Origin of the sequence: Paraburkholderia sejongensis (assembly GCF_020880815.1) — a bacterium.
In the GTDB taxonomy this organism is placed as follows: Bacteria; Pseudomonadota; Gammaproteobacteria; order Burkholderiales; family Burkholderiaceae; genus Paraburkholderia; species Paraburkholderia sejongensis.
In genome coordinates this window covers 283708-340086 of sequence record NZ_JAJITD010000009.1, presented here as the reverse complement: position 1 = coordinate 340086, position 56379 = coordinate 283708, and the positions used below count along the sequence as shown (strand labels likewise).

Sequence of the window (56379 nt, the reverse complement as noted above, 5' to 3'; positions counted from 1 at the left end):
CGATGGGGGCGTCGGTGATCGCGACGTCGTCGTCGGACGCGAAGCTCGCCAAACTGCGCGAGCTTGGCGCCGACCATACGATCAACTATCGGGACAACCCCGAGTGGGGCAAGCAGGTCCGGCAACTGACCGGCGGGCGCGGCGTCGATCACGTGATCGAGGTCGGCGGCCCGGGCACGCTGCCGCAATCGATCACCGCGTGCCGGATCGGTGGACATATCGCGCTGATCGGCGTGCTCACCGGCCGCGCGGGACCGGTGCCGACAGCGCATCTGATGGCGCGGCAGCTGCGGCTGCAAGGGTTGATCGTCGGCAGCCGCCAGGAGCAGATCGAGATGGTGCGGGCGCTGCAGACGACCGGCATCAAGCCGGTGATCGACAGCACGTTCGCGCTCGATAAGCTCGACGATGCGTTCCGGCACGAGGCGTCGGGCGCGCATTTCGGCAAGATCTGCGTGTCGATCTGAGCGGGGAGTCGCGCGAACGATGGTCGGCGGCGCCGCGCGGGTCGCGGCGCGATTCAGTTCGCGCGACTGGCGTGAGGACGTTGCTTTAAGCGCGGCGTTGCGCGAGATCGGCGAAAGCGATGCTCGTCGCCCCGCAGGCCTGCGTGAAGCCCTCGTCGTAGCTCGTGAAAAACACCGTGCGGGTGGTGCCGAGCGTGCGGAACAGCTCGGCGAGCGCCGCGCGCGCCGATGCATCGAGACCGCCGGCCGGTTCGTCGGCGATCAGCACGCGGGTGTCGCCCAACAGCGCCGAGCTCAGAAAGACCTTCTTGCGGGTGCCGTACGACATCTGCTCGAAGCGCTTGTCCAGATGCGGCGCGAGGCCGACGCGTTCGGCCAGCGCGAGCACTTCGTCGCCGACGGTCGCGTGCCGCGCCGCCGCGACCTGTTGCAGATACGCCCGACCGGTCTGGTCGGGCCAGTTCATGCTGTCTTCCGGCACATAGGTCAGCACCGCCTGGGCGGCGGCCGGCGCCGTGCGCAACGGCTGGCCGCCGAGCCACACGTCGCCGCTGTCGGCGGCGAGCGCGCCGGCGAGGACGGCGAGCAACGTCGATTTGCCGCTGCCGGATTCATCGTTCAATGCGACGCAGCCCGAGGGCGCGTCGAAATGCAGTCCTTCGAACAGGACGCGGTCGCCGTAGCGTTTGCTGAGGTTGTCGAATCGAAGCATAGGTTGGCGCTGAGAACGGGCGGGGCGGCCTCTCGTGCGGTGTATTCCATGGAATAAATTTCGCGCCAGTGTAGCAGCGCGCTGAGCCGCGTTTGCGCGGTGGACGCCCGCCGGGCGCGGCGATTTCTTTCCCGCAGGGTTAATTTTGAGACAGCCGGTCAAGCCGAGTTCGCTAGCTGAGCTATCGTCATACGATCAAATTGCAGCTCGCTTTCAGTGACGGCGTCACGCGCGACACGAGAGCAGCGAATCAATGCAATGGAGCGAGGTTGTTGAGGGAGCAGGAAGCGCCAGGGAGTCGCCGCTGCCCAGGCAGCGGTAGAAAATCAAGAGCCTGAGAGAGTGTGGTGATGCGAACGGGCCCGCAGAGGCCCGTCGCTCATCCGCCCGATAATTCCAAACCCGCCTGCCGGTCGATAATCCTCTGATTTTAAATCGTGCCCTTTCAGTAAATATGACTGAATTTAATTGGGGTGCGGTTAAATAAGAATATTCAAAATACGCGACTCATTTTGCGCTGCTAAACTGTGCGCCGGAGTATTCGCGGTAACCGCTTTTTCTCGCGCTCGCTGACCCGCCACGGTCGTGCAGCCGGCCGGATAGACGGCAAAAACAGGCCTTTTCCGCGCGTTTGAACGACGCGTCGCCCCGGCATACTAGCCACGGCCGGCATTTCGCGCGCCTCCATCTCCGATTTTCGACACGTAATTTTGACGGGCAGTTTTGCCAGTATGGACTTGAAGCAAGTCCGCTTTTGGAAATGACTCATGAAGCCGGGAAATAATTCGCTTGGGAAAAAACGCGTACGCAGAATCGCCATCGCCGCGTTCGCCGTACTGGTTGCGGCGCTGGTGGGATGGGGCGTATGGCATTGGCAGCAGCGCGCCGGGCGCGAGGCGCCCGCGCTGACCGGCGTCGCGAGTCAGATGCGCGACGATGCGTCGGCCTGGACGCGTGAAGAGAAAGACGCGTCGACGATGCTGCGCGATATCCGCGACGCCAACGTCGCGGCGATCGGCGTGAGTCCCAACGCGATCCTTGTCTCGCGGCGCGACGGCGGCAAGTACTTCGTCACCGATCACAACGCGACCTTCTCGCACGCGTTGCTGCTCGGCGAGTCGCGCACCGGCGACGCCGCCGCGTATCAGCTCGTGTGGCTGCCGGACGTCGATGTCGACGCGGGCGGCGCGCGCTGGACCCTGCTGTTCGAGCAGTTGCGCGACGCGTTGAGTCTGCTGCTGCCGCTGCTGCTGATCGGCGGCATGGCGTGGTTCATGCGGCGCGAGATGAAGGGCGGCGCGAAACTGCTCAGCGAAGCGCCGACCCTGCGGTTCGACGACGTGATCGGCGCGAACGAGGCGAAGGCGGCGCTCGCCGACATTCGCGGGTATCTGACCGATCCGCGGCAGTTTTCGTCGCTGGGCGTCCGCGCGCCGTGCGGGATTCTGATGGTGGGCGGCCCCGGCGTCGGCAAGACCCGGCTCGCGCAGGCGCTGGCCGGCGAATGCGGCGCGAACTTCATTTCGATCACCGGCAGTTACTTCAGCGCGAAGTACTACGGCGTCGGCATCCAGAAGGTCCGGCATCTGTTCGAACTCGCGCGCAAGAACGCGCCGACGGTGATCTTCATCGACGAAGCCGATGGTCTCGCGAAACGCACCGATACCGGCGGCGGACCGGTCGAGGCCGAGAGCAATCGGATCATCAATCAGCTGCTCGCGGAGATGGACGGCTTCGAGTCGAACGAAGGCGTGATCGTCGTGGCCGCGACCAATCACCCGGACAATCTCGACGAAGCGCTGCGTCGTCCGGGCCGTTTCGATCGCACCGTGCAGGTGCGTCTGCCCGACCGCGAGGACCGCGCGAAGATTTTCCGTTTCTACGCGCAGAAACTGAAATCGAAGGCCGCCGATATCGATTACGACCAGCTCGCGCGGCTGACCACCGGTTTGTCGCCGGCCACCGTGGCGATGGTCGTGAATCAGGCGGGGCTGATCGCACGCAAGGCGGGGGAGAGCGAAATCGCCGCGAAGCACTTCATGGAAGCGATCAAGATTGCGCGCATCGGCGACGTGAGCGGCGCCGAGCGCGCGCTGACCGAGGACGAGCGCGAGCGCATCGCGGTGCATGAGGCGGGACACGGCCTCGTCGCCGCGCTACTCGGCACCGGCGTGCTGGAAGAAGTGACGATCTTGCCGCGCGGCGGCGCGCTCGGCGTCGCGCTGATTACCAAGGCGCAGGACAAGCACCTGTACCGCGAAACCGAAATCCGCAACGAAATTCAGGTGCTGCTCGGCGGACGCAATGCGGAGATTCTTGTGTTCTCCGAAGCATCGAGCGGCGCGGCGTCGGACTTGCAGGAGGCGTCGCGGATCGGCCTCGACATGGTGTCGAAGTTCGGCTTCAACAGCGACGGCGATCTGTTCAGCCTCGCCGCGCTGCCGTCACAGTACGCGGGCCTGCAGATGAAGAGCGCGATCGAGCATGCGAACGTGTTGCTCAAGGAGCTCAACGAACTGTGCTTCGGACTGCTGCAGACGTACGAGCCGGTGCTGCGGGCGATCTCCGAGCAACTTCTCGAGCATGAAACCGTGCCGGGCGAAACGGTGTACCGGTTGATTCGCGAGCATAAGGGCGCGCTGAAGATCGTGCATGAGCCGGTCGTTGAGCAGCCGATCGTTCACGAAGCCGCGGCCGCTTGAGCGCTGCGGGTTCCCGCAGGGCGGCTGTCCGCGGGGCGGCCTTCAGCGGGGCGGCCGTGCGCTTGGCCTCGTTTCGCGCGCGGCCACCGCGATGGCTCACACGCTAGGCGAAATCGGAAGGGCCCGGGTCGGGTACGCCCGGGGGCGCGTCGCTATTGCCTAGCGGGTCGCCGTCGTTGCCGCCGTCCGATTGGCCGCTTTTGTTTGGATCGGGCGCGGGCTGCTCGCCCTTCTTCGGCAGGGGCTGATCGAGGCCGGGCTCGACTGGGGTCGGGATCGCATCGCCGAGAGGCTTCGAAACCTCGGAGGGTGGGCTGCCCGGGTCTTCATCGGCCCGGCGTTCAGGCTCATTCGGGGAGTTCGCCGTGTTCGACACAATGCTCTCCGGTTGATGAACATACCTTTGGTGTAGCAATGGCTGTGCCGCGCAGCAAGCAACGGGTCTCATAAAGGCGACGTCGATGCGCCAAGCCGGTTTCACTTAAAACGTGGCCGAACTGCCAGCAGTCTGTCCCATCCTGACGGCGGTATGGATATATAGGTGGCGTCGTCACCGCCGTCTCCCACTGAAAACAATACCGTCTCTCCTTGGTAGTCGCTCCACAAGATCGTCGGGGTGGAACTGTCGAACACATGTTGCGCGAGGCGCCTCCCGCTATTTCCGTCGAAAAGCCGGCCCACGTACTTGGAGTTGCCTCCGGGAACCCACTCAAGCAGGCAGCGCTCGGCGAGATATCTTCCGTCAGGGGAGCGTGAGCGCTGGCACTCAGTGCCGTCCGGCGTGCGGTCGGCTATGACGAAATAAACGATGCCCAATGCAAGGGCTGTCGAGACGGCAAATGCAAATCTCGCTTTCATAGATCTATCCGGATAGGCGGGACGACAGGAACGAAGCATCGATCCGAATAAATAACGAAATCTCCACCGCGTTGATGCTTGAGCGCCCACTGACGAAAATCACTGTTATGTATCGGGTAGTAAACATTCCCACGGATGGCAGGATTGCCAAGCGTGACTGGTGATTCAACATATGGAGCGTAACGGGAGGCTGCTGCGACCACATCCAGCGGGACTACTACAACACCATTGCGGCTCCAGTGCCCCAGATATTGTGAGCGATTGTGCGTTTGATCTGTAAACGTGTAGTTGTCTTTGACATATACCCAAATACCCGTTAGCTCGAAAGCGGTCTCCCGGCGCATGAAGTCGTCGGAGGGACGCACCGAACCGATCGCCGCGTAGATGTTGAAAGAGCCAAGAGCGCCAGCCAGATCATCAGGAACCCCCGAGCGTTTCCATTGCGATGCTAGCAAGGTCTGGATTTTTTGCGAAAATTCGCCATCTACCGGTACATGCTGAAAATGGAAGTGCTTGTGCAAGTGAGCTGTGTTGTCTTTCGATACCCATCTTGTCGAAATCCCAAACATTTTTTTGTCAAATCTTTTTAACTTGTCGGCCAGCACTTTTTTTGCCGCTGGTGATCTGATAGCTTCGCCTATCAGATAGTCGAACTGCTTCTTTGCTCGCGGAAATTTCAGGATCCAATCCATCTTCACCGTGGTTGCATCGTACATGTCAGGCGGGTAGGGCTTGCCGTCCTGATTGATTTCATTGCTTTCGTCAGAATCTCCAGGCGAATAGTTCAACCGTCCCGCAAACCACCGTTCCATCAGTTTCGCCGACACCGGCATCTTCAGCTTTCGCATTGCTTCTGGAATATCCTGAATGTCGAACGGCGGTACCATCTCGGTTTTCTTTGGTTTTTCGGGCTGACTAGCGGCGGGCGTTGGCAATTTCGAAGGCGTAGATGGCTTCTCCTCGACAACCGGAGCTTCGGTCGCTGCTTTCTCGAGTAACGGTGGTGGCCTTTCCATTGATAGCTCAGCTTCACGTACCGCTCTGCAACCTTCTGCTCCATCACGGCGCGACCATGTCCAGATAAGTTTATTGACCTTGTAATACGGAATGTTGTCGTCGTTCATATACGCGGCGTTGTTCGTTGTATCGAGTGCCGTCCGAATGTCTCAATATCTGAGAAAAGAGGTCGGCGCAGAAGAATAGCCAGATTGATCGCCGAATAGCTTTAGGCCGTCGCCCAAAATTTGTTAAAGATGCTGGCGAGCGACGCAGCGAAGGTGAGGGCGTGTGCTTACCGCCGCCACCGAACCACCACCACCACCACCGCCAGCGCCCCTCCGCCAGCGCCCCTCCGAAAACCCTCAAAACCAGCAATTCTGTATTTCGAGACACAAGGAGCCGTATTGCAGGCATGCGCCTTCAAAGCACAGCACGCGCGGCGCGGCGACCAACAGGGGGCGAACAGGCGCCACCGCAAACCGACCAAAACCAACTCCACCTCCGCGCGCAACCACGGGTAACGAACTATTCTTATCCGGTTCGTAAAACCGACGGTCGCGCAACCATGACCGTTCCTGGTACAACGCGCTGCGCTGCGCGCGAATTCTTCAGGAAACCGAATGGAAACCCGTCGTGGACGCTCGGTCGAAGTCGATTTCTTCCGTGGTGTCGTGCTGATCGTCATCGTGCTCGATCACATCCCCGGCAGCCCGCTGTCGCATCTGATGCTGCACGCGTACGCGTTATGCGATTCCGCCGAGGTGTTCGTGTTTCTCGGCGGCTATGCATCGGCGGCCGCCTATACGGCCGTGCTCGCGCTTCGCGGCGAGAGCGCCGCGAACATGCGTTTCGTACGGCGCTGCTGGGAGATCTATCGCGCGTATCTGTTGACCGCGATGCTCACGCTCGTGTCCGGCGCGCTGCTCGCGGTGCTGAACCTGAACCGGCCGATGGTCGAGTTGACCGGCTGGCCGCCGTTCGCGCTGCAGCCGTGGCGCGAGGCGTTCGATATCGCGTTGTTGCGCCGGCAACCGTATTTGTCGAGCGTGCTGCCGATGTACGTGCTGTTCGCGCTGTTCGTCCCCGTCGCGGTACCGCTCGCGCGCCGTTCGGCACCGCTAGCGCTGGCGCTGAGTTTGGCGATCTGGGCCGGCGCACGGCCGCTGGCCGCGTTATTCAGCATTGACGACGTGCCCGGCTGGGCTTTTAATCCGTTTGCGTGGCAACTGATGTTCGTGTTCGGCATCCTGTGCCGCGTGCAGCCGCTCAGCGAGCGCTTTCAAACCAGCGGTACCGCGCAATGGTTCACGCGTTTCGCGGTGGTCGCGGTGCTCGGCTTCGCGTTCGTCAAACTTTTCGTGCTGACGCAACCGTTGCCCGGCACGCACAAACAGAATCTATCGGTGGAACGAGTGCTCAACTTCATCGCAATCGCGTGGCTCGCCGCCCAGTGCGTGCGGATCGGCGGTATCGCGTGGCTCGCGAGGCGGCTGCCCGCGGTCGTCACGGTCGGACGCACCGGGCTCGTGTGCTTCGTCGCGGGCACGCTGGTGTCGCTGATCGTCGATACCGCAACACCGCACACTTTTCACGGTTTTCGCGGCGTGCTGGTCGGGCTGGGCGGCGACCTCGCCGCGATCGGCGCGCTGCTGATGATCGCGCGTGGCTGGAACGGCTGGAAGGATCAGCGTCATCGCGCGCACGCGAACGGAGCGGGTTACGGATGACGCGCAGGCTTCGTTACCTGCGTACGTCGCCGACCGAACGCGCACGCGCCGCCCGCACACTGCTCGGCCGCGCGGGCATCGTGAGTGTGGCCGTACTCGCGTGGCTCGCGCCGTATCGCACCACCGCGCTGGCCAGGGAGGCGCCGCTCGCGATGCACTGCGCGGAATTCGCCGGCGCGGTGCTGTCGGCCGAATTGATCGCGCTGCCGACCGCTGGCGCGCAGATCGAAAGCGCGGCGATGATCGGCGCGACCGCTCCCGGCAATCAGCAGGGCGGCGAGTACTGCCGGATCACGGGCCGCATCAAGGCGCTCGAGCCGACCACGCCCGACATCCGTTTCGACCTGAATCTGCCGCGTCGCTGGAATGGCCGCGCGTTGCAGATCGGCGGCGGCGGTTATAACGGCGTGGTGGTCAGCGGCACCGGCGTGATGCCGTTTTCGCCGGATCGCGCGCCGCTCGCGCAAGGCTATGCGACGTTCGGCGACGACTCGGGCCATGTCGGCGATTCGTCGCTCGCGGTGTTCGGGCTCGTCGATGAAGCGGTGACGAACTTCGGCTACGCGCATTTGAAGAAGACGCACGACGTCGCGCTTGCGTTGATCGCGCGCGCGTACGGCCGGCCGCCGCAACGCATGTATTTCGCCGGCGGTTCGACCGGCGGTCGCGAAGGCTACACGGTGATGCAGCGCTTTCCCGACGACTATGACGGTGTGATCGCCAATTCCCCCGCGCTGAATTTTTCCGGCGTCCGGCTGCTCGGCGTGAAACTCGGCCAGGCCGAGTACGGCAAGCCGGGCGGCTTCGTTGCGCCGGCGCTGCTCGAGCGCGTGTATCAGCGCACGCTTGCGGTGTGCGATCGACTCGACGGCGCGGCCGACGGCATCGTCAGCGATGTGGACGCGTGTCGCACGCATGAAGCGGACATCATCGATTCGCTGCGTTGCCCGCTGGACCCAGGCGCGTCCGCCACCGCGCTGTCCGCAACTTCGCCCGACGCCTGTCTGAACGACGCACAACTTGCGACGCTGCTGGTGATGCGCGACGGCCTGTCATTGCCTTACCGTCTCGCGTGGGACGTGAGCGGCTATCGCGGCTACAACGTGTTTCAGGGCACTCAGCTGACCGGTTCGCTCGGGCTCGCGCATCAGCCGCAACGTCTGCCGGTGCCGGCCTTCCACGCCAACGGCTATCTGTTCGCGCAGGGCGACGGCTACATTCGCTATTTCGTCGCGCGCGATCCGCAGTTCGATTCGCTGCGCTTCGACCCGCAACGGCCCGGTAAATATCGCGCGCAACTGATCGAGCTGTCGCACACGATCGGCGCGATGAATCCGGATCTGTCGCGCTACATCGCGCGTGGCGGCAAGCTGATCACACTGCAGGGTCTCGCCGACGAAGTGATCAGCCCGAACCAGACGATCGCCTATCACGACGCGCTGGTCGCGCGCTTCGGCGTGGAAGCGGTCGACGGTTTCATGCGGCTCTACATGGTGCCGGGTTTTCAGCACGGCAGCGGTGTGTTCATTCCGTCCGTGGATCTGCTCGGCGCGCTCGATAACTGGGTGACGCGCGGCGTAGCACCCGAAACGCTGACCGCCACCGATATCGCCGCGGCGACCAATGGACGGTCGCGGCCGTTGTGCCGCTATCCGCGTTTTCCGCGTTATGCCGGTAAAGGCAATCTCAATCTCGCCAGTAGTTTTATTTGCGCGCAGCCGTGAGGCGCGCGGCGCGACCATCGAAAAACCCCCGTGGTCGACGGCAGCGCCGCAAGCCGAATCTCAACGGTAATCTTATTGCCCGTTCTGCATCGTGCCGTTATTCATCCCGTTGTTCATATTGGTACCGGTGCCCGTGCGCGAACCGTTGTGCATTCTATTATTCGGATCCCCGGTCGAACGATCCGTCGACGGACTATTCGGCGTTGCGCCGGTGCCGGTGCCCATCCCGCCGCCGGTGCCAGTCACGCCCGGCGAGCCGTAGCCGGAGTCGTGCGGCGTCTTGATCGAACCGGGGCCGACGCCCGGGGTGGCAGTGCCGCCCGCTCCGCCGCTCGTGCCGCCGCCGGCTCCGACGCCATTACCGGTGCCGGCTCCCGCTGCCGCACCGCCGCCGGTGCCACCCGCGCCACCGCCCCCGCCACCGGCTTGCGCATACACGCCGCCCGACAACGCCATCACGAGTGCCGAAGCCAAAAGAGTTGTGGTCATGCGTTTCATGATTCACCTCCGCCCAAAGGGTTGAATTGACGCAAGCAGCTTTGCTGCTCGCATGCTTCACTTGCCGCAAGGGCTATGCCTTGGGTGACGCGCACGTGTCTCACGTGTCTCGCGCGTCTCGCGAGGCGAGACCGCGCGTTGCGTCGAAGCACCTGTAATCGGGGAAGTAAAGATAGACATCCAAAGCAATTTTCAGCGCGCGGCCTCGGTGAGCAATTGGCTGATCGAGTTCCAACATTACCTCGCCCCAGGCCGAATAAACCCCGTGTATTTCCCGTGGTGCGAAGAGATAAACAACGCACATTGCGACGTTCCGGCGATCGCAAGAGTTACCGCTAGAGGCGCATAAATAAGGTAAAAGAATCCGATTCTGATCGCTGATTCAAGCACTCATCCATTGCCGCGTAAAAGTTGCTTGCACAACCTGCTTGCAGCATTGTGAATCTCCGCACGCGCGTGCTAGAGTCCGGGTGGCTCGAGCCAACGAGCCTTCAAAACGCGCACAAAAACGCCGAACGGCGCGCAACGTGCCGGTCGTTATAACGATTAGGGGAATGTGTATGGAAACGCTAGGCGGAGTGCGTCTCGCCCAAATTTTCAATGATCGGCAAAACGAACTCGCGGGTGAGTGGGTCGCGCAGCAATTCGCGATTGCCGCACGCCGCGGCGGCATTGGTGAAGCACAATTGCGCAGCCAGTTTATGCAGTTCGTCGCGCTGGTCTGTACCGCGTTGGGTTCGTCGGATCGTGTCGACTTTCGCACCGCGCAATGGGACGAAGTGCGCAGCCTGCTCTCCGAAATGTCCGCGCAGCGCGCGCGCCAGGGTTTCACACCGGGCGAAACCGCGATGTTCGTGTTCTCGCTGAAAGAGCCGCTATTCGCGCGGCTGCGCGAAGAACTGGGCGGCGACGGCGTGAAGCTCGCCGAACTCACGTGGACAGTCAGCACGCTGTTCGATGCACTGGGCCTCTTTACCGCAGAAGTGTTCCAGACCAGCCGCGAGCAGGTAATCGTGCGTCAGCAGCAGGAACTGCTCGAACTATCGACCCCGGTCGTGCAGCTATGGGAAGGCATTCTCGCGTTGCCGCTGATCGGCACGCTCGATTCGGCGCGTACTCAGGTGGTGATGGAAAGCCTGCTGCAGAAGATCGTCGACACCGGCGCATCGATCGCGATCATCGACATCACCGGCGTGCCGACCGTCGATACGCTGGTCGCCCAACATCTGCTGAAAACCGTGGCGGCCGCGCGGCTGATGGGGGCCGATTGCGTGATCAGCGGGATTCGTCCGCAGATTGCGCAGACCATCGTGCACCTCGGCGTGAATCTGTCGAACGTGATCACCAAGGCCACGCTGGCCGACGCGTTCGTGGTCGCGCTGCAGCGCACCGGCAGGTCGGTGTCCGGCATCGCGCCGCATGCGCAGGTGCCGGGCGGCGCCGGCGCGAACCTCAACCTGTATTCCGGCGATTGACGCCGGCCCGCACGCATCTCAACCGGATTCATTGATGGAACGCATTCCGATTTTGCGGATGGGCAAGTTTCTGCTCGTGACGATTCAGGTCGACATGCACGACCGTCTCGCGATGACATTGCAGGACGATCTGACGAGCCGCATCGTCAAGGATCGCGCGAAGGGCGTGCTGATCGATATCTCGTCGCTCGACGTGGTCGACTCGTTCATCGGCCGGATGATCGGCGAGACCGCCGCGATGGCGCGCGTGCTCGACGCGGAAACGGTGGTGGTCGGCATGCAGCCGTCGGTGGCGATCACACTGGTCGAACTCGGTCTCGCGTTGCCCGGAGTACGCACCGCGCTCAACGTCGAGAAGGGCATGGCGTTGCTGACCGGCGCGGCTGAGCTTTGAGCGCGTTCTTCGGCCAGCCGCCCACGCGCGCGCCACTTGCCGCCATGACGAGTTCCGATGCCCCGACACTTGCCGACGGTCAGCCGCCTGACGACGCGCTGCCGGTCCGCTCGGACGAACAGATCGTGCGGCTGCGGCGCTACGTACGCGAGCAAGCGGTTGCGCTTGGCCTGTCGCTGATCGATCAGACCAAGCTGGTCACCGCGGCGAGCGAACTGGCGCGCAACACGCTCATTTACGGCCAGGGCGGCGACGTCTACTTCTACACGGTGCAGCGCAATGGCCGGAGCGGTTTACGACTCGATTTCATCGACAATGGCCCAGGAATTGCTGACATCCAGCAGGCGCTGACCGATGGCTTCACCAGCGGCAACGGTCTGGGTCTCGGCCTGGGCGGCGCGAAGCGCCTGTGCGACGAATTCGACATCCGCTCGGCGCCCGGCGAGGGCACCCACATTTCAATTACCAAATGGAAGCCGTTCTGAATCAGTCGAGCACGATGCAGCAGCGCTTCGAAATCGCCGATCCCAGTCAGATTTCATTTGCGCGGCGGGGAATCGGCGAGCTCGCGCAACGCGTGGGTTGCAGCGAGACCGCGATCGGCCGGGTGGCGATCGTCGTGACCGAATGCGCGACCAATCAACTCAAGCATGCGCAGCGCGGCGAACTGCTCGCGCGGACTCTGCACGCGCTGGTGCCCGACGGTTCGCCGGCGGCGCGCGCCGGCGTCGAACTTCTCGCGATCGACAACGGTCCCGGCATTCACGATCTGCACGCGTGCTTCGTCGACGGCTATTCGACGGCCGGCAGTCCCGGTACCGGGATGGGCGCGATCAACCGGCTCGCCGACGAACTCGACGTGTGGAGCGCACCGGGGCTCGGCACGATTTTGCGGATCGTTATATGGGCCGACGGCGGCGCGGCAACCAACAGCAACAGGGTGACGAACAGCGCAACGATTGGCGCGGCAAACGCACTGGATCCGGCCGCGCCGCACGCCGAACCCCGAGCCACCAGCGGTAGCAGTGCCGATAGCAGCACAGGCATCGCCACGCGGCCGGTCGAATACGGTGCGATCAATCTGCCGCTGCAAGGCGAAATCCTGTGCGGCGACGCGTGGTCGTGCGGCTACGCGGACGGCGAATTCACGGTGATGGTCGCCGACGGCCTCGGCCACGGCGCACTTGCGTACCAGGCCGCGCGCGCCGCGGTCGATAACTTCGCGCAACTCGGTCCGTCGAGCGTCGAGCAGATCGTCGTCGCTGCGCATCAGGCATTGCGCCCGACGCGCGGCGCCGCGCTCGGCGTCGCGCGCATTCCGTTAGGCGCGCCTGGCGGCGAGCCGCGGCAGCCCGACGGTACGAGCGCGAACGCCGCCGCGCGGTTCTGCGGAATCGGCAACATCGCCGCGAGCGTCTGGACCCCGCACGCGCATCGTCATCTGGTCTCGCACGCGGGCATTGCCGGCCATCAGATGCACAAGGCGCAGGCGTTTAAGGTCGATTGGCCGGATGATGCGCTGCTGATCCTGCATTCGGACGGACTCGCGACGCGCTGGGATCTGAGCCGCTATCCGGGTTTGACGTTGCGTCATCCGGCGTTGATCGCGGCCGCGTTGTATCGCGACTTCGCGCGCGGCCGCGACGACCTGACGGTGTTCGTCGCGCGCGTGCCGCGTAAGGAGTCCGTATGAAGGCCGCGCTGCTGCACACGCTGCCGCTCGACGGCGAACTCGCGACGGTCGCCGCGCGCCGCTTCGCGCGCGAATTGAGCGAGGCGCTCGGCTTTGCGATGCAGGACCGTACGCGGATCGCGACGTCGGTGCTCGAAGTCGCGCGCACGGTGCTGGCCGCGACGCGCGCCGGCCGGGTCGAGTTTCGCATCGACGAAACGGCCGAGCCGCAGACGCTGCAGATTCTTGTCGTCGCGCCCGCGACGCCACTCGCGCGCCTGACCGCGACGTCTGTCCCGACACCCGAGGCGCCGGTTCCGGCCGCGCTCGGCCTGCTGGCCGCGCAGCGTCTGATGGATGAGTGCCGGTTCGACGAGGCCGCGGGCGACGCGCTGCTGACGCTGACCATGCAGCTGCCGAAACAGGCGCCTCGCGTGAGCGCGGCGACGCTGGGCAAGGTCCTGAACGCGCCGTCCGCGCAAGCGCCGCTCGGCGCCGAGGGGTCGGTCGAAGAAGTGCAGCGGCAAAACCGCGAACTCGCCGCCGCGCTCGCCGATCTGCGCGAACGCAACGACGAACTGATGCGGCTCACGCGCGAACTGGAGGACACCAACCGCGGCGTGGTCGCGCTGTATGCGGAACTCGACGAACGCGCGCTGCATCTGCGCCGCGCCGACGAAGCGAAATCGCGCTTCCTGTCGAACACCAGCCACGAATTCCGCTCACCGCTGTACTCGATCCGCGCGCTGTCGAAGCTGCTGCTCGACCGGGTCGACGGCGAGCTGACCGACGAGCAGGCCAAGCAGGTGCGCTTCATCCGCAAGGCCGCCGAGGAGTTGTCGGAGACCGTCGACGATCTGCTCGACATCGCGAAGATCGAAGCGGGCAAGATCGAACTGAAGCCGGTCGAGTTCGAGGTCGCGAAACTGTTCTCGGCGTTGCGCGGAATGATGCGTCCGTTGCTGCCGGCGAACGACGTCGAGTTGCTGTTCGAGCCGTGCGACGATCTGCCGGTGATCTATACCGACGAAGGCAAGCTCGCGCAGATCCTGCGCAACTTTATTTCGAATGCGCTGAAGTTCACCGAGCACGGCGAGGTGCACGTGCGCGCCTCTTACGACGAAGCCGCGCAACGGATGATTTTCGCGGTTAGCGACACCGGCATCGGCATCGCACCCGAGCATCAGCAAAGCGTGTTCGAAGAGTTCGAGCAGGTCGAAAATCATCTGCAGAACCAGGTGAAAGGCACCGGGCTTGGGCTGCCGTTATGCGACAAGCTGTGCCGCCTGCTCGGCGGCGCGGTCGGGCTGACGAGCGAGCCCGGCCGTGGCTCGACCTTCACCGCGACGCTGCCGCTCCGCTTGCCGCAAAACGCGGGCGGCGCATCGCGCGCGGCGTTGGCACCGGGCGTGACCGGCACGCCGGGCGAAAGCGTCACTGGTACGAGCGGCGGCCAATCATGACCCCCCGCCCGCTGCCTCACGCCACCCGTGCCGCGCTGCGTGCGCGCCTCGCGCAGCGATGCGCCACCGGGCAGGCCTTCCTTTACGGACCCGCACTTCCATGACCGACGCGCACACCAATCTGATCCTGAACGTCGACGACAACGAAGGCGCTCGTTACGCGAAAACGCGGATCCTGTCGCGCGCGGGTTTCGAGGTGATCGAGGCCGGCAACGGCGCCGACGCGATCGAACAGGCGCGCATCGGGCAGCCGGATCTGGTGCTGCTCGACGTCAATCTGCCGGACCTGAACGGCTTCGAAGTGTGCCGCCGGATCAAGGCGGCACCGGAAACCGCGGGCGTGCTGGTGATCCATACGTCGGCGGCGGCGGTCGCGAGCATGGACCGCGTGCGCGGTCTCGAAGGCGGCGCGGACAGCTATCTGACCGAGCCGATCGAACCGGACGAACTGATCGCGCAGGTGCGCGCGCTGCTGCGCGTGCGTCGCGCGGAAGGCGCGTTGCGCGAAAGCGAGGAGCGCTTCCGGCAGATGGCCGAGAACATCGACGACGTGTTCTGGATGCTCGATCCGGCGAGCGCGCAGCTGCTGTACGTGAGTCCCGCGTATCGGCGCCTGTGGGGCGATGCGGCGCACGCGCCGACGCCCACTTCACGCCACTGGGCCAACCAGATTCATCCGCACGACGCGGCCGCGGTCGAACAGGCATATCGCGCGCTTGCGACCGGCGTTGCCTACGAGATCGAATACCGGATCGTGCGGCCCGACGGCGAGACGCGCTGGGCGGTCGAGCGCGCGTTTCCGGTACGCGACGCGCGCGAGCGCATCTACCGGCTGGCCGGCATCGTCAACGACATTTCCGACCGTAAGGCCAACGAAATGATTCTGCGCGACGCCGACCGCCGCAAGGACGAGTTCCTCGCAATGCTCGCGCACGAACTGCGCAATCCGCTCGCGCCGATCCGCAATGCGATCGAACTGCTCGACCCGGCACGAACGCCGACCCAGCAAAGCTTCGAGGCGATGCGGGCGGTGATCGGCCGGCAGGTCAAACATCTGAGCCGCCTCGTCGACGATCTGCTCGACGTCGCGCGCATCACGCAAGGCAAGATCACGTTGCGCCAGGAAATCGTCGAACTATCCGCCGCGCTCGAAGCGGCGATCGAAACCGTGCGGCCCGCGCTGAACCGCAAAGGCCATACGCTGACAAGCGCATTGCCCGCAGAGCCGGTGTTCGTGCTCGGCGACAGCGTGCGGATCGCCCAGGTGCTCGGCAACGTGCTGTCGAACGCGGTGAAGTACACGCCGCCGGGCGGCGACATTCGCGTCGACGTGCGCGCCGCGCAGGACGACGTGCTGGTCTGCGTGCGCGACAACGGCGTCGGCATCGCGGCCGAAACGCTGCCGCACATCTTCGATCTGTTCGTGCAGTCGGAGATTTCGCTCGAACGCTCGGAAGGCGGGCTCGGTATTGGACTGCCGCTCGCGCGGACCCTGGTCGAATTGCACGGCGGGCGGGTCGAGGCGTTTTCGGCGGGACCGGGGCGCGGCAGCGAGTTCGTCGTGCGCCTGCCGTTGACGCGGATCGAACGCGCGGGCCGGCCCGCGCCGGCCGTCGAGCCGGCCGCGCCGCAGGACGCCGGTGACGCGCTGCGGGTGCTGCTGGTCGACGACAGCGTCGACGCGGCGCTAGCGTTGTCGCTGGTGTTGCAGGCGGACGGCTACGACGTGCGGGTCGCGCACGAGGGGGACAGCGCGCTGGCACTCGCCGCGCAGTTCGAGCCGCAAGTCGTGCTGCTCGATCTCGGCCTGCCCGGCATGGACGGCTTCCAGCTCGCGCAGGAGATGCGCCGCCGCGCGGCCACCGCCGGCGCGCTGCTGATCGCGGTGACCGGCTACGGCCAGGCGACCGACCGGCAACGCTCGCGCGAGGCCGGCTTCGATCACCATCTGGTCAAGCCGGTGTCCATCGAAGAGATTCAGAACGTGATGGCGAGCCGCTTTCCGGCCGCGCACCGCCACCTGCCCGGTTAATACCCGGCTCCGCCCGGCGCTCCACGCGCTCCATCCGCTATACGCGCTGCACGCTTTCGCGCTTTCCATTACATTGCGGAAGCGGCGCGCGCGTGCACGCCGCTTTCTCTTTTCCAACAGCGGTGTCTGCCCTTATCGAGTCCATGCAGCCAATCGTTTCCGTCACTCATCTGTCGAAAACCTATGCCAGCGGTTTTCAGGCACTGAAGAACATCAATCTGGCGATCGAGCGCGGCGAAATCTTCGCGCTGCTCGGTCCGAACGGAGCCGGCAAGACCACACTGATCAGCATCATCTGCGGGATCGTCAACGCGAGCGAAGGCCACGTGACGGTGGACGGTCACGACATCCGCACCGACTATCGCGCCGCGCGTTCGCTGATCGGCCTCGTGCCGCAGGAGCTGACCACCGATTCGTTCGAAACCGTGTGGGCCACCGTCTCGTTCAGCCGCGGGCTGTTCGGCAAGCCGGCCAATCCGGCCTACATCGAGAAGGTGCTGCGCGACCTGTCGCTGTGGGACAAGCGCAATAACAAGATCATCACGCTGTCGGGCGGCATGAAGCGGCGCGTGCTGATCGCGAAGGCGCTGTCGCACGAGCCGCGCGTGCTGTTTCTCGACGAGCCGACCGCCGGCGTCGACGTCGAATTGCGGCGCGATATGTGGAAGCTGGTGCGCTCGCTCGCGGCCAGCGGCGTGACGATCATCCTGACTACTCACTATATCGACGAGGCCGAGGAAATGGCCGACCGCATCGGCGTGATCAACGCGGGCGAGATCATGCTGGTCGAAGAGAAGACCGAGCTGATGCGCAAGCTCGGCAAGAAGCAGCTGACGCTGCAACTCGACAGCCCGCTCGACGCGCTGCCGGCCGCGCTGGCCGGTTACGGGCTCGCGCTCGCGAAGGGCGGCAACGAGCTGATCTACACCTACGAGGGCGACGGCGGGCGCACCGACATCATCGCGCTGCTCAAAGCGCTCGACGACGCCGGCATCCGCTTCAAGGACCTGCACACCACGCAGAGTTCGCTCGAAGACATTTTCGTCAGTCTGCTGCGGGGGGACCAATGAACATCTACGGAATGCGCGCGATCTACAAGTTCGAAATGGCGCGCACGTGGCGCACGCTGATGCAGAGCATCATCGCGCCGGTGATTTCGACTTCGCTGTACTTCGTCGTGTTCGGCTCGGCGATCGGCTCGCGCATCAAGGAGGTGGAGGGGATCAGCTATGGCGCGTTCATCGTGCCGGGGCTGATCATGCTGTCGTTGCTGTCGCAAAGCATCGCCAATGCGTCGTTCGGGATTTACTTTCCGCGCTTCACCGGCACGATCTACGAACTGTTGTCGGCGCCGGTGTCGTATCTGGAGATCGTCGTCAGCTATGTCGGCGCGGCCGCCACCAAGTCGATCCTGCTCGGGCTGATCATTCTCGCGACGGCGGGCCTGTTCGTGCCGTTGCAGATCATGCATCCGTTCTGGATGGTGCTGTTTCTGGTGCTCACTGCGGTAACGTTCAGTCTGCTCGGCTTTATCATCGGCATCTGGGCGGACAGCTTCGAGAAGCTGCAACTGGTGCCACTGCTGATCGTTACGCCGTTGACGTTTCTCGGCGGCAGTTTCTATTCGGTGAACATGCTGCCGCCGTTCTGGCGCACCGTCACGCTGTTCAATCCGATCGTCTATCTGGTCAGCGGTTTTCGCTGGAGCTTCTTCGAACTCGGCGACGTCGACGTCGGCCTAAGTCTCGGGATGACGCTGCTGTTTCTCGCGGTGTTTCTGCTGATCGTCGGCTGGATCTTCAGGACCGGCTACCGTTTGAAAAGCTAGCCGGAGAAAAGGGCGTGGCGGCTGCGGCCGACACGCCCTTTTTACGTCGATGCCACCGCGCGCTTACGACAGATAACCCTGCGCGACGTTGATCAGCTGCACGCGGTTGCGCACGTTGAACAACTGCCGCAAGCGGCGCAGATGATAGTCGACGTTATGCGGCGACAGCCCGAGGAAGTACGCGATTTCCTTGTCCCGCTGCCCCTGCACGACCGCCCGCAACACCGCGTGTTGCAGCTTGCTGAGCGCGACGCTCTGCGGTTGCGCGGGGGCGACGCCGATCACGCTCTTCGCGTGAGTCCAGATGAACTCGTGCAGCGCGTGCGCGAACATCAGCGTTTCCGCGACGATCGACTCGGTCATCCAGCGCGGGTTGCCGATCTCCGAGTTGAAGCACAGGCACGCTCGCAGTTCCGGCTCGGGCAGCGGCATCTGGATCAGAATCCCGCTCTTGCGGCCGGCGGCATCCAGCATGTCGATCAGACCGCCCAGGCGTTCGCTGCGCGCTTGCGCGCGCGGCAGGTCGGCACGCATGTCGGCCGTATTCCACAGTAGCGGCAAGCCGGTCGGCGACGCGAGCGCGACGCGCGGGTCGAGCTCGAAATAACGCTCGCGGAAATAGCGCGTGAGCCACGCCTGCGACTCGTAGCTGGACAGCACGTACATCGTCTTGTGATGCGCGGACGTGCGCGTGGCCGTGTAGCTGAACGAATCGAAGCCCAGGTGCCTGATGCGTTGACGCACGAACTCGATCCGGTCCTGGGTGCTGCCGAACCGTCCGAGCGGACCGCTCAGCGGGGCGCCGCGGCGGGCGGCGGGCGGCGGGGTGCCGATTTCCTCCTCGGTAAACAACGTGAGGAAGCCAGTCCGGGCCGCGCCTTGCGCAGCCCGGGCCGACGTCTTCGATGCTCCAGCCGCGTGGGCTGGCTTCACGCCGTCGCGCGTACCGGCCGGGTAGGCCGGATGGGCGGATGGCGTTGCAGGGTGTGCTGCCGACGCGTGTCCGGCCGCGCCTTGCGGCGTGCCGGTCAGCCATTGCGGCAGCGTATCGCATTCATGTTCCATGAAACGGTAGCTCCGGATTTCTAAACGCGTGAAAGACGACTAGCTCGATAATCAGCAATTTTTTTGAGATAAAAGAGGGCGGTTCTTTGCTATCATTTTTGAGATAAAGCAGTGGCAGTGGACCGGCAATACGTCTGCGGCGGCGTTTCCCCTTTCGCAGGTTGTTCTTTGCATTGGCTCCTTCCATACGGCACCTCCTTTTGAGGGGATGTGATGGCGCGAATTGCCCGCCTCACCGTGACACTTGGGTACGACCGCTATATGGCGGGCCAGCGGCTCGAGCGTCACGAACGCAGTGCGGGCGCGCGCCGGCGAAGCGCCAGTCCACGCGCGCGGCAACCGGGATGCGTGCCGCCGCTGCCGGTGTGATGGCGCTGGCATTCGCCCGGCGACGGGTCGCAGTCGATCGTGCGCGCACGCGCGCGCTGCTCGGCGGCGATGCGCAAGCACTGAGACTGAAGCCGTTGCGCGCGCCGACGATCATGCGCTCGTCGACGGGTCGCCGAGGCCGGGCTAAGCAGTTTTCAGTTCGCGCGGGTGTGTCGTCACGAGACCGGCGAGATGCCGCATCGGTTCGTCACGCGCATACGGCTCGACGAGATGGCGCGCCGTTACGCGCCACCGGTCCTGGCGTGCTGCACATCGCGCTCGAAGTTGATTTCGAGAGTGCCTGTCATTTCTCCGTACAGTTCAAGCGGGGCTATCGTGTGACGCCGCTCGCCTACCGGTTGGGCGGTTGATGCGAATGGCGCTCCGGGCCCCCGCCCGCGCTCATCCGTTGCAAAGCCGGCAACTCGCGCCGCGCGGTAGTGCCGCGGGCGGGGCCGGTATTGCTTACCGATTGTAATCTTGTCCTTTCGCAGTGTGCGTTGCATTGCGCAGCTTGCAAACTACGAAGTTTCGGGGCGGCCCGGCGCGCGACCTTGGCGCGCTCGCCGCCCTCGACGTGCGGAAGCGCCGTCAACAGGTCGAACTGGCCTGACCAGTGGGCGGGTAAGTGTACCTGTCGAAGGCTGGCATCGGACGACAGAATGGCGCTCGCGAGACTTCGCCCCGAGCATGGCCGACCGATCCTCCTTCAACTCGTCACCGGATAACCAGCGATGACCCGACTCAAGATAACCGCCTGCGGCCATACCTTTATCGCCGAAACCCACCCCGATGCGCCGCAGACGGTGGCCGCGTTCCTGAAACTGCTGCCGTACCGGCAGAAGCTGATTCACGTGCGCTGGAGCGGCGAGGGCTGCTGGGTCCCGCTCGGCGATTTCAAGCTCGAAAACGACGGCGTCGCGGTCGGCTTCGAAAATCACACGAGCCACCCGTCGGTCGGCGACATCCTGTTCTATCCGGGCGGCTATAGCGAGACCGAAATCATCCTCGCGTACGGCTCGTGCTGCTTCGCGAGCAAGCTCGGACAGCTCGCGGGCAATCACTTTCTGACCATTGTCGAGGGCAAGGAAAAGCTGCGCGAACTGGGCGTCAAGGTGTTGTGGGAAGGCGCGCAGGACGTGGTGTTCGAAAAGCTCTGAACGCTGATTCGCGGGCGCGCAGACCGGCGTTGCCGGGCACAACCGATGCTTGATTGAAAGGCCGCGCGCGTTCGACGTTCGTCACGCGCCCGGCACATCGGACTGTGCCGCAAGGAGGCGCCATGCGATGCATCGATGACCGGTTCCGCGCTGTAGTTTTTGCGTTTTCCGTGGCGTTGCTGTCGGCTTGCGGCGGCGGTGGCGGAACGGATCAAGGCAATGCGTCGGCGCCGCCCGCGCCGGCCACTCCGCCAGGGGGAGTGAGGCTGCAGGTCGTCTCGTTCGGCGACAGTCTGTCCGACGTCGGCACGTATGCGCCGCTCGCGAGCGCGGTGGGCGGCGGGCGCTTCACGACCAATCCCGGCCAGGTGTGGGCGCAAAACGTTGCGCAGTACTACGGCGATACGCTCGCCGCCGCGTACACGATCGACGCGACCCACAAGCTGAGCGCGCAAAGCGGCCTCGGTTATGCGGAAGGCGGCGCGACGGTGGCGACGCCCGCCAATCAGAACGACTACCTGACCGACGTGATCGGCAATGTCGAAATGCCTGTCAATCAGCAGCTAGCGAGTTATCTCGCCGCGCACGGCAGTTTCAACGACAGGCAACTCGTGCTCGTGTGGGCCGGCGCGAACGATGTGCTGCGCGCCGGCACTCCGCCCGCTGCGACCGCGATCGTGCAGACGGCGGCCAACACGCTCGCGCAACTGGTCGCGCAGATCGTGCAGAACGGCGCCGCGCATGTGGTGGTGATCAATCTGCCAAATATCGGCCTTGCGCCAAAGGGGCTCGCCGCCACGGATGGCGGCGCGAATCTGACCCAGTTGTCGCAACTGTTCAATCAGACCTTGAACGCGGCGCTGCAAACCGCAGGGATTCAGGCGAAAGTCATCGAAGTCGATTCGTTTAGTTGGACGAATCAGACGATCGCGAACTTCATGACGAACGGCTTTGCCGTGTCGAATACCGGGCAGGCTTGCGATCCGAAGAAAACACCGAAAGACACTTCGCTACTATGTTCGCCGGCGACTTATGCAAGCGCCAATGCGGATCAGACGTATATGTTCGCCGACGATCTGCATCCGACCACGCACATGCATGCGTTGTTCGCGCAGTACGTCGAGCAGCAGATCGCGCACAGTGGCTTGGGGCGGTAGGGACGGCTGCGCAATGAGCCGCTAGGACCGAGCGACTTATATCCGCGCCGCGCCTTGCAAAAGGCGCGGCGCGCTTCACTTCAATTCACTTCAGCTCGCGTCACTTGAACAGCTTCATCGCCTGCGTCAGCGTATTGATCACGCCCCACGCGAGCGGAATCGTCACATACAGCCAGAACACGGCGAGCTTCGCCTTGTTGGTCGGATGGGCGGTTTGAACGGTCGACATACGGATCTCCTTACGCGCCCTTGGCGACTTGTGCGTCGGTCATGTGGTGCTTCTCGTCCACGCGTTTGACCAGCAGGTTGCAGATAAAGCCGATCACCAGCAGCACGGCCATGATGTGCACGGTCATCGTGTACGCGTCGGCCTTGGCGACACCGTTCGCGACTTCGTATGCGCGGATGTAGTTGACCAGCACCGGACCGGCGACGCCGGCCGCGGCCCACGCGGTCAACAGCCGGCCATGGATGCCGCCGACGAACGCGGTGCCGAACATGTCGGCGAGATACGCCGGCACCGTCGCGAAGCCGCCGCCGTACATCGACAGGATGATGCAGTAGGTCAGCACGAACAGCGCGATCTGGCCGTTCGACGCGAAACCCGGCACCAGGTAGTACAGCACCGCGCCCAGCACGAAGAAGATGAAGTAGGTGTTCTTGCGGCCGACCCAGTCGGATGCCGACGCCCACACGAAGCGTCCGCCCATGTTGAACAGCGACAGCAGTCCGACGAAGCCCGCGGCCGCGGCCGGCGTCACCGTGTTCTTGAAGCTCTCCTGAATCATCACCGACGCCTGCCCGAGAATGCCGATGCCGGCCGTTACGTTCAGGAACAGCACCAGCCAGATCAGATAGAACTGCGGAGTCTTCAGCGCCTGATCGATATGCACGTGATTGCGCGTGATCAGACGGTGCTGCGTCGTCGCGGGCGGGGTCCAGCCGGCCGGCTTCCAGTCCGCCGGCGGCACCCGGATCGCCAGTGCGCCGATCGTCATCGAGATGAAGTAGACGATGCCGAGCACGACGAAGGTTTCCGCCACGCCGACGCTGGTCGCGCTGTGGAAGTGGTTCATCAGCGCGACCGACAGCGGCGCGGCGATCATCGCGCCGCCGCCGAAGCCCATGATCGCCATCCCGGTCGCCATCCCGCGGCGGTCCGGAAACCAGCGGATCAGCGTCGATACCGGCGACACGTAGCCGAGCCCGAGCCCGATCCCGCCGATCACCCCATAGCCGAGATAGAGCAGCACGATCTGGTGCAGATACACGCCGAGCGCCGACACGAGAAAGCCGCCGCCGAAGCAGCACGCGGCGGTAAACATCGTGCGGCGCGGGCCGACGTGCTCGAGCCATTTACCGGCGAAGGCCGCCGACAAACCGAGGAACACGATCGCCAGCGAGAAGATCCAGCCCAGTTCGGTCAGCGACCAGTCGCCGGGCGCGGACTGGGTGATGCCGATCACCTTTGTCAGAGGTCCGTTGAATACCGAAAACGCGTAGGCCTGGCCGATACACAGATGCACGGCGAGGGCGGCGGGCGGCACCATCCAGCGCGAAAAACCGGGTGGCGCGACGGTTGCCTGTTTGGAAAAGAACGGGGCCGGGATCTGCTGGCCGCTCGGCTCACTGATACTGCTCATGGTGGTCTCCTTGGAGGGAATCCTTTGTTATCGGCGCTTAATACAGATTTTTAAGGCCCTGATGTAAATAAGGCGGATCAATCGCGCCGTTTTAATATGTAGTTTTATTTCATATGACTTGGCTCGAGTCAGCGGAGATGCCGCGTGGCACGACAATAGGCCGCGTGGAACCGCTGCGCAATATGAAGTCTGACGACATAAGGTGTGGTCCCGATGAAATGCCGCCGTAATCAGCGCGGCTGTGCCCATCGTGGGAAAAGCAGGCGGTATGGGCGGTAAAGGGGACCGGCGGGGCCGGATAATACCCGGAAAAGCGGTGGCGGGGGCGCCTGTCGGCCGCCTCGAGCGCGTCATATCTGACGACAGACGTGAGTGGACGATTTTTGGAATGCACCGCCCGTTTTCGTCTGCGCGGCGAGCGCCAGGGAGAGTAGCCAGCCCAGCGTGCCAAGTAAGGGCCACCGGGATGCCGGAACGCAACCCTCACGCTCTACGCGTGCTAACGTGGAACTAGTCTCAAAAACAACGATGCGTTGATATACTACATACCGAATATTGAAAAATGCGGCGTTGCAGCATATGATTGAGGAATTCGTTCTCTCAATCGTCTGGAGTGACAAGTGGATTTTGTGCCTCTCGCCCTGTTCGCCATGGCCGTCGTAACGTTGGGCTCCGCCGCCACGGTTTTGTTGACCGACGGGCTTCCCGAGTCGGTTGCACAGTTCGCATCCCGGCATGGCCGTTTCATCGGCCTGGGCGAAGCGCGGAGCAACACGGCGTCGGCGCACAATCGCGCACATGTTCAAGCAGAGGCGATGAATGTCGTCAGAACTTCAAACTGAAGCAGTGGCCACCCCGCTGACTTTGTCGTTGCAGCCAATCGGCGCGAGCGCGAGCTTGCGCGATCAGGCGTACGCGATGCTGCGTCAGGCGATCGCCGACGCGGACATCTACCAGAATCGCGAAGAAATCCGCCTCGACGAGCGCGTGCTCAGCGAATCGCTCGGCGTGAGCCGCACGCCGGTGCGCGAGGCGATGACCTTGCTCGAACAGGAAGGCTTCCTGCGCATGGTGCCGCGGCGCGGCATTTATATCGTGCGCAAGAGCAAGCGCGAAATCGTCGAAATGATCCAGATGTGGGCCGCGCTGGAAAGCATGGCCGCGCGGCTCGCCACGCTGCACGCGAGCGACGAGGAAATCGGCCGCCTGCGCCATATGTTCGACAATTTCCGCGACTCCACGCCGGCCGAGCATATCGCCGAGTATTCGGATGCGAACATCGCGTTTCATCAGGCGATCGTCGAATTGTCGAAGTCGCAGATCATCCTCGACACGATCAAGAACATCTTCATCCACGTGCGCGCGATCCGGCGCATGACCATCTCGCAGAGCGACCGCGCGGCGCGCTCGATCGTCGATCATCTGCGCATCATCGAAGCGCTGGAGAAACGCGATACCGAACTCGCCGAGCGGCTCACGCGTCAGCATTCGCTCGATCTGGCGGCGTTCGTCGAAGCGAACTGCGATTTTCTCGATTGAGTAGCGGTTAGGCGCCCCCGGTCGCGGCGGAGCAGGACCGGAAGCCCGCGATGCATTGGCATCGCGGGCTTTTTTGCGTCTGGCGTTTTGCGTGTGGACAGTAACGCGGGGCCGCGCGTGAAGCGACACTCGTGGGCCGTCAGCGTCTCGGCGGGGTAAACCGTGCTTGACTGTCTCAAAAATATGGTATGTGATATATCAACGCCGGACGCAGAGCACTCCGGCTCGGTGTTTTCCCTTGAAAACGACCTTCGCGGCACGCGTGATTCCAGCGCAAAGCCACGCGGGTAAAGCTTCCGCAGTACCCTGGATGCATCCGCCGTATCTCGAAATTGGCCTTGATTGAGTGTGATATATCACATACGGTATGTAGTTTGGCAGGCGCGACGCTCCATACCGATCGACCGCAGTGAAACCGCATGGGACCGGAGTAAGCGCTAAAGCGCCAACTCCGATCGACCGCAGTGAACCCGCATGGGACCGGAGTAAACGCTAAAGCGCCAACTCCGGTCGACACAGGAGACAACCATGTCCGCAGTCGTTGCATCGCTGAACCCCGCCACCGGCACCACCACCGCCGACGATACCCTCAAGCAGAAAACCCGCGACGCCGGCGTCGTGTCGGGCGGCCATCTGGTCGCGAAGGCGCTGAAGAACGAAGGGGTCGACACGATCTTCACGCTGTGCGGCGGCCACATCATCGATATCTACGACGGCTGCGTCGACGAAGGGATCCGCATCATCGACGTGCGCCACGAGCAGGTCGCCGCGCACGCGGCCGACGGCTACGCGCGCCAGACCGGCAAGCTCGGCTGCGTGGTGACGACCGCCGGCCCGGGCTGCACGAACGCGGTGACCGGCATCGCGACCGCGTTCCGTTCGGAGAGCCCGATCCTGCACATCGGCGGCCAGGGCGCGCTGTCGCAACACAAGATGGGCTCGCTGCAGGACCTGCCGCACGTCGACATCATGGCGCCGATCACCAAGTTCGCGGCGAGCGTGTCGAGCACCGAGCGCGTCGCCGACATGATCTCGATGGCCGCGCGCGAGTGCTTCAACGGCGCGCCCGGTCCGGCCTACCTCGAAATTCCGCGCGACGTGCTCGACCGCGAAGTCGACGCGAGTCGCGCGATCGTGCCGAAGCCGGGCCACTATCGCGCGTCGACCAGATCGATCGGCGATCCGCGCGACATCGAAAAACTCGCGGACATTCTGGTCAATGCCGAGCGGCCGGCGATCCTGTACGGCCAGCAGGTGTGGATCGCGCGCGGTCACGAGGAAGCGGTCGCGCTGCTGCGCGGCATCGAGATTCCCGGCTATTTCAACGGCGCGAGCCGCGGTCTGCTGCCGCCGGGCGACCCGCATCATTTCGACCGCACGCGCTCGCAGGCTTTCGCGAACGCCGACGTGCTGATCGTGGTGGGCACGCCATTCGATTTCCGCATGGGCTACGGCCGTCGCATCAGCAAGGAACTGACGCTGGTGCAGATCGATATGGACTACCGAACGGTCGGCAAGAACCGCGATATCGATCTCGGTCTGGTCGGCGACCCGGGCGCGATTCTCGCGGCAGTGCTGCAAGCGGCCAGCGGCCGCGTGAAAGAGGACAAGCGCCAGGCGCGCCGCAAATGGCTCGCGCAACTGCGCGACGCGGAGGCCACCGCCACTGAAAAGCTGCTGCCGCTGTTCCATTCGAACAGCACGCCGATTCATCCGTACCGGGTCGCGTACGAACTGAACGAATTTCTCGCCGACGACACGATTTACATCGGCGACGGCGGCGACGTCGTGACGATTTCCGCGCAAGCGGTGCGGCCGCGCCGGCCCGGTCAATGGATGGACCCGGGCGCACTGGGATCGCTCGGCGTCGGCACCGGCTTCGCGCTCGCCGCGAAGCTCGCGCATCCGAACAAGGAAGTGCTCTGCTATTACGGCGACGGCTCGTTCGGGATGACCGCGTTCGATATGGAAACCGCCAACCGCTTCGGCGCGCCGTATCTCGCGGTGATCGGCAATAACTCGGCGATGAATCAGATTCGCTACGGACAACTGGCCAAATACGGCGACGAGCGCGGCAATGTCGGCAATCTGCTCGGCGACGTGCCGTTCAGCAAATTCGCCGAGATGCTCGGCGGCTACGGCGAGGAAGTGCGCGACCCCGCGCAGATCGCCGCCGCGTTGCAGCGCGCGCGTGAAGCGATTCATCGGACCGGCCGTTCCGCGGTGGTCAATATCTGGGTCGACCCGCGCGAATACGCGCCGGGCACGAAGAACCAGACCATGTACAAATAACCCGCATCCCTCTTCAGGAGACATCACATGGCCAAGGCACTCGACGGTGTGCGCATCCTCGATTTCACGCATGTGCAATCGGGGCCGACCTGTACCCAGTTATTGGCGTGGTTCGGCGCGGACGTGATCAAGGTGGAGCGGGCGGGCGCGGGCGACATCACGCGCGAACAGCTGCGCGACATTCCCGACGTGGACAGTCTGTACTTCACGATGCTCAATCACAACAAGCGCTCGGTGACGATCGATACCAAGCATCCGGAAGGCAAGCAGGTGCTCGAAGCGCTGATCCGCAAATGCGACGTGATGGTCGAGAACTTCGCGCCGGGCGCGCTCGACCGCATGGGCTTTACGTGGGAGCGGGTGCAGGAGCTCAATCCGCGGATGATCGTCGCGTCGGTGAAGGGCTTCGGTCCCGGGCCTTATGAGGATTGCAAAGTATATGAGAACGTCGCCCAATGCGCGGGCGGCGCCGCGTCGACCACCGGTTTCGACGATGGCCCGCCGGTCGTGACCGGCGCGCAGATCGGCGACAGCGGCACCGGTCTGCATCTGGCGCTCGGAATCGTCACCGCGTTGTATCAGCGTACCCATAGCGGCCGCGGTCAGCGTGTGCTGGCGGCGATGCAGGACGGCGTGCTCAATCTGTGCCGCGTCAAGCTGCGCGATCAGCAGCGGCTCGAACGCACCTCGGTGCTAAAGGAGTATCCGCAATATCCGAACGGCGAATTCGGCGAGGCGGTGCCGCGCGCGGGCAATGCATCGGGCGGCGGGCAGCCGGGCTGGATTCTGAAGTGCAAAGGCTGGGAGACCGATCCGAACGCGTACATTTACTTCATTACGCAGGCGCCGGTGTGGGCGAAGATCTGCAACGTGATCGGCAAGGAGGAGTGGGCCACCGATCCCGACTACGCGACCGCGCCGGCACGGCTGCCGCGCCTGAAAGAGATCTTCGCGGAGATCGAACGCTGGACGATGACCAAGACCAAGTTCGAGGCGATGCAGATTCTCAACAAATACGACATTCCGTGCGGGCCGATCCTGTCGATGAAGGAAATCGCCGAAGAACCGTCGCTGCGCAAGACCGGCACGATCGTCGAAGTCGATCATCCGACGCGCGGCAAGTATCTGACCGTCGGTAATCCTATCAAGCTGTCCGACAGTCCGACCGACGTCCAACGCTCGCCGCTGCTCGGCGAGCATACCGACGAAGTGATGGCCGAACTCGGCTATACGCCCGAGCAGATCAGCGCGTTGCGCACGGCCGGCGCGATCTGAACGCGGGAGCGAGCTATGGATACGTGGATGAGGTTCATGTCGAGCGATGGCGGCATCGTGTTCGGCCGGGTCGAAGGCGCTTATCTGCACGAGTACGAAAGTCTCGAGCAGCCGGTGCCGACCGGCGCGGTGCTGTCGCTGCGCGCGCTGACGCCGCTCGCGCCATGCGCGCCGGGCAAGGTCGTCGCGCTGTGGAACAACTATCACGCGCTGGCGGCAAAGCTCGACAAGCCCGTGCCGACCCATCCGCTGTTTCTGATGAAGCCGGCGGCCTCGGTGATCGGCTCGGGCGAGCCGATTCGCAGGCCGCGTCCTTACGCGGGCAAGATCGTCTTCGAGGGCGAACTCGGCATCGTGATCGGCAAGCGCTGCCGCGATGTCGACGTGCGCGAGGCCGAGGGCGCGATTTTCGGCTATACGCTGATCAATGACGTGACCGCCGCCGATCTGCTCAACGAGAATCCGCACTTTCCGCAGTGGTGCCGCGCGAAGAGCTTCGATACATTCTGCTGCATCGGTCCCGCGATCGTCTCCGGTTTCGACTGGCGGCACGCGCGCTTGCTGACCACGCTCGACGGCGTCGAACGGCAGAACTATCCGCTCGACGATATGGTTTTCTCGCCGGCCGAGCAGGTCAGCCTGATTTCGCAGGATCTGACGCTCGAACCCGGCGACGTGATCGCGTGCGGCACGTCGCTCGGTGTCGGCTCGATCAAGGACGGCTCGACCGTGTCTATTACGATCGACGGTCTCGGCACGCTGACCAATTCGTTGGGCACCGGCGTGCCACGCGAAGGGGCGGCGCCGGACTCGCCGCAGCGCGTGGGTGCCGCCACGAACGCGGTCTGAGTTCGATCTGAGCGCTTGTCCGGGCGTTGTCAGAAGCACGCGCGAGTGCCCGGCTCGCATCCGTACATCGCATCACGGAGGATCACGCATGCTGCAAGCCTGTGGGAGTACCGTGTGGATGGACCTGTTGTTGCTGCTGGCGGTGACGCTCGCCGCCGGGCTGGGCGCGGTGCTGCTGGTCGCGTTGGTCGCACTCGGGCAGCGCGTGTGCAAATGGCGCGCGACCCGCCGGCTGCATGGAGGCACGGCCGCGCTCGCCGCGCTACTGGCGGGCAGCTTCGCGGCGGGGCTCGGCGCGCGATCGTGGATCGTGGGCGCGGCGTTGGCCGGCGCGCTACTCGGCGCGTTGCGAATGCGCGGACGTAATCCAGCGCGCTGGCCCGCACTCGTCGCGTTGCTCGGCAGCGGCATGGGTCTCGCGGTCGTATCGATAGCGGTTGCGCATGCTGTTTCGCCGGCGGCGCGCGATAACACCGAACGGCTCGCGTTGTGCGCGGCGGTATTCATCGGTGCGCTGATCTTCGCGCAATCGTCGCTCGCGTTCTGCAAGCTTCGCGGTACCTTGCAGATCGAGGCGCTCGCGCTGCCGGGTCATCATCTCGTCAATCTGCTGGCGCTACTGTTGTGCGGCTGGCTCGGCTACAGCTTCGCGACTGAACCCGCCCAACTATTCGGACTTGCCGAACTGCTCGCGATGAGCGCGTTGGCGGCCGCGATCGGCGCGCATCTGATGATCAGTCGCGAGTATTTGGGACCGCCCGGTCATGCGATGAATGGCGACGCCTGCACCGTCTATGCGTTCGCCGCGCGCAGCGACGGCATGACGATCGCCCGGCCAGGCCTGCTAGAGAGTCTCGCATGGCATGGCGGCGAAGACTGCGGGGAAGTGGGCGGCGCCGAGCCGATGTGGGCGTTGCGTGATCTCGCGCCCGGCACGGTGCGCGCGAGTGCGTATCCGTATCGGCGCGGTTTGCGCGAAGGCCGGCGCGTGTTTGGCCGGCAGCGCGACTGTACGCGCGTGCGGCAGCTTCATGTCACAGCGGCGGCGCGCCGCGCATCATGAATAGCGCGCGAATCGATGCGCGGCCGCTCGTTCCAGCAATGCGGCGCGGCGAGCTGCAGAGCCCGCCGCTGTCGAACCATCGGGTACCTCGAGTACCGCAGTGCTTATCTCAGTGCTTATTCTTCGGCCGCCGCCGCGAACTCGCTGTAGTACTGCGTCTTTCGATGCAGGATCATTTGCGCGAGAAACTCGGCGTCGTACGCGCGATGCAAATGACTGTGATACCGCTCGATATACGCGGTAATGCGCGCCGATTCGCTATTGAATTCTTTCAACATATCGAGCGTCGCGCGATCCCAGCGAAAGCGCAGACCGAGGTCGCTGAATGCTGCGTTATAGGCACTCAGATGGGCGTCGTCCGGTTGGGTGTCGCGCGGACCTGTCGCGAGGCCGGCGCCGCGCGGACTGACGGAAGAGCGAAGCGGTGCGTGGTTCATGATCGGCCTCCTGAGCTGGCAAGTGAAAGAACTCGCTTGCAGCATAGAAGTCGCGAACGATTTGCAATAGTTAAAGTTTTATTGGGTTTTCATAGCCTACTGCTTATGCACGCTCAATTCCTTCACGCGCGTAATACGTTCGATCAGATTCGCGCCTTCCTCTATCAGGAAGCGTTTGAAGGCGACCGCGACCGGCGGCAGACGTTTGTTCTTCCGGTGCACGACGTACCAGTTGAGCATCACCGGAAAGCTCTCCACGTCGAGTACCACCAGATGACCCAATTGCAATTCGAGGCTGATCGTATGCGCGGACAGAAACGCGATCCCCATGCCGGCGATCACCGCCTGCTTGATCGTCTCGGTGCTTTTGATCTCCATCGCGATCTTCAGATTGGACAGCCGGCCCGCGAAACCTTCTTCCATCGAATTCCACGTATCCGAGCCGCGTTCGCGCACGATGAACGCCTCGTTCGCGAGTTGACTGAGGCGGATGTTGCGCTTGTGCGCGAGCGGATGGGTGGGCGCGGCGACGATCACGTAAGGGTGCGGCGCAAACGGTTCGTTGGTCGCATCCGTTTCATGCGGCGGCCGCACCATCACCGCGAGGTCGGTCTGATTGGTCGCGAGTTGATGCAGCAATTCTTCGCGGTTGTGCACCGCGAGATTCAGATCGACACCGGAATAGCGGCGCGTGAATTCGGCCAGCACGCGGGGAAAGAAATAGTCGCCGGCGCTGATCACCGCGACATTGAGCTTGCCGCCGGAGACGCCCTTCAACTGACTCATCGCCTCGTCGACTTCGTGGAACTGCTGCATGATCGCGCGGCTGTAGTGCAGCATTTCGGTGCCGGCCGGCGTCAGATAGATCTTCTTGCCGAGCTGTTCGAACAGCGGCAATCCCGCATGTTCTTCGAGTTGCCGGACCTGGGTGGAGACGGCCGGCTGAGTCAGATGCAATTCCTCGGCCGCGCGCGAAAAACTCAGGTGTCGCGCGACCGTTTCAAAGACCTTCAGTTGCCGCAGCGTCGCGTTGCGCATCGTCATGGCCGATGTATAAGGAACTGTGAATCCACATAATAACAAACTTTAATTATTCGTAATTCAGCAATGACCCTAGCATGGACTCTTATAAGAAGCCGAATTGACGGTGCGGTGTGCGGGTTAACGCGCGGTAAAGTGGGGTGGCGCACTAAAAGGCGGGAAATCGCGTGGAAGTTGGCTGTAACGCTTACCGTCGCGTGTATTTGGATTGCTCGGACTAAAGCAGACTTTCCCGGTGTATGGCGCGAATCGGTTTTAAATAAGTCGGCAATTAGCGGTGCCTATTTTCAATCTTCCCGAATGGCAAAGTACTTTCGGGACATAACAATAAGGCGGGACACATCCAGCGCGGCACTCAAGCGCCGGCACTAAATAAATAGTGGAGACAAGGCTCATGGACAATATCACCCAGCAATCGTCAGCTGGCATGTTCTGGCGAAACAGATGGTGGCAGCTGGTCATCGGCATGGTGTGCATGGCGCTGGTGGCCAATCTGCAATATGCGTGGACGTTGTTCGTGGCGCCGATGCATGCGAGGCATAACTGGAGCGAGGCATCGATCCAGTTGGCGTTCTCGATCTTCATTCTCACCGAAACCTGGCTGGTGCCGTTCGAAGGCTGGCTGGTCGACCGCTTCGGACCGCGCCCGGTGGTCGCCGGCGGCGCGATCTGCGCGGGGCTGTCATGGGTTCTCAATTCTTATGCGACCACACTCGGCATGCTGTATTTCGCCGCGGTGATCGGCGGGATCGGCGCGGGCGGCGTGTACGGCACCTGCGTCGGCAATGCGCTCAAATGGTTTCCGGACCGGCGCGGACTCGCGGCGGGCCTGACCGCGGCCGGCTTCGGCGCGGGCGCGGCGCTCACCGTGATACCGATCGCGAACATGATCAACAGCCGCGGCTTCGAGCACACGTTCTTCTTCTTCGGCATCGTGCAAGGCGTCAGCATTTTGCTGCTCGCGCTGTTGCTGGTGCGGCCTATTTTGCGTCAGCAGGCGACCCGCAAGACCAGGTTCGCGGTGTCGAAGGTCGATTTCACGTCGCGTCAGATGATCAGGACACCGGTGTTCTGGGTGATCTACGCGTCGTTCGTCGCGGTCGCCGCGGGCGGGCTGATGGCGACCGCGCAGATCGGTCCGATCGCAAAAGACTGGGGCCTTGCGCGCATTCCGATGTCGGTATTCGGCGCGACCTTGCCGTTGCTCACGCTGACGCTGTCGATCGACAACATCTTCAACGGCCTGACGCGACCGCTGTGCGGTTTCATTTCCGACAAGATCGGCCGTGAAAACACGATGTTCGTGATCTTCATCGGCGAGGGTCTCGCGCTGCTCGGGATGATGCAGTTCGGCAGCAACCCGTATGCGTTCATGGCGTTCGCCGCGCTGATCTTCCTGTTCTGGGGCGAGATCTTCTCGATCTTTCCGGCGACCTGCGCGGATACGTTCGGCAGCAAATACGCGGCGGCCAATGCGGGCACGTTGTACACCGCGAAAGGCACAGCCTCGTTGCTGGTGCCGATCGCGTCGGTGCTGGCGGCCACCGGCGGCTGGAACCTGGTGTTCATCGTGTCCGCGATTATCACGATCGCGGCGGGCATCTCGGCGAAATTCATTCTCGAGCCGATGCGCACGCGCTGGATCGAATCGCATAACGAACCGCAGGGCGCGCTCGCCGTCGCCGGGCATCCGCACGGCACCGGCGGCGCGTCGCGGATGAGTCACTGGCCCGAGCAGAGCGGCGAATAACCGGTGTCAGCCGCATGCGCCGAGGCCCGAGTATATGAACGTTTCGCTGCAGCAGCTCAAGGTCTTCGTCGCGGTCGCGCGGGAGCGCAGCTTCACCCGCGCGGCGCGCCAGTTCGATCTGACGCAATCGGCGGTGAGCCGTTGCATCCGCGAGCTCGAAGAGGCGGTCGATCTGAAGCTGTTCGACCGCACCACCCGCCACGTAGAACTGACCAATGCGGGCGCGAGTCTCGAGCGAAGGATCGGCCGATTGCTCGACGAAATCGAATTGACGCTGCTCGAAGAGCGGGCCGCCAACGACGGCCGCACCGGCGTCGTGCTCGTCGCGAGCAATCCGGTGTTGTCGTCGAGCTGGGTGCCGCAGGCGCTCGCGCATTGCGCGTCGGTCTATCCGCAACTGGTGGTGTCGGTGCGCGATCAGTCGCAAAGCGGCGTGCTCGCGAGCGTCGAGCATGGCGAGGTGGACTTCGGCGTGGTCTCGGTTGGGCACGCAATCGACAGCGATCTGCTGCACGCGCAAGTGCTGTTCAGCACGCCGCTGCATGCGGTGATGCCGGCCGCGCATCCGCTCGCGCGTCACGACAGCATCGACTGGCGCGGCTTGCGCGCGTGGCCGCTGCTGACGCTCAATGCCGACACGGGCGTGCGCGCGGCACTGGAGCCGGCGCTCGTGAGCCACGAACTGAAGCGCGGCCCGTTGCAGGAACTCGGCCACGTCGCCGCGGTAGCGCGGATGGTCGAGCTGGGCCTCGGGGTCGGCGTATTGCCGGTCGACGCGTACTGGCCGGCGCTGGGTGCCGGTCTGGTGAGCCGTCCGTTGGTGCCGCGGACCACGCTGACCACCGTGCTGGTCCAGCGCCGCAAGCGCTCGCTGCGGCCGAACGCGACCGCCGTGTGGGCGCAGTTTTTCGCGTCGACCAATGAGCGTGCGCATAGCGACGCTTCGACGCCTTGTCCCGCGCGGACCTTCGACTGGCCGTCCGTCGCCCGCACCCTGCTGCACGAACCTTAGATCGCAAGCGGCACAAAACCCCCTGTTTTACGAACGATTCGAACGCTGCGCCTTTAGCGCGCCACATAACGTCCTACTCAAGGAGCTTCATGATGGAAACCCAGACCGACCTCAGACAACATGATTTGCTGATCGACGGCAAGCGGCTGCCGCCCGGCACCGGGGAATATTCCGTCGATATCAATCCGGCCACCGAGGAGCCGATCGCGCTGGTCGCGCAAGGCAGCGCCGCCGACGTGGACACCGCGGTGCGCGCGGCACGCGCGGCGTTGAAAGTGTGGAATTCGATTCGTGCCGCCGAACGCGGCCGCATTTTGCAGCGTCTCGCGGCCCTGATGCGCGAGAACATGGAAGAACTCGTCGCGCTCGAAAGTCTCGACGGCGGCAAGCCGATCGCCGCGGTGATGCGCCAGGACGTGCCGGCCGCGATCGATACGGTCGAGTACTACGCGGGCTGGTGCGACAAGATCAACGGTCAGGTCGTGCCGACGCGTCCCGATGCCTTGACGTACACGCTGCGCGAACCGGTCGGCGTGGTCGCCGCGATCGTGCCGTGGAATTTCCCGCTAATGATCGGCATGTGGAAGATCGCGCCGGCGCTCGCGTGCGGCTGCACGCTGATCGTCAAACCCGCGGAAATAACGCCGCTCACCGCGTTGCGGATCGGCGAACTCGCGCTCGAAGCGGGCGTGCCGCCGGGCGTACTCAATATCGTGACCGGCAAGGGCAGCGTGGTCGGCGACGCGCTCGTCTCGCATCCGGGCATCGACAAGGTCACGTTCACCGGTTCGCCGTCGGTCGGGCGCGGCATTCTGCAGGGCGCGGCCGGCAACTTCAAGCGCGTAACGCTGGAGCTGGGCGGCAAGTCGGCCAACCTGATCTTCGCCGACGCGAATCTGGACAACGCGGTGCGCGCCGCGGCCTCCGGAATTTTCTTCAATACCGGCCAGGTGTGTTCCGCCGGTTCGCGGATTCTCGCGCATCGCGACGTGTACGACGAAGTGGTCGAGCGGCTCGCCACGCGTGCGAAATCGATCAAGGTCGGCGACCCGTCGGTGCGGGAAACCTCGATGGGGCCGCTGATTTCCGCCGCGCAGATGAAGACGGTATTGAGCTACGTGGAAACCGGCCGCTCGGAGGGGGCGTCGCTGGTGACGGGCGGCGCGCGCGTCGGCAATCGCGGCTTTTTCGTCGAGCCGACCGTGTTCGCGAATGTCGAGCACGAGATGCGAATTTCGCAGGAGGAGATCTTCGGCCCGGTCGCGAGCGTGATCCGCTTCGACGACGAGGCCGATGCGCTCAGGATTGCCAACGGTACCGCGTATAGCCTCGCGGCCGGCGTGTGGAGCGCGGATCTGAGCCGCGTTCACCGCGTTGCTCGAGATCTGAAAGCGGGCACCGTGTGGATCAATACCTATGGATATACCGATGTGCGTCTGCCGTGGGGTGGTGCCGGCGATTCGGGTTTCGGCCGCGAGCATGGCGACGTGGCGATCGAGAACTTTACCGAACCGAAAGCCGTGTGGGTTGCAATCGATCAATAGCGGTGGATGAAAAAAAGATTGGACGCTGGGCGTCCAATCTTTTCTAATGCGGCCGGGTTTTTCAGGAATTAATGTATTTTCGAATAACTCCGATTAGTCGCCCTGCAACGCCATTTTCTCGCGCAGCTTGATCAACGCGAGTACCACGTCGATAGTCGGCGTGGGTTCCGCGACCAGACGCCCCATTTCCTGAACCACGGTCAGCAGCGGATCGATTTCCATCGGGCGGCGATTCTCGAGATCGACGAGTGTCGAGGTCTTATGCGCGCCGACCGCGCCCGCGCCGTCGATGCGTCGCTCGACGTCGACCCGGAAGTGCACGCCGAACTGCTCGGCAATCCGCTTCGCTTCGAGCATCATCGTGCGGGACACCGCGCGCGTGCCGGGGTCGCTCGTGAGGACATCGAGCGTTGCATGCGTCAATGCGCTGATCGGGTTGAAACACAGATTGCCCCACAGCTTGAGCCAGATTTCGTCGCGGATGTTGTCGCGGATCGGCGCGTCGAAACCGGCGGCCTGCATGATTTCATGCAATTGCTGAATGCGCGGCGTGCGTTCGCCGCTCGGCTCGCCGATCGGAAACTTCTTGCCGTACACATGTTTGACCACGCCGGGTTCGACGATTTCGGCCGCCGGATAAAGCACGCAGCCGATCGCGCGTTCGGGTCCGAGCTTGGTCCACTGCATGCCGTCCGGGTCGACGCTCGCCAGCCGCGTGCCGGCGAAGCGGCCGCCATGCTGATAGAAATACCAGTACGGAATCCCATTCACGCCGGTCACGATGGCCGTATGTTTGCCCAGGAGCGGCTGCATCGAGTCGACCACGCCGGGCAGCGAATGCGCTTTCAGCGTAATGATCACGACATCCTGAACGCCGAGTTCGCGCGGATCGGACGTGCAGCGTACCGCTGCGCTATAGGTTTCGCCGTCCATGATCAGACGCGCGCCGTGCTCTCGCATCGCCGCCAGATGCGGGCCGCGCGCAATGAAACTGACGTCCGCGCCGGCCCGCGCCAACTGCACGCCCATCATCGCGCCAATCGCTCCCGCTCCGAAGATGCAGATCTTCATGATGCCGCTCCCGTGACGATAAAAAATCTTCTGCCGCAATGCAATAAATCGCATAGCCGATCATCGTTCGAGCATAGTGGCGCAGCACGAATAGCGATAGTTAAAGTTTCTCGACACACCTATTAGCTATTCGTTATGAAATGGTTTTTCACAGTACTTTGGAAGTAATTCTATAAAAGCCAATGCGTGGTGAAAGCATCGAATTAAAACTAACAGTATTTAGTACGTGAACTATTCTGGGTCGACTGTTTCTGTCGCATCATCCGGTTCCTTTGAAACACAAGGCAATTGCGGTGACCCTGAACAGAAGCATCGAGATCGCATCGTGCGTACCGTGATCCATCATCCTGCCGGTCACGACTTCGTCGATATCGAGAGCGTGCTGGCGCGCATCCTCGACGTCGCCGCGATCGCGGTGGGCGCCGCCGTCGCTTCGCTTCTTTTCAAACCCGCTGTCGAACAGCGCGCGCTTGCCAGTGCCGTCGTGATGTTCGAAATGGCGCTTGCCACGCTGCTGTTGTCGATGTTCGGCCTCTATCGTTTATGGCGCGGCCAATCGAAATGGTGGCCGCTCGCGGCAGCGGTGTGCGGCTGGTTCGCGGTGCAGGCATGCGGGTTGGCGGTGACTGCGCTATTGCATCGGAGTCTTTCTATTTCGCGCTTCTGGTGGCTGAGCTGGACCGCGTTGACCGCGGCCGGCATCGTCGCCACGCATCTGTCGGTGCATGCGCTGCTCGGGCGCCGGCGCGCCGGCAAAGATCTGCGCACGGTCGCGGTGGTCGGTGCGGGAGAACATTGCGACACGGTGCTGGCCAGACTCGCGGCGACGCCGGCCGACAGCTTTCGCGCGGTCGCCACGCTCAGCACCACCGGCGACGGCCGGCAGCGCAGCGATGGCCTGCCGGCGTTCGTCGCGCTGCGCGCGTTTGCCGACTGGGTGCGCGAACAGCGGATCGACGAAGTCTGGCTCGCGTTGCCGCTCTCGGACGAAACCACACTGCTGCGCGTACTCGAGGAATTCAGCGGCGATCTCGTCAACGTACGCTTTCTCCCCGACGTGAGTCGTCTCGTGATGTTCGACCGCAACGTGGTCGATCTGCTCGGCGCGCCGGCAATCAATCTGATCGTGTCACCGATGACGCCCGCCGCGCTGCTGCAGAAAGCGATCTTCGACAGGATCTTCGCGCTCGTGATGCTGATTCTGCTCGCACCAGTCATGTTGCCGATTGCGCTCGCGGTCAAGTTCACGTCGAAAGGGCCGGTGCTTTTCACGCAGCAGCGCAAAGGCGCGAATGGCCGGGTGTTTCGCATCTACAAGTTCCGATCGATGCGCATGCATACCGAGAAGCCCGGCGTGGTCCGTCAGGCCAGGCGCGGCGATCCGCGCATCACGCCGCTCGGCGCTTTTCTGCGTCGCACGAGCCTCGACGAATTGCCGCAATTTCTCAACGTGCTGCGCGGTGAGATGTCGGTGGTGGGGCCGCGCCCGCATGCGATCGAACACGACGACCACTACCGCACGATCGTCGACGGTTATATCCATCGCTACCGGATCAAGCCGGGCATTACCGGCTGGGCGCAGATCAACGGCTTTCGCGGTGAGACCGAACAGCTCGAAAAGATGCAGGCGCGGGTCGAGCACGATCTGTACTACTTGCGAAACTGGTCGTTCGGCCTGGACATGCGCATCATCCTCGCGACCGTCGTGAAGGGGATGCGTCACAGCAATGCATATTGATCCGTTAGCGAACATAAATCCGCGTCACAAGGGCGGCGCGGCGCGCTTCGCGTCCGCCGAAAAATAGGTTGAATACGATGTCTGCTTCAGTTTTGACCGGGTCGCTGCGCCGGCTCGGTGTCTTGACGGTGTCGGTCTCGCTGCTGTTGTCCGCGTGCGCGGTCGCACCCGGCATGCGAATGGAAACGTCCAGTACGACGAACGAAATGGAGACGCTTGCGCAGAGCGATGCTACTGCGGACGCCGCAAGCAAACCGGCGGTGGACGTTGCCGGCGAAGCGGCGTCAGTCGCGGCCAGCGAAACGACGCCAACGCGGGAACCCGCGCAGGCACCGGAGTCGCCCGCAGCCGCAACCGGCGCGCGGCTCAGAACCGCCGATGCGACGCCTGGCACGCCGGCGATCGCGATCACCGAAGTCGACGCCGCGCTGCTCGCGCGGATCCGCGAACAGCGCCGGCAACAGCAGCTCGAACTGTCGCGACTGCTGTCGGGCTCGCCGCAAGCGTACGCGATCGGCGCCGGCGACGTGCTGCAGATCGTCGTCTGGGACCACCCGGAATTCGCCGCAGCGCTCGGGCCGTCGCAAGCGTCCGGGTCGGTGCGTCCCGGCGATCCGGCGGCCGGTTTTATCGTCGATCAGAGCGGCAATCTGACCTTTCCTTATGCCGGCACGCTGCATGTCGCGGGTCTGCGCGCGGAAGAAGTGCAGCAACGTTTGACCGGCGCGCTCGCGAAGTACTTCATCAAGCCGCAGGTGACGGTGCGCGTGGCGTCGTATCGCGCGCATCAGGTGTACGTGGACGGCGAAGTGCACAGCCCCGGCGCGCTGCCCGTCAACGACGTGCCGATGACGCTCTATGAAGCGATCAGCCGCGCCGGCGGTTTCAGCGACAGCGCCGATCAGAGCGATCTGGTGCTGGTGCGCAACGGGCAATCGCATCGTCTGAATCTGACGCGGCTGCTCGCGCAGGGCCTGAGCCCGTCGCTGATCTATCTGCAGCCGGGCGATTTTCTGCGCGTCGTGTCGCGCGACGAAAACCACGCGTACGTGATGGGCGAAGTGAACAAGCCGATCGCGGCGCTTCCGCGCCGCACCGGCCGGCTGACGCTGGCCGATGCGCTGTCGCAGGCGGGCAGCGTCAATTCGTCGACCGCCGATGCCGCGCAGATGTACGTGATTCGCGGCTCGCTGTCGGGCACCGCGCAGGTGTTCCATCTCGATGCACGCTCGCCGGTCGCGATGCTGCTCGCGAAAGATTTCGAGCTGCAGCCGAACGACGTCGTCTATGTGGACGGCAACGGTCTGGTCCGCTTCAACCGTGTGTTGAGTCTGCTGATGCCGCTGATCTCCAGCGGCCTGACGGCCGGGCTGGTGACCAAATGATCGGGCGCGTGCTGGTCGTCTGCGTGGGCAATATCTGCCGCAGTCCGATGGCGCAGGCGCTGCTCGCGCAACGCCTCGAAGCGGTCGCGGTCGAGTCGGCCGGGATCGGCGCGCTGCACGGCGAGGGCGCCGATCCGCTGGCGGTGCAACTGATGCGCGAGCGCGGTCTCGATCTGGACGCGCATCGCGCGCGGCAACTGACGGCGCTGATCGCCGCAGCCGCCGACCTCGTGCTGGTGATGGACCACGCGCAGAAGCACTACGTCGAACGCCGCTTCCCGGCGCTGTACGGCCGCGTCTATCTGCTCGGGTCGTCGCACGGCGCGGGCGGGCCGCCCGACGCGCGCTTCGAGATTCCCGATCCCCATCGCAAAGGCCTCGCGTCGTTCGAACAAAGCCTCGCGCTGATCGACGCGGGCGTCGACGCCTGGTGCGCGCGCATCGCCGGCGTGACCGCGCGTGCCGGTGCCGGCACGGCGGCTTTATCCACCGATCATTCGTCGTCCTGAGTGCGTCGAAACAACCCGACTGTTGACCATGAAATCGCTGCAATCGCCCGATAACGAGGCGCTCAAACCAGCCGACGACGAGATCGATCTGGTCCGGCTGATCGACATCTTCGTCGACTATCGCTGGGTCATTGTGAAGGTCTGCGTCGCGTGCATCGCGCTCGCGACCGCCTTTGCCTTTCTGATGCCGCCGCGCTACCAGGCCGATATTTCGATTCAGGTCGAGGACGGCAGCGGAATGGCGTCCGCGCAGAGCCTGCTGGGCGACGTGTCGTCGCTGTTCAACTACAACTCGCCGACTTCGGCGGAGCAGCAGATCATGGCGTCGCGGCTGGTGGTGACGAGCGTCGTCGACGAACTGCGCAGCTATATCGTCGTGCGGCCGAGCCGCTTCCCGCTCGTCGGCGACTTCGTTTCCCGCTTCAACGACGGCGTGACGCGTCCGGGCCTGCTCGGCATCGGCGGCTGGGCGTGGGGCACCGAAAGCGCCGAGGTCGTGCAGTTCGACGTGCCCAGGCGCCTGCAAGGCGACAGCTTTTCGCTGACCGTGCTGCCCGGGGGCCGCTACCGGCTCGCGGGCTGGGATCTCGACCACGCGGTCACCGGCACGCTCGGCGAGCGGGCGATGTTCGACACGAGCTACGGGCCGATCACGCTGCTGGTCAAGGCGGTCGATGCGCAGCCCGGCACCAGATTCAAACTGGTCCGCAAGTCGAAGCTCGATGCGATCGCGAGCATGCAGGACGGGCTCGACATTCAGGAGAAGATCAAGTCGTCAGGGGTACTGATCGCGACGCTGAAGGGCCGCGATCCGCTCGTGGTGCGCGACCAGTTGCAGGCGGTGGGCCGTTATTACGTGCAGCAGAACGTCGAGCGCAAGGCGGCCGAAGCGGCGCAATCGCTGACCTTTCTCGATACGCAGGTGCCGCAGCTGAAAAAGCAGCTCGAAGCGTCGCAACTGCGCTACACGAAGCTGCGCGACAAACAGGGGTCGGTCGATCTGTCGGAGGAAGCGAAGCTCGCGCTGCAGCAGAGCGCGGAGTCGAAGACACGGATGCTCGAATTGCAGCAGAAGCGCGACGAACTGGCCGCGCGCTTCACCAATGCGCATCCGCAGGTGGCCGCACTCGACGCGCAGATCGCGACGCTGCGCACGCAGCAACGCACGTTCGACGAGCAGATCAAACGCCTGCCCGACATGCAGCAGGATGCCGTGCGTTTGCTGCTCGACGTGAAGGTCGATACCGAGCTGTACACCGCGCTGCTGAACAACGTGCAGCAACTGAAGCTGGTCAAGGCCGGCAAGACCGGCAGCGTGCGGGTCGTCGATACCGCGGTGGTGCCCGAGCAGATCGCGTTTCCGAACCGGCCGGTGACGATCGCCGCCGGTGCGTTGCTCGGCCTGTTGCTCGGCATCGGCTTCGCGGTCGCGCACAGCTTCCTGTTCGCCGGCATCTCCGAAGCGGAGGAAATCGAGCGCCAGGTCGGCCTGCACGTGTACGCGCTGATTCCCGAATCGCGTCACCAGCAGCAGCTCGATCGCGGTGCGTCGGCCGAGGTGTTGGGGCTGCGTCTGCTCGCGCTGGAGCAGCCCGGCGAACCGGCGGTCGAGAGCATGCGCAGTCTGCGCACCGCGCTGCAGTTCGCGATGTCGAATGCGCACAACAACGTGATTCTGATTTCCGGCACCACGCCCGGCGTCGGCAAATCCTTCGTGTCGGCCAATTTCGCGGCGCTGCTCGCGAGCAGCGGCAAGCGCGTGCTGCTGATCGACGCGGATTTGCGGCGCGGTTCGCTGCACCGCTACTTCGGCCGCCAGCGTGAGCGCGGGCTGGTGGACCTGATCGCCGACGTGCTGCCGCGCGAAGAGGTGATCCAGCGCGACGTGGTGCCGAATCTCGACTTCATCGCCACCGGCGCGTTGCCGCCGAATGCGGGCGAACTGCTGCTGCACCGGCGCGTCGCCGAGCTGTTCGAGGCAGTCGCGCGCGACTACGACGTGGTGCTCGTCGATACGCCGCCGGTGCTCGCGGTGACCGACGCGGTGATGCTGTCCGCGCATTGCGCGACGGTGATGCTGGTCGCGCGCGCGGGCCTGACGCGCGCCGCGGATCTGGCCGAATGCGTGCGACGGCTCGCGCAGGCAGGCTGCGCGGTCACCGGCGCGATTCTGAACGGCATCGATCCGAAATCGGCGCGCCGTTCGTACGGCCGCAAGAACGGCAGCTACCGATTCGTTCAGTACAGCTACGAAGACACCTCGTGCAGCGGCGCGCGCGGCTGCTGGCAGCGACTGATCGAGCGTGTCGGACGGAGACGATGATGCAAACCACGGCGGGGGAGACCTTGGAGCTGGACGAGGCGGCGCGTAAAGCGGGTGAAGTGAACGAAGCGAACGAAGCGCTGGGCGAGTCCGGGCGCGAGTCCGGCGACGGCAAAGCGCGGCGGCGCTTGCGGATCGTGTTGGTGGTCGAGGCGGCGGCCGGCGGGGTCGCGGTTCATATCGCCGATCTGGTGCGCGGGCTGCGCAAGCTGGGCGGCTTCGAAATTCATCTGGTGGTGCCGCACGGCAAGCGTTTCGATGACGTGATCCTCGGCGACGAGGTGCTCGCGCAATGCGACTCCGTGCAGCGCGTGACGATGCATCGCCCGGTCGGCGCGACCGACATGCTCGCGTTCGCGCAGCTGTTTCGCTGCCTGCAGCGGCTGCGTCCCGATATCGTGCACAGCCATAGCTCAAAGGCGGGCGCGCTCGCGCGGCTGTGTTTCGGGCCGTGGAAACAGGTGTATACGCCGCACGCGGTCTATACGCTCAATCCGTATCTGCCGCGCGGGCAGAAGCGTTTTTATGGCCTGATCGAAGGCCTGCTCGGCCGCTTTCGCAGCGATCGCATCATCGCGGTGTCGCTCGACGAGGCCGAGCATCTGCAACAGACGCTGCATATCGCCGCGTCGCGCATCGAGACGATTTTCAACGGCGTGCCGGTGCCGCGACTGTTCTCGCGCGCCGATGCGCGCGCCGCGCTCGACCTGCCGCGCGACGCCGTGGTGATCGGATTCGTCGGGCGGCTCGATTTTCAGAAGGGCGTCGATCGGCTCGCGCGGGTCGCGCGCACGCTGCTCGAACGAGGCCTGCGCGAAGTCGTGTTCGCGGTGCTGGGTCCCGGCGATTTCGCGCTTGCCGCGGGTCTGGACGAGCGCAGCATCCCGGCCAACGTGCGCGTGCTCGGCGCGATTCCCGACGCGCGCCGCTACTTCTCCGCGTTCGACGTGTTCGCGCTGCCGAGCCGCTACGAAGGGTTTCCGTATGTGGTGCTCGAAGCGATGGCGGCCGGCGTGCCGGTCGCGTCGACCCGCGTGTCCGGCGCGGCCGAGCTGATCGACGCGCAACAACTCGGCTACGTGGTGCCGAACGAGGACGACGTGACGCTGTTCGCGGACGCGCTCGATGGGCTGGTTCGCGAGCCCGCGCTGCGCGAACGCCTGCGCCGCAACTGCGAGCGCACCGCCGAGCGATTTTCCGCGGCCGCGATGGTCGAGCGGACCGCGCACGTTTATCGCCAACTGATCGAAAAGGATTCCCGATGAAAAAGCCGACGCGGGTGGTGCTGCTGCAAGCGTACAGCTCGAAAAATTCCGGCGACGCACTGCTCGTCGATCTTTCCGTCGCTCTGCTCAAGCGCGCGTTCGGCGATGCGACCGAGGTCGCGATCGTGGCCGCTGACCCCGCGTCGTTCGCCGGCTATCCGAACGTGTATCCGGCCCCGGTGCTCGCGCAGAGCGGTCTCGCTCGCGTCGGCGGCGCGCTGGGCGGGCTGTTCGCCGGCGGCTTATATAGCCGGATGCGCGAGCTGTCGCAACGGCTAGCCTCCGCCGATGTGGTGGTCGGCGTCGGTGGCGGCTATCTGCGCGCGCGTAATCTGAGCGAGGCGCTCAAGCTCGAGGCGGGGCATCTGTTGCAGATGCGCGCGGCGTGCCGCTCGGGCAAACCGGTCGTGTATCTGCCGCAGAGCATCGGCCCCGCGATTCCCGCGCTGCCGCTGCGCAACCATCTGACACGAATGCTCGGCAGATTTTCGGCAGTCTTCGTGCGCGACGATCGCTCGGCGGCTTTCCTCGCGCGCAATGCGAATACCCGGCGCGCATCGGATCTGGCGGTACTCGATATCGAGCGGCGCAGCGCGCAGATCGCCGCGCTTGCCCGCGATGCGGATCAGCAGGTCAGGCACGTTGCGTTCGTGCTGCGCAAGGCGCCGAGCTGGAATGCGCTGCAGCGGCAGCGCTATCAAGCCTCGACCCGCAAGCTGATTCGCGAGCTGGCCGGCAGGTGCCGGATCAGCTTCGCAGTCCAGAGCACCGGGCGAGGCAATGACGATCTCGCTTATTACCGCAGCATAGGCATTCAGCGCGAACTGGTGTCGCTAAAGGAACTGCTCGCGACCGACCGGCCGGACGTGGTCGTCTCGGTGCGGCTGCATGGAGCGCTGGAGTCAATTCTGAGCGGCGTGCCGGCGTATCACCTGAGCTATGAGCGCAAAGGCTTCGGCGCGTATGGCGACCTCGGTTTGAACGACTGGGTCAGCAATGCGGCGGACTTCGATCCGGCCGGCGTGATCGCGACGATCCTCGCGCCCGGCGCGATTCGCGAGTTCTGGGCCAATACCTCGCGCGCCTGCGAACGGATTCGCGCGGACCGCGATGAGATCATCGCGGCGCTGCGCGCGACGCGCGGCGGATAGCAAGGGCGGCTGATGCAACTGCTCGTTCGCCTCGGCTTCCGGATTGCGGCGCTGGCGCTGAAATTCGTGCTGACGATCGTCGTCGCGCGGGTACTCGGGTTCGCGGCGGTCGCCGATTATGGTCTCGCGCTGGCGTTGTCGGTGGTGGCGTCGAAATTGCTCGGGCTTGGTTTCAGCATCGAAATCAACCGGCGCCTGAGCGCGGAACAGCCGCTGCCGGCGATTCATGACGCGCGCCGCGTGTTGCTGCTGTATGGCGCCGTGTATGCGGCGATCGCGGCGGGCGTGGCCGGTGTGTATCACGCCGGTGTGTTCGACCGCTTTACCCGGATCGCCCCCGGCATTCTGTGGGGCGTGATGTTGGTGGCTTTTTCCGAGCACGCGGGGCTGGAGACGACCTCCTATGTGTTTTCGCTGCATCGCGCGCGCGCCGGCGCAGTGCTGCTATTTATCCGCACCGGCGGCTGGGCGGTGGTTGCAATTGCGGTGCTGCTCGCCGGCCTGAGCCGGTCGATCGAAACGATCTTTGCGTTGTGGTGTGGCACGAATGTATTCGCGTCGCTCGCCGCTTTGTGGTGCATCGCGCGGCGTGAGCGCGAATTGAAGTTGAACCGCGAGCGGGCGAAGTGCGATGCGGTGGCTCGGAGCAGCAACGGCGGCTTCCGCTCGGTGTGGATCGACGGCATGCCGTTCTTCGTCGCGACAACGTTGCTTTCAGGGCTTCAGTATGGCGAACGATTTCTGGCGAGCCAGGTTTTCTCCAGCTACACGCTCGGCCGCTATGTGTTCGCATGGTCGATCTCGAGTTCGATCCAGACCATCGCGTACGCGACGATCGTCGTGACCGCCGGCCCTCGTCTGGTTCGTGCACTGAGCGGCGGCCATCACGCGGCGCGTCTGTTCCATGCGACGTTGCGGCGCGCGCTGCTGGCCAGTATTGGCATTACGCTGCTGGCGGCGGTCGCGATCGTGCTCGTGCATCAGCCGCTTTTCCACATCGCGCGCGAGCCGTCAGGCCGGCAGGAATTCGGCATGCTGCTGGTCCTGCTGATTTCGTTCGTGCTCCGATCTATCGCCGACGTGTACTGGGCCGCTGCAATTGCATTGCGGGCCGGAAAACGCGTGGCCCTCGCGATGTGCTGCGTGACGCTCGCCTGCGTGCCCATCGAGTGGATGCTGATCAGAGAACTGGACGAAATCGGCGCGGCACTCGCGCATCTGAGCGCGAGCGTGGGCATCGTCGCGATCCTTGCGTGGATCGTGATGCGCACGCACGCGCCGAATCCGGCCGCGATTGCGGTCGTGCCCGAGGAGGCCGCCCATGTTGCGTAAAGTTCTGAATGCCGGCCCGCGTTTGAGCAAGGGCACGGTGCGGCTGTTCGCGAGTCTGACGATCTTTGTCTACGCGACGCTCTATTGGAAAGCGAGCGCGTTCCTGCCGGAATTCGTGTTTCGCGACTCCGACAAGATTCAGTCTCAGGTCGGCGGGTCCAGCACCTACCAGGACACCTCATTCGACGCGGTCGCGAAGTTCTATGCGGCGCTCGGCGACAGCGGCAGCGAGCTGTTCGTGCTGGCTGTCGGGGTCGTGTTTATCTGGCTGATGATCGGCTTGTCGAAACGCGTCGGCAGTCTGCTCGTGAATGTCGTGCTGGTCGCGCCGTGCCTGTTCTTCAACCTGTTCGTCGCGAGCAAGGACACGCTGGTCGTGCTGATGTCGGTCGTGCTGGTGCTGATCGCGCGCACACGCAGCGCGTGGTATGTCGCGGTCGCGGCGCTCGCCTGTTATGCCGGCTATGCGGCGACGGTCCGCATCTACTTCGCGCTGATTCTGGCGATCGCGATGGGCGCGTGGGTTTATCGCACCGGGTCGTTGCGGCGCAAAACCGTGCTGCTGCTCGCGGTGCTGCTGGTTCTTTATGTGCTGCCGGAGCACGCGTATTTCGCGCTGATGCATCCGCGCGACATGGCGGTCGATTATCTGGTGGCGGGCTCGCCGTACGGCGCGCGCACCAGCTTCTACAACCTGGTCGAACCAGCGTCGTTCGCGGCGTTCTGCATCGACTACGCGTACGCGATTCTGAAGCTCAACGTGCCGGTGCTGTTTTATCCGGGTCCGAAGGAATGGGTGATGCTCGCGTTCGTGTGGATCGTGCTTGGCTCGGCGTTCCGCCGGTTGCCCGCGCAGCCGGCGCTCGCGCACGCAGGCACGAGCGCGGTCGATCTGCTCGCGTGTCTCGTGATCGGGCACATCGCGGTGTCGACGCTGTTCGAGCCGGACCTGGGCAGCTATATCCGGCATTTATCGAGTGTCGCGCTGTTTTGCGGGTGGCGGCTCAGCTATCTTGCCGCACGCTCGGGCAGTCCGTCCGGGTTGGCATTCGGGCGGCGCATGCCGCTGCAACTGCAGGCCGACCCGAAACAATAGGGCCACTATGTACTCGCTGACGAATCGACTTAAACGATGCGCGCTTGCGCTATCTCTGCTCTGTGCGTTCGGTCTCGCCCACGCGCAGCAATTGCGGCCATGGCCGGCCAATCGCCACGGTTCGATCAGAACCGGGACGCAGGTCAAGATCGAGCGCTTCGATACCGATGCGGCGACCCGCATCAAGGCCGCGGGATTCAGCTTCGTGCGCTTCGGCGTCTGGGTCGACGCGCTGCGCTCCGCCGACTATCGCCAGCGGGTGGTCCGCGCATTCGCGAGCGCTCGCGCAGCGGATCTGCCGGTCCTGCTAACCGTGCGTTCGACCCGCGCTCTGATGCCGGCCGGCCTCGATCGGCCGGCCGGCGAAGCACACCTGCGCGACGCCGCCGCGCAACTGGTGCAGGCCGTGAGCGAGTTGTCGCGCACCTACCGCGCGCAGATGCTGGCGGTCGAATTGTGGAATGAACCGGATTTGCCGGCTTATTGGCCGACAGCACAGGTCGACACGACGTTTCCGTTGTATATGAACGCGGTATGCGCGGGACTCGCCGCGAATCCGGTAACGGTGCCGGTGATCGGCTTCGGCTTCTCGACCGCGCCGGTCGCGGGCACCGCTGCGGAAAAGCTGTTGCGCAGCGTGACGGCCGGTTCCGCGCATTGTCTCGCCGCGGTGTCGTACCACGCGTACGGGATGAGCGTGCCGCAGATTCAGCAGGCGGCCAGCGAAATTCGCGCGCGCTACGGCGTGCCCGCGCTGATCACCGAATGGGGGGTGTCGTCCGGCGGCAGCGGCGGTGTCGCTGCGCAATCGCAGCGCATCGGCGCGCTGCTGGCGAAGCGCAATACGCTCGCGACGCCGCTGATTTCAATCTACGAATGGCAGGACACGGCGACTGCGAAGAATGCCCGCGAGCGCAATTTCGGCCTGGTGGACCCGCTCGGCGCAGCGAAGCCGGCGCTGGGCGCGGCGATCTCGGCGCTGGGGCGGCACGCGGCGGGCGGCTAGCGCGGCGGCCGCGAACGGCCGAGTCGCGCGGTCGCCTTGCAGACCAGCGCGACGCACAGCATCAGCACGACGAGGATTTCGCCGGCGACGAAAGCGAGTGCAGTGACGACGGACTGGACGATCCGCTTCATCAGTAATCCGATCGATCAGGCACGCCGCACCAGCAGGAAGCTCACGCCGATCGCAGCCAGAAAGCCGCCGCAGCAGCGATTGAACCAGCGGCGGATGTCGGCGCGTCCGAGCCACTTGCCCAGATACATGCCGGCCCACGAATACAGCGCGATCGCCACGCATTCGAGGACCAGAAAGCTCGCGCCGAGCACCGCGAATTGCGGCACGATCGGCCGCGCGAGGTCGACGAACTGCGGCAGAAACGCGGTGAACACCAGAATCGCTTTCGGATTGCCGGCGGCCACGAAAAACTCCTGCCGCGCGATGCGGGCGAGCGACGCGGGCTGTGCGTGCGAGCTATCGATCGCCGGCGCGTCGCTGCGCCATAACTGGATGGCCAGCCAGATCAGATACGCGGCGCCGGCGAGCTTGATCGCGAGGAACACCCACTCGGACGCGTGCAGCACGACCGCGAGGCCGGTCGCGGCGAGCGCGAGCATCAGCGTGAACGCGAGCAGCCGGCCGCTGCCGCCGACGAACGCCTTCACGAAGCCGTGTCGCGCGGCGACGTTGATCGACAGCAGGTTGTTGGGGCCGGGCGCGAGGTTGATCGCGAAACAGGCGGGTAAAAAGAATAGCCAGGCGGCAATGGACATGACGGCTCGCACGCTGAACGGGGATGACGATGCGGTGCGCGCCGGTAACGGGTGGAGCGGGGTAGAGCGGCTAGGGGTTAGCGGCGCGCGCCGCCGGTAGCGCGATTGTAGCGAAATCGCGCGTGACCCCGGCCGGCACGCGTTCAGTTCACCGCATTGATAAAGCCGGGGTCGCCGATCAACGTATCGACGCTCGCTTTGACTGTGTCCTCGATCGCGATCGTGCTGTTGGTGAACTTCGGCGACTTGTGCTTCACGGTGCGGGTGGTCGTGAACATCACCTTGCGGGTCGCCGCGTCGGTGACCACGTAGCGCATTTTCAGCGTCCACAGTGCCGGCGAGCGGGTGTCGTCGACCGAGAAGGTTTCGATGCTGCCGCTAAGCACGCGGCGCTTGTCGTCGACCCGGAATCCGGCGATCCGCAGGTTGCTCGCGACGCTGTTGCGCACGATCTCATTGATCTCGTCCTTCATCACGACGCCGGTCATCGCGGTGTTTTCAATGCGGTTCGACGAAATCCGGCCCGCGCGCGCGGACTCGTAGACGAACTCGCGCGCGGGCGCGACGCTGAGCGAGCCGGTGCCGTGCGTCTTCGAGGTCGCGGCGGGCGCGCTGCTGTTCAGGCCGAACCATGACCACGAGCAGGCGGACAGCAGCAGCGGCAACCCCGCGACGCAACCCTTGAGCGCGACGGATCTCAACGATGAACGCAGGGTGGGCATGCGGAACGAAGCGGCGGTCGAGGTCAGAGCAAATGCCTTTTTAGGGAGTGATCCGGAGAGCAGCATGGTAGCAGCGAAGCGGCCCGTTGCAATTTAGACCGGGCAAAAGGACGGGACAACGATCCCGGTCCGGTTTCACGCAGCCAGCCGCGCGGCGGACCGGGCGGGCCGGGCCATCATAGCCAGCCGGCTGGCTCGTGGCTACCGGGAGGACTACCCAACCGCTCTTCGCCCATGTTTGCACGCGCAACTGTAAGGGCTCGCGATGAGAACATTGTGAAAATGCGTGGCGGGTCGGCGCGTCAACGGTTGAGCGGATTCCTTGCCGTGCGGCAGCAAAGCGCCGGAACAGGCCGGCGCAATGATCAGAAAAAGCCCGCTTTTCCCTGCGTCAGATCGGTGACCGTGCGTTTCGCGTCGTCGAGCGCGGTGGCGGGCACGCGCATCGTCATCTTGACCAGCATTCCGTACGCGCTGTTCACCAGCGGGTAGCCTTGCGCGTCCATCCAGCGGCGCACCTTCGCTTCGTCGGCATAACTGACTTCCACGCCGAGCGACAGCTGGGCAATCCGCTCGACGCGCGGCGCATCGAGCAGCGCCGACGCGATCGCATCGGTGTACGCGCGCACCAGCCCGCCGGCGCCGAGCTTCACGCCGCCGTAATAGCGGACCACGGCTGCGAGCACACCGTCCAGATCGTGATGCCGGAGTACTTCGAGAATCGGCCGACCGGCGGTGCCGGACGGTTCGCCGTCGTCGGACATGCCGGACTGGCCGCCCGCCAGCAGCGCCCAGCACACGTGCGTCGCGGCCGGATGCTCGGCGCGCAGACGCTGCAGTTCGGCCATCGCGGCGTCGCGATCGGCGACCGGAATCGCATGCGCGATAAAGCGGCTTTTGCGAATTTCGAGTTCCGCGCTCAGCGGCGCGGGCAAGGTATAGGTGGGCAAGGCAACGAGGCGTGTGGGATAAGGACGGCGCGCCGCAACGGGCGCGATGTCCGTCATGGTAGCGGATCGGTCGCGCTGCGGGCACGCGCGGCGGGCGTTCGATGCCTCGTCTACAATGGCCGTCACGAACGCGCACCGACCTGCACCCACGTACACCGGCCTACGCCGGCCTGCACCGGTGTATCGAGCCAGCGCGTCGCAAGGAGACGACATGCTTGAACTATCCACCCTGGGCACTTTCGTGGCCGTCGTGCTCGGGCTGTTTCTGATTCCGGGTCCGGCCGTTCTGCTGGTGTTGACGCGCACGATGCAAGGCGGCCGCAAGACCGGCATTCTGACCGGCCTGGGGATCGCGGCCGGCGATTTCATTCACACGCTGGGCGCCGCGGTCGGCCTTTCCGCATTGCTGATGACCTCCGCGCTGGCTTTCAACGTCGTGAAATTCGTCGGCGCCGCGTATCTGGTCTATCTGGGCATTCGCGCATTGCGCGCGAAGCAGGCGAGCGCGGATCTTCCGGCGGTCGCGCCGCTGACGGGTTCGAAGGCTTTCCTGCAGGCGATTCCCGCCGAAGTGCTGAATCCGAAAACCGCGCTGTTTTTCCTCGCGTTTCTGCCGCAATTCGTGCGGCCCGAGCACGGCTCGACGTTTCTGCAATTCGCGGCGCTCGGGCTGATTTTCGTCGCCATGGGCGCGCTTTACACGACCTTGCTGGTGCTGACGATGCGGCCGGTCGGCAGACTCGTGAAACGCTTGACGTGGTTGACGCGCTGGCAGAACAAGCTGATCGGCGTGCTGTTCATCTCGCTCGGCCTGCGCGTGGCGGTGCAGACGCGTTGAGCGGGCGGGTGCCGGAGACTGGCTAAAAGAAAACGCGCGTCGTGCGGATAAAGAGTGCTGTATATGCGTACAGCACTCTTTATTTCATGGAGGGGGCGCCGGAAGGATAGGTTGGACCGCGCCGCGAAAGGGACACGCGGGTGACGCAGATGATGCGCTTGAATTCAGGCCAGCGCGAGCATGACCAGCGACGAAACGACAACGACGAAAAGACAGCTCGCGGTTAGCAGGTCGTAAGGAAAATTCATGGTGTGGCTCTCGAACCTGTAAGGCAGAAAGAGCAATCATAGGTACAAGCGCCACGGGCGATTGTTAAGCTTTGCAAGACCGCGCCGCGCGAATCGCGTGTTGCGCACCGCCACCGACTCAGGAGATCGCGATGCCCGACGACCCACTCTCAACGACGCGCACGATCGAATTCTGGTTCGATTTCGGCAGCAATTACAGCTATCTGAGCACGATGCGCATCGAAGCGCTGGCGGACGCGCGCAATGTGCGGATCGTCTGGCGGCCGTTTCTGCTGGGGCCGGTATTTCGCCAGCTCGGCTTCGATAACTCGCCGTTCGTTCTGCAAAAGGAAAAAGGCGCGTACGTGTGGAAAGATATGGAGCGCCAATGCCGCAAATACGGTCTCGCGCTCACGCGTCCGAGCACGTTTCCGCGTGCCGCGTTACTGGCGATGCGCGTAGCGCTGGCCGGTGCGCAAGAGCCGTGGATCGGCGGCTACTGCCGCAAGATCATGCAATTGAATTTCGCCGAGGATCGCGACATCGGTTCGCCCGAGGTCGTCGGCGAAGCGCTCGACACGCTCGGCTTACCCACACAGCGCATTATCGACGCCGCGCTAGCCGACGCGAACAAGCTGCGCCTGCGCGAGCAGACCGAATCGGCCATCAATAAAGGCATATTCGGCGCGCCGACGTTTTTCGTCGGCGGCGAAATGTTCTGGGGCAACGACAGGCTGGAAGATGCTTTGGACTACTGCGAGACGCTGCCGGCGCGCGCCTGAAATCGCGGCGCGCGGCGAGCGTTGCGCTCAGTCGGCCTGCTGGCAGAAGCGGCGGCCGGGCACGTGAGAGGCCATTGCCTGAGCGATTTCGAGTGGAGTACTTTCGGCGGGAACGACGCGGCGGCTCGATTCGGGCGCGTGCTTCATCGTCCATTCGACGAGCCGGTATGAGCGGCCCCAGGGCGGTTGCAGCGGATCAGAGACCTTGCAGGAGTGAATCTGGCGAACCCATTCATGGCCGGGCATCGCACGCAGGTGTTCGACAACCATCTCTTCAACCATGATTTACCTCCGTCTTTTTTGGGCACGAACAGTTTCCGGCGCATTTTTTGGCATCCCCCAGAAAAAACGCCGCCGATGTTCTGGCGGCTCAACAGGGGATGAGCGACATAGTTGCAGGGAACAATTAAGCCAAACTTAAGAGCCGTCATGATTGCCCAAACCAATGTCAATGCGTGTAAGCGAGTGCAAGCGAATGCAAGCGGACGTGTTAGGGGAGGGCTCGGCGCTACGGAAAACCGTGGACCCGATTCGTGGTTTTCACACGCCCGGCGCGTCCGGCAACACGCCCAATAACTGCAACGAGCCGCCCATCACGCCGCTGAACACCGGCCCCGCGACCGTGCCGCCATAAAACGCCTTGCCGGCCGGGTCGTCGATCATCACGGCGACGATCAGGCGCGGATCGCTCATCGGCGCCATGCCGACGAACAGCGCCCGATAGCGGTTCTTCGCGTAGCTCGCGCCGATCTGCTTGCGCGCGGTGCCGGTCTTGCCGCCGACCCGGTAGCCTTCCACGGTCGCCGCGCGCCCGGTGCCCCCCGCGCCGGTGGCCGTTTCCAGCATGTTGCGGATCGCGCGCGCGGTGGCCGGCGTCGTGACCTGCTCGCCGTGCGCGCCGAACGAGTCGCCCGCGTCCGCGTCGAGCGGCTCGCGCAGCAGGCTTACGCGCTGCATCGTGCCGTCGCCCGCATACGCGGTGTAGACCTGGGCGATCTGCAGCAGCGAGACCGACAGCCCGTAGCCGTAGGCCATCGTCGCCTGTTCGATCGGGCGCCAGCGTTTGAATGGCCGCACCTTGCCGGCCGCCACACCCGGGAACGTCAGCTCGGGTTTGGTGCCGAGCCCGTACTGCTGATACTTGGTCCAGATCGTCTTGGCCGGCAGGTTCAGCGCGAGCTTCGCGAGCGCGATGTTGCTCGACTTCTGCACCGCCTCGGCGACCGTCATCGCGCCGTGATTCGACGTGTCGTGAATCACCGCCGGGCCGATCTTGTACCAGCCGGGCGCGGTATCGATGATGCTTTGCGGCCGCACCTTGCCTTCGTCCATCGACAGCGCGACGACCAGCGGCTTGATCGTCGAACCGGGCTCGAACGTATCGATGACCGCGCGATTGCGCAACTGCCGGCCGGTCAGACCCGCGCGGTCGTTCGGATCGAAACTCGGGTAATTGGCGAGCGCGAGAATCTCGCCGTTGCGCGCATCGAGCACGACCACGCTGCCGGCTTCCGCGCGATGCTGCGCGATGGCGGCCTTCAGCTGCGCATAGGCGAGCTGCTGGATGCGCCGGTCGATCGTCAGCTGGATCGTCGCGCCGTTGCGCGCGGGCACCAGCGGGCGCGTCTCCGATACCACCCGGCCGAGCCGGTCGCGGATCACTTCGCGCTGGCCCGGCGTACCCAGCAACTGCTCGTTCGCGGCCAGCTCGATCCCTTCCTGGCCGTTGTCCTCGATGTCGGTGAAGCCGACCACGTGCGCGGCCGACTCGCCTTCGGGATAAAAGCGCTTCGAGTCGGCGATCTGCGTGATGCCGGCGAGGCCCAGGCGCGTCAGCTGCGCGGCGGTATCGGCGTCGACCTGGCGCTTGAGCAGCACGAAGCTGCGCTCGCCGCTCAGGCGCCGGCGCAGTTCCGCGGCCGGCAGATCGAGCAGTTTCGCGAGCGGTGCGATCGCGCTGTCTTCGACCAGCTTCGGGGTCGCCCAGATTTCGTAGGTGGCGAGACTGACCGCGAGCATCGAGCCGTGACGGTCGACGATTCTCCCGCGCATCGCGTCGAGTTCGAGCACGCGCTGATAGCGTTTTTGCCCCTGATCGACATAGAAGTCCTGATTGACGATCTGCACCCAGAACGCGCGGACGGCGAGCGCCGCGAACGCGGCGAACACGATCAGGATGACGAACTTCGAGCGCCATGCGGGCAGGCGCGCGCTGAGCAGCGGGTTCTTCGCGGCGGCATATGGATCGTGCGACGGCGGTTTTTTCTGGCGGATCATGAGCGCGGCGGGCGGACGGGTGGACCTCTCGATTGAACGAAGCCGCCGCGCCGGCGAGGGCGGGGCGGCATTGGCGCATGGCCGTTGCCGATTGCGCGCCGGTGGAGGGCAGCGAGCCGGCAGGCAATCGGACAACGGCTATTGGCTGGCTGATTGTAAATAAAACGTAATGCAAATGCGAGGATCGCGAAAG

General features: G+C 64.2%; 53 protein-coding genes (1 of these 53 only partly in view). 35 read left to right on the top strand and 18 right to left on the bottom strand.

Annotated elements, in window-relative coordinates; all coding sequences use genetic code 11:
* Positions 1-467: the end of a zinc-dependent alcohol dehydrogenase family protein gene (locus tag LJ656_RS19920; RefSeq protein ID WP_230511086.1), read on the top strand. 541 nt of this gene lie to the left of the window's left edge; only the last 467 of its 1008 coding nucleotides appear in the window; its start codon lies off the left edge, out of view; the stop codon is at positions 465-467.
* An 85-nt stretch (positions 468-552) separates the two neighbouring features.
* On the opposite strand, the gene LJ656_RS19915 is transcribed toward LJ656_RS19920, so the two are convergent.
* Positions 553-1179: an ABC transporter ATP-binding protein gene (locus tag LJ656_RS19915; RefSeq protein WP_230511085.1), complete on the bottom strand. Its 627-nt coding sequence runs from the start codon at positions 1177-1179 to the stop codon at positions 553-555.
* Between the two features lie 767 nt (positions 1180-1946).
* Here LJ656_RS19915 and LJ656_RS19910 point away from each other — a divergent pair.
* Positions 1947-3881 (top strand): AAA family ATPase, encoded by a 1935-nt coding sequence (locus LJ656_RS19910; RefSeq protein ID WP_230511084.1) that lies wholly within the window; start codon positions 1947-1949, stop codon positions 3879-3881.
* 103 nt (positions 3882-3984) lie between these two features.
* Here the strand turns inward: LJ656_RS19910 and LJ656_RS19905 are convergent, their stop codons facing one another.
* The 3 genes from LJ656_RS19905 to LJ656_RS19895 all read right to left on the bottom strand — a co-directional run bounded on the left by LJ656_RS19905 (position 3985) and on the right by LJ656_RS19895 (position 5863).
* Positions 3985-4257 (bottom strand): hypothetical protein, encoded by a 273-nt coding sequence (locus tag LJ656_RS19905; RefSeq protein ID WP_230511083.1) that lies wholly within the window; start codon positions 4255-4257, stop codon positions 3985-3987.
* A 101-nt stretch (positions 4258-4358) separates the two neighbouring features.
* Positions 4359-4739, bottom strand: a complete 381-nt coding sequence (locus tag LJ656_RS19900) for a hypothetical protein (protein ID WP_230511082.1) — start codon at positions 4737-4739, stop codon at positions 4359-4361.
* Positions 4736-5863 carry a DUF6402 family protein gene (locus LJ656_RS19895; RefSeq protein WP_230511081.1) on the bottom strand — a complete coding sequence of 376 codons (1128 nt, stop codon included), beginning with the start codon at positions 5861-5863 and terminating at the stop codon, positions 4736-4738. Before LJ656_RS19895 ends, LJ656_RS19900 begins: the two co-directional genes overlap by 4 nt.
* Before the next feature lie 495 nt (positions 5864-6358).
* Between LJ656_RS19895 and LJ656_RS19890 the strand changes: the two genes are divergently transcribed.
* Positions 6359-7465, top strand: a complete 1107-nt coding sequence (locus LJ656_RS19890) for an OpgC domain-containing protein (RefSeq protein ID WP_230511080.1) — start codon at positions 6359-6361, stop codon at positions 7463-7465.
* Positions 7462-9189, top strand: coding sequence for a tannase/feruloyl esterase family alpha/beta hydrolase (locus LJ656_RS19885; protein ID WP_230511079.1), 1728 nt, complete (start codon positions 7462-7464; stop codon positions 9187-9189). The genes LJ656_RS19890 and LJ656_RS19885 overlap by 4 nt, the downstream gene beginning before the upstream one ends.
* Before the next feature lie 72 nt (positions 9190-9261).
* Here LJ656_RS19885 and LJ656_RS19880 read toward each other — a convergent pair whose 3' ends face one another.
* Positions 9262-9687, bottom strand: a complete 426-nt coding sequence (locus LJ656_RS19880) for a hypothetical protein (RefSeq protein ID WP_230511078.1) — start codon at positions 9685-9687, stop codon at positions 9262-9264.
* A gap of 560 nt (positions 9688-10247) precedes the next feature.
* Between LJ656_RS19880 and LJ656_RS19875 the strand changes: the two genes are divergently transcribed.
* The 8 genes from LJ656_RS19875 (at position 10248) to LJ656_RS19840 (ending at position 18551) form a co-directional block, all read left to right on the top strand.
* Positions 10248-11162 carry an STAS domain-containing protein gene (locus tag LJ656_RS19875; protein WP_230511077.1) on the top strand — a complete coding sequence of 305 codons (915 nt, stop codon included), beginning with the start codon at positions 10248-10250 and terminating at the stop codon, positions 11160-11162.
* 34 nt (positions 11163-11196) lie between these two features.
* Positions 11197-11556 carry an STAS domain-containing protein gene (locus LJ656_RS19870; RefSeq protein WP_075303621.1) on the top strand — a complete coding sequence of 120 codons (360 nt, stop codon included), beginning with the start codon at positions 11197-11199 and terminating at the stop codon, positions 11554-11556.
* 44 nt (positions 11557-11600) lie between these two features.
* Positions 11601-12041 (top strand): anti-sigma regulatory factor, encoded by a 441-nt coding sequence (locus LJ656_RS19865; RefSeq protein ID WP_230511076.1) that lies wholly within the window; start codon positions 11601-11603, stop codon positions 12039-12041.
* The gene (locus LJ656_RS19860) at positions 12026-13249 is read left to right on the top strand and encodes an ATP-binding protein (RefSeq protein ID WP_230511075.1); all 1224 of its coding nucleotides are present in this window, start codon (positions 12026-12028) and stop codon (positions 13247-13249) included. The genes LJ656_RS19865 and LJ656_RS19860 overlap by 16 nt, the downstream gene beginning before the upstream one ends.
* Positions 13246-14691 carry a sensor histidine kinase gene (locus LJ656_RS19855; protein ID WP_230511074.1) on the top strand — a complete coding sequence of 482 codons (1446 nt, stop codon included), beginning with the start codon at positions 13246-13248 and terminating at the stop codon, positions 14689-14691. Before LJ656_RS19860 ends, LJ656_RS19855 begins: the two co-directional genes overlap by 4 nt.
* A gap of 100 nt (positions 14692-14791) precedes the next feature.
* Positions 14792-16723, top strand: a complete 1932-nt coding sequence (locus LJ656_RS19850; RefSeq protein ID WP_230511073.1) for a hybrid sensor histidine kinase/response regulator — start codon at positions 14792-14794, stop codon at positions 16721-16723.
* Between the two features lie 143 nt (positions 16724-16866).
* The gene (locus LJ656_RS19845; protein ID WP_230511072.1) at positions 16867-17793 is read left to right on the top strand and encodes an ABC transporter ATP-binding protein; all 927 of its coding nucleotides are present in this window, start codon (positions 16867-16869) and stop codon (positions 17791-17793) included.
* Positions 17790-18551 (top strand): ABC transporter permease, encoded by a 762-nt coding sequence (locus LJ656_RS19840; protein WP_075303627.1) that lies wholly within the window; start codon positions 17790-17792, stop codon positions 18549-18551. The genes LJ656_RS19845 and LJ656_RS19840 overlap by 4 nt, the downstream gene beginning before the upstream one ends.
* A 63-nt stretch (positions 18552-18614) precedes the next feature.
* Here the strand turns inward: LJ656_RS19840 and LJ656_RS19835 are convergent, their stop codons facing one another.
* Together LJ656_RS19835 and LJ656_RS19830 are read right to left on the bottom strand one after the other, a co-directional pair.
* The gene (locus LJ656_RS19835; RefSeq protein WP_230511071.1) at positions 18615-19616 is read right to left on the bottom strand and encodes a helix-turn-helix transcriptional regulator; all 1002 of its coding nucleotides are present in this window, start codon (positions 19614-19616) and stop codon (positions 18615-18617) included.
* A complete protein-coding gene (locus LJ656_RS19830; RefSeq protein ID WP_230511070.1) occupies positions 19606-19803 on the bottom strand; it encodes a hypothetical protein in 198 nt (65 codons plus the stop codon). The genes LJ656_RS19835 and LJ656_RS19830 overlap by 11 nt, the downstream gene beginning before the upstream one ends.
* Before the next feature lie 157 nt (positions 19804-19960).
* Here LJ656_RS19830 and LJ656_RS19825 point away from each other — a divergent pair, with 157 nt between their 5' ends.
* The 3 genes from LJ656_RS19825 (at position 19961) to LJ656_RS19815 (ending at position 22302) form a co-directional block, all read left to right on the top strand.
* The gene (locus tag LJ656_RS19825; protein ID WP_230511069.1) at positions 19961-20356 is read left to right on the top strand and encodes a helix-turn-helix domain-containing protein; all 396 of its coding nucleotides are present in this window, start codon (positions 19961-19963) and stop codon (positions 20354-20356) included.
* Between the two features lie 363 nt (positions 20357-20719).
* Positions 20720-21145 carry a DUF3830 family protein gene (locus LJ656_RS19820; protein ID WP_075303631.1) on the top strand — a complete coding sequence of 142 codons (426 nt, stop codon included), beginning with the start codon at positions 20720-20722 and terminating at the stop codon, positions 21143-21145.
* A 122-nt stretch (positions 21146-21267) separates the two neighbouring features.
* Entirely contained in the window at positions 21268-22302 is a 1035-nt protein-coding gene (locus tag LJ656_RS19815) for an SGNH/GDSL hydrolase family protein (RefSeq protein WP_230511068.1), read from the top strand.
* A 100-nt stretch (positions 22303-22402) separates the two neighbouring features.
* On the opposite strand, the gene LJ656_RS19810 is transcribed toward LJ656_RS19815, so the two are convergent.
* Together LJ656_RS19810 and LJ656_RS19805 are read right to left on the bottom strand one after the other, a co-directional pair.
* Positions 22403-22531 (bottom strand): MFS transporter small subunit, encoded by a 129-nt coding sequence (locus tag LJ656_RS19810; RefSeq protein WP_230511067.1) that lies wholly within the window; start codon positions 22529-22531, stop codon positions 22403-22405.
* A gap of 10 nt (positions 22532-22541) precedes the next feature.
* Complete coding sequence (locus LJ656_RS19805) at positions 22542-23945, bottom strand: L-lactate MFS transporter (protein WP_230511066.1); 1404 nt, start codon at positions 23943-23945, stop codon at positions 22542-22544.
* 620 nt (positions 23946-24565) lie between these two features.
* Between LJ656_RS19805 and LJ656_RS19800 the strand changes: the two genes are divergently transcribed.
* The 6 genes from LJ656_RS19800 to LJ656_RS19775 all read left to right on the top strand — a co-directional run bounded on the left by LJ656_RS19800 (position 24566) and on the right by LJ656_RS19775 (position 30963).
* The gene (locus tag LJ656_RS19800; RefSeq protein ID WP_230511065.1) at positions 24566-24787 is read left to right on the top strand and encodes a hypothetical protein; all 222 of its coding nucleotides are present in this window, start codon (positions 24566-24568) and stop codon (positions 24785-24787) included.
* Entirely contained in the window at positions 24765-25484 is a 720-nt protein-coding gene (locus LJ656_RS19795; RefSeq protein WP_230511064.1) for a GntR family transcriptional regulator, read from the top strand. Before LJ656_RS19800 ends, LJ656_RS19795 begins: the two co-directional genes overlap by 23 nt.
* 528 nt (positions 25485-26012) lie before the next feature.
* Positions 26013-27776 (top strand): thiamine pyrophosphate-binding protein, encoded by a 1764-nt coding sequence (locus LJ656_RS19790; protein WP_230511063.1) that lies wholly within the window; start codon positions 26013-26015, stop codon positions 27774-27776.
* Between the two features lie 27 nt (positions 27777-27803).
* A complete protein-coding gene (gene frc / locus LJ656_RS19785) occupies positions 27804-29051 on the top strand; it encodes a formyl-CoA transferase (RefSeq protein ID WP_230511062.1) in 1248 nt (415 codons plus the stop codon).
* Positions 29052-29066: 15 nt separating this feature from the next.
* Entirely contained in the window at positions 29067-29900 is an 834-nt protein-coding gene (locus tag LJ656_RS19780; RefSeq protein WP_230511061.1) for a fumarylacetoacetate hydrolase family protein, read from the top strand.
* Between the two features lie 88 nt (positions 29901-29988).
* Entirely contained in the window at positions 29989-30963 is a 975-nt protein-coding gene (locus LJ656_RS19775; RefSeq protein ID WP_230511060.1) for an NAD(P)(+) transhydrogenase (Re/Si-specific) subunit beta, read from the top strand.
* Between the two features lie 116 nt (positions 30964-31079).
* On the opposite strand, the gene LJ656_RS19770 is transcribed toward LJ656_RS19775, so the two are convergent.
* Positions 31080-31400 (bottom strand): HAD family hydrolase, encoded by a 321-nt coding sequence (locus tag LJ656_RS19770; RefSeq protein WP_230511059.1) that lies wholly within the window; start codon positions 31398-31400, stop codon positions 31080-31082.
* Positions 31401-31496: 96 nt separating this feature from the next.
* The gene (locus tag LJ656_RS19765; RefSeq protein ID WP_230511058.1) at positions 31497-32444 is read right to left on the bottom strand and encodes a LysR family transcriptional regulator; all 948 of its coding nucleotides are present in this window, start codon (positions 32442-32444) and stop codon (positions 31497-31499) included.
* Between the two features lie 391 nt (positions 32445-32835).
* Between LJ656_RS19765 and oxlT the strand changes: the two genes are divergently transcribed.
* The 3 genes from oxlT to LJ656_RS19750 all read left to right on the top strand — a co-directional run bounded on the left by oxlT (position 32836) and on the right by LJ656_RS19750 (position 36747).
* Positions 32836-34191 carry an oxalate/formate MFS antiporter gene (gene oxlT / locus LJ656_RS19760; protein ID WP_230511057.1) on the top strand — a complete coding sequence of 452 codons (1356 nt, stop codon included), beginning with the start codon at positions 32836-32838 and terminating at the stop codon, positions 34189-34191.
* Positions 34192-34225: 34 nt separating this feature from the next.
* Positions 34226-35203, top strand: coding sequence for a LysR family transcriptional regulator (locus LJ656_RS19755; protein WP_230511056.1), 978 nt, complete (start codon positions 34226-34228; stop codon positions 35201-35203).
* Positions 35204-35295: 92 nt separating this feature from the next.
* Positions 35296-36747 (top strand): aldehyde dehydrogenase family protein, encoded by a 1452-nt coding sequence (locus LJ656_RS19750; protein ID WP_230511104.1) that lies wholly within the window; start codon positions 35296-35298, stop codon positions 36745-36747.
* 93 nt (positions 36748-36840) lie between these two features.
* Here the strand turns inward: LJ656_RS19750 and LJ656_RS19745 are convergent, their stop codons facing one another.
* The gene (locus tag LJ656_RS19745) at positions 36841-37818 is read right to left on the bottom strand and encodes a 2-dehydropantoate 2-reductase (RefSeq protein WP_230511055.1); all 978 of its coding nucleotides are present in this window, start codon (positions 37816-37818) and stop codon (positions 36841-36843) included.
* Between the two features lie 325 nt (positions 37819-38143).
* Here LJ656_RS19745 and LJ656_RS19740 point away from each other — a divergent pair, with 325 nt between their 5' ends.
* The 9 genes from LJ656_RS19740 to LJ656_RS19700 all read left to right on the top strand — a co-directional run bounded on the left by LJ656_RS19740 (position 38144) and on the right by LJ656_RS19700 (position 49623).
* On the top strand, positions 38144-39556 hold the full coding sequence (locus tag LJ656_RS19740; RefSeq protein ID WP_230511054.1) for an undecaprenyl-phosphate glucose phosphotransferase: 1413 nt from the start codon (positions 38144-38146) through the stop codon (positions 39554-39556).
* A 77-nt stretch (positions 39557-39633) separates the two neighbouring features.
* Positions 39634-40941 (top strand): polysaccharide biosynthesis/export family protein, encoded by a 1308-nt coding sequence (locus tag LJ656_RS19735; RefSeq protein WP_230511053.1) that lies wholly within the window; start codon positions 39634-39636, stop codon positions 40939-40941.
* Positions 40938-41450 carry a low molecular weight protein-tyrosine-phosphatase gene (locus LJ656_RS19730; RefSeq protein ID WP_230511052.1) on the top strand — a complete coding sequence of 171 codons (513 nt, stop codon included), beginning with the start codon at positions 40938-40940 and terminating at the stop codon, positions 41448-41450. Before LJ656_RS19735 ends, LJ656_RS19730 begins: the two co-directional genes overlap by 4 nt.
* 28 nt (positions 41451-41478) lie before the next feature.
* Positions 41479-43773 carry a polysaccharide biosynthesis tyrosine autokinase gene (locus tag LJ656_RS19725; protein ID WP_230511051.1) on the top strand — a complete coding sequence of 765 codons (2295 nt, stop codon included), beginning with the start codon at positions 41479-41481 and terminating at the stop codon, positions 43771-43773.
* Positions 43770-45038 (top strand): glycosyltransferase, encoded by a 1269-nt coding sequence (locus LJ656_RS19720; protein ID WP_230511050.1) that lies wholly within the window; start codon positions 43770-43772, stop codon positions 45036-45038. Before LJ656_RS19725 ends, LJ656_RS19720 begins: the two co-directional genes overlap by 4 nt.
* Entirely contained in the window at positions 45035-46189 is a 1155-nt protein-coding gene (locus LJ656_RS19715) for a polysaccharide pyruvyl transferase family protein (protein ID WP_230511049.1), read from the top strand. Before LJ656_RS19720 ends, LJ656_RS19715 begins: the two co-directional genes overlap by 4 nt.
* 12 nt (positions 46190-46201) lie before the next feature.
* Positions 46202-47521, top strand: coding sequence for a lipopolysaccharide biosynthesis protein (locus LJ656_RS19710; RefSeq protein ID WP_230511048.1), 1320 nt, complete (start codon positions 46202-46204; stop codon positions 47519-47521).
* The gene (locus tag LJ656_RS19705) at positions 47511-48617 is read left to right on the top strand and encodes a hypothetical protein (protein ID WP_230511047.1); all 1107 of its coding nucleotides are present in this window, start codon (positions 47511-47513) and stop codon (positions 48615-48617) included. The genes LJ656_RS19710 and LJ656_RS19705 overlap by 11 nt, the downstream gene beginning before the upstream one ends.
* 91 nt (positions 48618-48708) lie before the next feature.
* Positions 48709-49623: a cellulase family glycosylhydrolase gene (locus LJ656_RS19700; protein ID WP_230511046.1), complete on the top strand. Its 915-nt coding sequence runs from the start codon at positions 48709-48711 to the stop codon at positions 49621-49623.
* Here the strand turns inward: LJ656_RS19700 and LJ656_RS34880 are convergent.
* The 4 genes from LJ656_RS34880 to LJ656_RS19685 all read right to left on the bottom strand — a co-directional run bounded on the left by LJ656_RS34880 (position 49620) and on the right by LJ656_RS19685 (position 52119).
* Positions 49620-49754, bottom strand: coding sequence for a hypothetical protein (locus LJ656_RS34880; protein ID WP_268998687.1), 135 nt, complete (start codon positions 49752-49754; stop codon positions 49620-49622). The genes LJ656_RS19700 and LJ656_RS34880 overlap by 4 nt on opposite strands.
* Before the next feature lie 15 nt (positions 49755-49769).
* Complete coding sequence (locus LJ656_RS19695) at positions 49770-50390, bottom strand: LysE family translocator (RefSeq protein WP_230511045.1); 621 nt, start codon at positions 50388-50390, stop codon at positions 49770-49772.
* 143 nt (positions 50391-50533) lie between these two features.
* Positions 50534-51112: a hypothetical protein gene (locus tag LJ656_RS19690; protein ID WP_230511044.1), complete on the bottom strand. Its 579-nt coding sequence runs from the start codon at positions 51110-51112 to the stop codon at positions 50534-50536.
* A gap of 365 nt (positions 51113-51477) precedes the next feature.
* Positions 51478-52119: an IMPACT family protein gene (locus LJ656_RS19685; RefSeq protein ID WP_230511043.1), complete on the bottom strand. Its 642-nt coding sequence runs from the start codon at positions 52117-52119 to the stop codon at positions 51478-51480.
* A gap of 154 nt (positions 52120-52273) precedes the next feature.
* On the opposite strand from LJ656_RS19685, the gene LJ656_RS19680 reads away from it, so the two are divergent.
* Both LJ656_RS19680 and LJ656_RS19675 read left to right on the top strand, forming a co-directional pair.
* Positions 52274-52900, top strand: a complete 627-nt coding sequence (locus tag LJ656_RS19680; RefSeq protein WP_230511042.1) for a LysE family translocator — start codon at positions 52274-52276, stop codon at positions 52898-52900.
* A 379-nt stretch (positions 52901-53279) separates the two neighbouring features.
* Positions 53280-53909, top strand: coding sequence for a 2-hydroxychromene-2-carboxylate isomerase (locus tag LJ656_RS19675; protein WP_230511041.1), 630 nt, complete (start codon positions 53280-53282; stop codon positions 53907-53909).
* Positions 53910-53936: 27 nt separating this feature from the next.
* Here LJ656_RS19675 and LJ656_RS19670 read toward each other — a convergent pair whose 3' ends face one another.
* On the bottom strand, positions 53937-54191 hold the full coding sequence (locus LJ656_RS19670) for a DUF2866 domain-containing protein (RefSeq protein ID WP_230511040.1): 255 nt from the start codon (positions 54189-54191) through the stop codon (positions 53937-53939).
* Between the two features lie 258 nt (positions 54192-54449).
* Positions 54450-56186: a peptidoglycan D,D-transpeptidase FtsI family protein gene (locus tag LJ656_RS19665; protein ID WP_230511039.1), complete on the bottom strand. Its 1737-nt coding sequence runs from the start codon at positions 56184-56186 to the stop codon at positions 54450-54452.
* Between the last annotated feature and the right edge of the window lie 193 nt (positions 56187-56379).

Bases quoted from the DNA above. Each gene is read 5' to 3' on its own strand.
- LJ656_RS19915 (WP_230511085.1), bottom strand. From the start codon at position 1,179: ATGCTTCGATTCGACAACCTCAGCAAACGCTACGGCGACCGCGTCCTG.
- LJ656_RS19910 (WP_230511084.1), top strand. From the start codon at position 1,947: ATGAAGCCGGGAAATAATTCGCTTGGGAAAAAACGCGTACGCAGAATC.
- LJ656_RS19900 (WP_230511082.1), bottom strand. From the start codon at position 4,739: ATGAAAGCGAGATTTGCATTTGCCGTCTCGACAGCCCTTGCATTGGGC.
- LJ656_RS19895 (WP_230511081.1), bottom strand. From the start codon at position 5,863: ATGAACGACGACAACATTCCGTATTACAAGGTCAATAAACTTATCTGG.
- LJ656_RS19890 (WP_230511080.1), top strand. From the start codon at position 6,359: ATGGAAACCCGTCGTGGACGCTCGGTCGAAGTCGATTTCTTCCGTGGT.
- LJ656_RS19885 (WP_230511079.1), top strand. From the start codon at position 7,462: ATGACGCGCAGGCTTCGTTACCTGCGTACGTCGCCGACCGAACGCGCA.
- LJ656_RS19880 (WP_230511078.1), bottom strand. From the start codon at position 9,687: ATGAAACGCATGACCACAACTCTTTTGGCTTCGGCACTCGTGATGGCG.
- LJ656_RS19875 (WP_230511077.1), top strand. From the start codon at position 10,248: ATGGAAACGCTAGGCGGAGTGCGTCTCGCCCAAATTTTCAATGATCGG.
- LJ656_RS19870 (WP_075303621.1), top strand. From the start codon at position 11,197: ATGGAACGCATTCCGATTTTGCGGATGGGCAAGTTTCTGCTCGTGACG.
- LJ656_RS19865 (WP_230511076.1), top strand. From the start codon at position 11,601: ATGACGAGTTCCGATGCCCCGACACTTGCCGACGGTCAGCCGCCTGAC.
- LJ656_RS19860 (WP_230511075.1), top strand. From the start codon at position 12,026: ATGGAAGCCGTTCTGAATCAGTCGAGCACGATGCAGCAGCGCTTCGAA.
- LJ656_RS19855 (WP_230511074.1), top strand. From the start codon at position 13,246: ATGAAGGCCGCGCTGCTGCACACGCTGCCGCTCGACGGCGAACTCGCG.
- LJ656_RS19850 (WP_230511073.1), top strand. From the start codon at position 14,792: ATGACCGACGCGCACACCAATCTGATCCTGAACGTCGACGACAACGAA.
- LJ656_RS19845 (WP_230511072.1), top strand. From the start codon at position 16,867: ATGCAGCCAATCGTTTCCGTCACTCATCTGTCGAAAACCTATGCCAGC.
- LJ656_RS19840 (WP_075303627.1), top strand. From the start codon at position 17,790: ATGAACATCTACGGAATGCGCGCGATCTACAAGTTCGAAATGGCGCGC.
- LJ656_RS19835 (WP_230511071.1), bottom strand. From the start codon at position 19,616: ATGGAACATGAATGCGATACGCTGCCGCAATGGCTGACCGGCACGCCG.
- LJ656_RS19830 (WP_230511070.1), bottom strand. From the start codon at position 19,803: ATGGAAGGAGCCAATGCAAAGAACAACCTGCGAAAGGGGAAACGCCGC.
- LJ656_RS19825 (WP_230511069.1), top strand. From the start codon at position 19,961: ATGCGTGCCGCCGCTGCCGGTGTGATGGCGCTGGCATTCGCCCGGCGA.
- LJ656_RS19820 (WP_075303631.1), top strand. From the start codon at position 20,720: ATGACCCGACTCAAGATAACCGCCTGCGGCCATACCTTTATCGCCGAA.
- LJ656_RS19815 (WP_230511068.1), top strand. From the start codon at position 21,268: ATGCGATGCATCGATGACCGGTTCCGCGCTGTAGTTTTTGCGTTTTCC.
- LJ656_RS19810 (WP_230511067.1), bottom strand. From the start codon at position 22,531: ATGTCGACCGTTCAAACCGCCCATCCGACCAACAAGGCGAAGCTCGCC.
- LJ656_RS19805 (WP_230511066.1), bottom strand. From the start codon at position 23,945: ATGAGCAGTATCAGTGAGCCGAGCGGCCAGCAGATCCCGGCCCCGTTC.
- LJ656_RS19795 (WP_230511064.1), top strand. From the start codon at position 24,765: ATGTCGTCAGAACTTCAAACTGAAGCAGTGGCCACCCCGCTGACTTTG.
- LJ656_RS19790 (WP_230511063.1), top strand. From the start codon at position 26,013: ATGTCCGCAGTCGTTGCATCGCTGAACCCCGCCACCGGCACCACCACC.
- frc (WP_230511062.1), top strand. From the start codon at position 27,804: ATGGCCAAGGCACTCGACGGTGTGCGCATCCTCGATTTCACGCATGTG.
- LJ656_RS19780 (WP_230511061.1), top strand. From the start codon at position 29,067: ATGGATACGTGGATGAGGTTCATGTCGAGCGATGGCGGCATCGTGTTC.
- LJ656_RS19775 (WP_230511060.1), top strand. From the start codon at position 29,989: ATGCTGCAAGCCTGTGGGAGTACCGTGTGGATGGACCTGTTGTTGCTG.
- LJ656_RS19770 (WP_230511059.1), bottom strand. From the start codon at position 31,400: ATGAACCACGCACCGCTTCGCTCTTCCGTCAGTCCGCGCGGCGCCGGC.
- LJ656_RS19765 (WP_230511058.1), bottom strand. From the start codon at position 32,444: ATGACGATGCGCAACGCGACGCTGCGGCAACTGAAGGTCTTTGAAACG.
- oxlT (WP_230511057.1), top strand. From the start codon at position 32,836: ATGGACAATATCACCCAGCAATCGTCAGCTGGCATGTTCTGGCGAAAC.
- LJ656_RS19755 (WP_230511056.1), top strand. From the start codon at position 34,226: ATGAACGTTTCGCTGCAGCAGCTCAAGGTCTTCGTCGCGGTCGCGCGG.
- LJ656_RS19750 (WP_230511104.1), top strand. From the start codon at position 35,296: ATGGAAACCCAGACCGACCTCAGACAACATGATTTGCTGATCGACGGC.
- LJ656_RS19745 (WP_230511055.1), bottom strand. From the start codon at position 37,818: ATGAAGATCTGCATCTTCGGAGCGGGAGCGATTGGCGCGATGATGGGC.
- LJ656_RS19735 (WP_230511053.1), top strand. From the start codon at position 39,634: ATGTCTGCTTCAGTTTTGACCGGGTCGCTGCGCCGGCTCGGTGTCTTG.
- LJ656_RS19730 (WP_230511052.1), top strand. From the start codon at position 40,938: ATGATCGGGCGCGTGCTGGTCGTCTGCGTGGGCAATATCTGCCGCAGT.
- LJ656_RS19725 (WP_230511051.1), top strand. From the start codon at position 41,479: ATGAAATCGCTGCAATCGCCCGATAACGAGGCGCTCAAACCAGCCGAC.
- LJ656_RS19720 (WP_230511050.1), top strand. From the start codon at position 43,770: ATGATGCAAACCACGGCGGGGGAGACCTTGGAGCTGGACGAGGCGGCG.
- LJ656_RS19715 (WP_230511049.1), top strand. From the start codon at position 45,035: ATGAAAAAGCCGACGCGGGTGGTGCTGCTGCAAGCGTACAGCTCGAAA.
- LJ656_RS19710 (WP_230511048.1), top strand. From the start codon at position 46,202: ATGCAACTGCTCGTTCGCCTCGGCTTCCGGATTGCGGCGCTGGCGCTG.
- LJ656_RS19705 (WP_230511047.1), top strand. From the start codon at position 47,511: ATGTTGCGTAAAGTTCTGAATGCCGGCCCGCGTTTGAGCAAGGGCACG.
- LJ656_RS34880 (WP_268998687.1), bottom strand. From the start codon at position 49,754: ATGAAGCGGATCGTCCAGTCCGTCGTCACTGCACTCGCTTTCGTCGCC.
- LJ656_RS19695 (WP_230511045.1), bottom strand. From the start codon at position 50,390: ATGTCCATTGCCGCCTGGCTATTCTTTTTACCCGCCTGTTTCGCGATC.
- LJ656_RS19690 (WP_230511044.1), bottom strand. From the start codon at position 51,112: ATGCCCACCCTGCGTTCATCGTTGAGATCCGTCGCGCTCAAGGGTTGC.
- LJ656_RS19685 (WP_230511043.1), bottom strand. From the start codon at position 52,119: ATGACGGACATCGCGCCCGTTGCGGCGCGCCGTCCTTATCCCACACGC.
- LJ656_RS19680 (WP_230511042.1), top strand. From the start codon at position 52,274: ATGCTTGAACTATCCACCCTGGGCACTTTCGTGGCCGTCGTGCTCGGG.
- LJ656_RS19675 (WP_230511041.1), top strand. From the start codon at position 53,280: ATGCCCGACGACCCACTCTCAACGACGCGCACGATCGAATTCTGGTTC.
- LJ656_RS19670 (WP_230511040.1), bottom strand. From the start codon at position 54,191: ATGGTTGAAGAGATGGTTGTCGAACACCTGCGTGCGATGCCCGGCCAT.
- LJ656_RS19665 (WP_230511039.1), bottom strand. From the start codon at position 56,186: ATGATCCGCCAGAAAAAACCGCCGTCGCACGATCCATATGCCGCCGCG.